Source organism: Chryseobacterium sp. HNCC26DJ240, assembly GCF_057180485.1.
Genome location: NZ_JBXUGK010000006.1, coordinates 57,672 through 115,342 on the forward strand (window position 1 = coordinate 57,672; position 57,671 = coordinate 115,342).

53 protein-coding genes and 1 tRNA gene (2 of these 54 cut by a window edge) are annotated in these 57,671 nt (G+C 35.2%); 29 read left to right on the forward strand and 25 right to left on the reverse strand.

Annotated features, from left to right (window positions below):
* The 4 genes from AC2A1G_RS12760 to AC2A1G_RS12775 form a co-directional block, all read right to left on the reverse strand.
* Nucleotides 1-33, reverse strand: partial view of a hypothetical protein gene (locus AC2A1G_RS12760; RefSeq protein WP_484047297.1) — the 5' portion only. 669 nt of this gene lie to the left of the window's left edge; 33 of the gene's 702 nt are visible here — the first part of the coding sequence; it begins with the start codon at nucleotides 31-33; the stop codon falls past the left edge of the window.
* 131 nt (nucleotides 34-164) lie between these two features.
* Entirely contained in the window at nucleotides 165-839 is a 675-nt protein-coding gene (locus AC2A1G_RS12765; protein WP_484047298.1) for a hypothetical protein, read from the reverse strand.
* A gap of 16 nt (nucleotides 840-855) precedes the next feature.
* A complete protein-coding gene (pheA, locus tag AC2A1G_RS12770; RefSeq protein ID WP_484047299.1) occupies nucleotides 856-1,692 on the reverse strand; it encodes a prephenate dehydratase in 837 nt (278 codons plus the stop codon).
* Between the two features lie 193 nt (nucleotides 1,693-1,885).
* On the reverse strand, nucleotides 1,886-3,388 hold the full coding sequence (locus AC2A1G_RS12775) for a GNAT family N-acetyltransferase (protein WP_484047300.1): 1,503 nt from the start codon (nucleotides 3,386-3,388) through the stop codon (nucleotides 1,886-1,888).
* Between the two features lie 115 nt (nucleotides 3,389-3,503).
* Here AC2A1G_RS12775 and AC2A1G_RS12780 point away from each other — a divergent pair, with 115 nt between their 5' ends.
* Nucleotides 3,504-4,148: a hypothetical protein gene (locus tag AC2A1G_RS12780; RefSeq protein ID WP_484047301.1), complete on the forward strand. Its 645-nt coding sequence runs from the start codon at nucleotides 3,504-3,506 to the stop codon at nucleotides 4,146-4,148.
* 59 nt (nucleotides 4,149-4,207) lie between these two features.
* Here AC2A1G_RS12780 and frr read toward each other — a convergent pair whose 3' ends face one another.
* Nucleotides 4,208-4,762, reverse strand: coding sequence for a ribosome recycling factor (frr, locus tag AC2A1G_RS12785; protein WP_484047302.1), 555 nt, complete (start codon nucleotides 4,760-4,762; stop codon nucleotides 4,208-4,210).
* A 104-nt stretch (nucleotides 4,763-4,866) separates the two neighbouring features.
* Nucleotides 4,867-5,574 (reverse strand): UMP kinase, encoded by a 708-nt coding sequence (gene pyrH / locus AC2A1G_RS12790; protein ID WP_484047303.1) that lies wholly within the window; start codon nucleotides 5,572-5,574, stop codon nucleotides 4,867-4,869.
* Between the two features lie 302 nt (nucleotides 5,575-5,876).
* Between pyrH and porQ the strand changes: the two genes are divergently transcribed.
* The 5 genes from porQ to AC2A1G_RS12815 all read left to right on the forward strand — a co-directional run bounded on the left by porQ (nucleotide 5,877) and on the right by AC2A1G_RS12815 (nucleotide 8,976).
* Nucleotides 5,877-6,869, forward strand: a complete 993-nt coding sequence (porQ, locus tag AC2A1G_RS12795) for a type IX secretion system protein PorQ (protein ID WP_484047304.1) — start codon at nucleotides 5,877-5,879, stop codon at nucleotides 6,867-6,869.
* 109 nt (nucleotides 6,870-6,978) lie between these two features.
* Complete coding sequence (gene cmk, locus AC2A1G_RS12800; protein ID WP_484047305.1) at nucleotides 6,979-7,653, forward strand: (d)CMP kinase; 675 nt, start codon at nucleotides 6,979-6,981, stop codon at nucleotides 7,651-7,653.
* Between the two features lie 92 nt (nucleotides 7,654-7,745).
* Nucleotides 7,746-8,090, forward strand: a complete 345-nt coding sequence (locus tag AC2A1G_RS12805) for a YtxH domain-containing protein (protein WP_484047306.1) — start codon at nucleotides 7,746-7,748, stop codon at nucleotides 8,088-8,090.
* 75 nt (nucleotides 8,091-8,165) lie between these two features.
* Nucleotides 8,166-8,474 carry a phage holin family protein gene (locus tag AC2A1G_RS12810; protein ID WP_484047307.1) on the forward strand — a complete coding sequence of 103 codons (309 nt, stop codon included), beginning with the start codon at nucleotides 8,166-8,168 and terminating at the stop codon, nucleotides 8,472-8,474.
* Nucleotides 8,475-8,478: 4 nt separating this feature from the next.
* Nucleotides 8,479-8,976, forward strand: a complete 498-nt coding sequence (locus AC2A1G_RS12815) for a phosphoribosyl-ATP pyrophosphatase (RefSeq protein ID WP_484047308.1) — start codon at nucleotides 8,479-8,481, stop codon at nucleotides 8,974-8,976.
* Between the two features lie 78 nt (nucleotides 8,977-9,054).
* Here AC2A1G_RS12815 and AC2A1G_RS12820 read toward each other — a convergent pair whose 3' ends face one another.
* Nucleotides 9,055-9,780 carry a TrmH family RNA methyltransferase gene (locus AC2A1G_RS12820; protein ID WP_484047309.1) on the reverse strand — a complete coding sequence of 242 codons (726 nt, stop codon included), beginning with the start codon at nucleotides 9,778-9,780 and terminating at the stop codon, nucleotides 9,055-9,057.
* On the opposite strand from AC2A1G_RS12820, the gene tamL reads away from it, so the two are divergent.
* Entirely contained in the window at nucleotides 9,766-12,363 is a 2,598-nt protein-coding gene (tamL, locus tag AC2A1G_RS12825; RefSeq protein WP_484047310.1) for a translocation and assembly module lipoprotein TamL, read from the forward strand. The genes AC2A1G_RS12820 and tamL overlap by 15 nt on opposite strands.
* A 3-nt stretch (nucleotides 12,364-12,366) precedes the next feature.
* On the opposite strand, the gene AC2A1G_RS12830 is transcribed toward tamL, so the two are convergent.
* A complete protein-coding gene (locus AC2A1G_RS12830; protein ID WP_484047311.1) occupies nucleotides 12,367-12,984 on the reverse strand; it encodes a SanA/YdcF family protein in 618 nt (205 codons plus the stop codon).
* A complete protein-coding gene (locus tag AC2A1G_RS12835) occupies nucleotides 12,981-14,105 on the reverse strand; it encodes a 2Fe-2S iron-sulfur cluster-binding protein (RefSeq protein WP_484047312.1) in 1,125 nt (374 codons plus the stop codon). Before AC2A1G_RS12835 ends, AC2A1G_RS12830 begins: the two co-directional genes overlap by 4 nt.
* 29 nt (nucleotides 14,106-14,134) lie before the next feature.
* Here AC2A1G_RS12835 and AC2A1G_RS12840 point away from each other — a divergent pair, with 29 nt between their 5' ends.
* The 9 genes from AC2A1G_RS12840 (at nucleotide 14,135) to AC2A1G_RS12880 (ending at nucleotide 23,606) form a co-directional block, all read left to right on the forward strand.
* Entirely contained in the window at nucleotides 14,135-14,701 is a 567-nt protein-coding gene (locus tag AC2A1G_RS12840) for a TlpA family protein disulfide reductase (RefSeq protein WP_484047313.1), read from the forward strand.
* 13 nt (nucleotides 14,702-14,714) lie between these two features.
* The gene (locus tag AC2A1G_RS12845) at nucleotides 14,715-15,686 is read left to right on the forward strand and encodes a FecCD family ABC transporter permease (RefSeq protein ID WP_484047314.1); all 972 of its coding nucleotides are present in this window, start codon (nucleotides 14,715-14,717) and stop codon (nucleotides 15,684-15,686) included.
* A gap of 180 nt (nucleotides 15,687-15,866) precedes the next feature.
* Nucleotides 15,867-16,154, forward strand: coding sequence for a hypothetical protein (locus tag AC2A1G_RS12850; protein WP_484047315.1), 288 nt, complete (start codon nucleotides 15,867-15,869; stop codon nucleotides 16,152-16,154).
* A 1-nt stretch (nucleotide 16,155) separates the two neighbouring features.
* Nucleotides 16,156-17,079, forward strand: coding sequence for an ABC transporter ATP-binding protein (locus AC2A1G_RS12855; protein WP_484047316.1), 924 nt, complete (start codon nucleotides 16,156-16,158; stop codon nucleotides 17,077-17,079).
* A 165-nt stretch (nucleotides 17,080-17,244) separates the two neighbouring features.
* Nucleotides 17,245-17,694 (forward strand): MarR family winged helix-turn-helix transcriptional regulator, encoded by a 450-nt coding sequence (locus tag AC2A1G_RS12860; protein ID WP_484047317.1) that lies wholly within the window; start codon nucleotides 17,245-17,247, stop codon nucleotides 17,692-17,694.
* A gap of 44 nt (nucleotides 17,695-17,738) precedes the next feature.
* Nucleotides 17,739-20,132 (forward strand): 3-hydroxyacyl-CoA dehydrogenase/enoyl-CoA hydratase family protein, encoded by a 2,394-nt coding sequence (locus AC2A1G_RS12865; protein ID WP_484047318.1) that lies wholly within the window; start codon nucleotides 17,739-17,741, stop codon nucleotides 20,130-20,132.
* 85 nt (nucleotides 20,133-20,217) lie between these two features.
* Nucleotides 20,218-20,571 (forward strand): four helix bundle protein, encoded by a 354-nt coding sequence (locus AC2A1G_RS12870; RefSeq protein WP_484047319.1) that lies wholly within the window; start codon nucleotides 20,218-20,220, stop codon nucleotides 20,569-20,571.
* 49 nt (nucleotides 20,572-20,620) lie between these two features.
* The gene (locus AC2A1G_RS12875; protein ID WP_484047320.1) at nucleotides 20,621-21,799 is read left to right on the forward strand and encodes a thiolase family protein; all 1,179 of its coding nucleotides are present in this window, start codon (nucleotides 20,621-20,623) and stop codon (nucleotides 21,797-21,799) included.
* Between the two features lie 16 nt (nucleotides 21,800-21,815).
* A complete protein-coding gene (locus AC2A1G_RS12880; RefSeq protein WP_484047321.1) occupies nucleotides 21,816-23,606 on the forward strand; it encodes an acyl-CoA dehydrogenase family protein in 1,791 nt (596 codons plus the stop codon).
* Nucleotides 23,607-23,694: 88 nt separating this feature from the next.
* Here the strand turns inward: AC2A1G_RS12880 and AC2A1G_RS12885 are convergent, their stop codons facing one another.
* On the reverse strand, nucleotides 23,695-24,099 hold the full coding sequence (locus AC2A1G_RS12885) for a DUF805 domain-containing protein (protein WP_484047322.1): 405 nt from the start codon (nucleotides 24,097-24,099) through the stop codon (nucleotides 23,695-23,697).
* Nucleotides 24,100-24,254: 155 nt separating this feature from the next.
* On the opposite strand from AC2A1G_RS12885, the gene AC2A1G_RS12890 reads away from it, so the two are divergent.
* Nucleotides 24,255-24,569, forward strand: coding sequence for a hypothetical protein (locus tag AC2A1G_RS12890; RefSeq protein WP_484047323.1), 315 nt, complete (start codon nucleotides 24,255-24,257; stop codon nucleotides 24,567-24,569).
* Between the two features lie 89 nt (nucleotides 24,570-24,658).
* Nucleotides 24,659-25,105, forward strand: a complete 447-nt coding sequence (locus tag AC2A1G_RS12895; RefSeq protein WP_484047324.1) for a phosphohydrolase — start codon at nucleotides 24,659-24,661, stop codon at nucleotides 25,103-25,105.
* Nucleotides 25,106-25,177: 72 nt separating this feature from the next.
* Here the strand turns inward: AC2A1G_RS12895 and AC2A1G_RS12900 are convergent, their stop codons facing one another.
* The 3 genes from AC2A1G_RS12900 to AC2A1G_RS12910 form a co-directional block, all read right to left on the reverse strand.
* Entirely contained in the window at nucleotides 25,178-25,846 is a 669-nt protein-coding gene (locus AC2A1G_RS12900; RefSeq protein ID WP_484047325.1) for a YceI family protein, read from the reverse strand.
* 267 nt (nucleotides 25,847-26,113) lie between these two features.
* Complete coding sequence (locus AC2A1G_RS12905; protein ID WP_484047326.1) at nucleotides 26,114-31,201, reverse strand: GEVED domain-containing protein; 5,088 nt, start codon at nucleotides 31,199-31,201, stop codon at nucleotides 26,114-26,116.
* The gene (locus tag AC2A1G_RS12910; protein WP_484047327.1) at nucleotides 31,107-31,490 is read right to left on the reverse strand and encodes a hypothetical protein; all 384 of its coding nucleotides are present in this window, start codon (nucleotides 31,488-31,490) and stop codon (nucleotides 31,107-31,109) included. The genes AC2A1G_RS12905 and AC2A1G_RS12910 overlap by 95 nt, the downstream gene beginning before the upstream one ends.
* 230 nt (nucleotides 31,491-31,720) lie before the next feature.
* On the opposite strand from AC2A1G_RS12910, the gene AC2A1G_RS12915 reads away from it, so the two are divergent.
* The 3 genes from AC2A1G_RS12915 (at nucleotide 31,721) to AC2A1G_RS12925 (ending at nucleotide 35,793) form a co-directional block, all read left to right on the forward strand.
* On the forward strand, nucleotides 31,721-33,844 hold the full coding sequence (locus tag AC2A1G_RS12915) for a Tex family protein (protein WP_484047328.1): 2,124 nt from the start codon (nucleotides 31,721-31,723) through the stop codon (nucleotides 33,842-33,844).
* Nucleotides 33,845-33,851: 7 nt separating this feature from the next.
* Nucleotides 33,852-34,394: an RDD family protein gene (locus AC2A1G_RS12920; RefSeq protein WP_484047329.1), complete on the forward strand. Its 543-nt coding sequence runs from the start codon at nucleotides 33,852-33,854 to the stop codon at nucleotides 34,392-34,394.
* Nucleotides 34,395-34,731: 337 nt separating this feature from the next.
* The gene (locus AC2A1G_RS12925) at nucleotides 34,732-35,793 is read left to right on the forward strand and encodes a 3-oxoacyl-ACP synthase III family protein (protein ID WP_484047330.1); all 1,062 of its coding nucleotides are present in this window, start codon (nucleotides 34,732-34,734) and stop codon (nucleotides 35,791-35,793) included.
* Between the two features lie 68 nt (nucleotides 35,794-35,861).
* Here AC2A1G_RS12925 and AC2A1G_RS12930 read toward each other — a convergent pair whose 3' ends face one another.
* The 6 genes from AC2A1G_RS12930 to AC2A1G_RS12955 form a co-directional block, all read right to left on the reverse strand.
* Nucleotides 35,862-37,004 (reverse strand): hypothetical protein, encoded by a 1,143-nt coding sequence (locus tag AC2A1G_RS12930; protein WP_484047331.1) that lies wholly within the window; start codon nucleotides 37,002-37,004, stop codon nucleotides 35,862-35,864.
* Nucleotides 37,005-37,083: 79 nt separating this feature from the next.
* Nucleotides 37,084-38,229, reverse strand: coding sequence for a hypothetical protein (locus AC2A1G_RS12935; RefSeq protein ID WP_484047332.1), 1,146 nt, complete (start codon nucleotides 38,227-38,229; stop codon nucleotides 37,084-37,086).
* Nucleotides 38,230-38,452: 223 nt separating this feature from the next.
* On the reverse strand, nucleotides 38,453-39,910 hold the full coding sequence (locus AC2A1G_RS12940; protein ID WP_484047333.1) for a hypothetical protein: 1,458 nt from the start codon (nucleotides 39,908-39,910) through the stop codon (nucleotides 38,453-38,455).
* Nucleotides 39,900-40,928: a caspase family protein gene (locus tag AC2A1G_RS12945; RefSeq protein ID WP_484047334.1), complete on the reverse strand. Its 1,029-nt coding sequence runs from the start codon at nucleotides 40,926-40,928 to the stop codon at nucleotides 39,900-39,902. Before AC2A1G_RS12945 ends, AC2A1G_RS12940 begins: the two co-directional genes overlap by 11 nt.
* Before the next feature lie 3 nt (nucleotides 40,929-40,931).
* Nucleotides 40,932-42,440, reverse strand: coding sequence for an alpha/beta hydrolase (locus tag AC2A1G_RS12950; RefSeq protein ID WP_484047335.1), 1,509 nt, complete (start codon nucleotides 42,438-42,440; stop codon nucleotides 40,932-40,934).
* A gap of 333 nt (nucleotides 42,441-42,773) precedes the next feature.
* Nucleotides 42,774-42,950: a histone H1 gene (locus AC2A1G_RS12955; protein ID WP_027381692.1), complete on the reverse strand. Its 177-nt coding sequence runs from the start codon at nucleotides 42,948-42,950 to the stop codon at nucleotides 42,774-42,776.
* Between the two features lie 340 nt (nucleotides 42,951-43,290).
* Between AC2A1G_RS12955 and AC2A1G_RS12960 the strand changes: the two genes are divergently transcribed.
* Both AC2A1G_RS12960 and AC2A1G_RS12965 read left to right on the forward strand, forming a co-directional pair.
* Nucleotides 43,291-43,851, forward strand: coding sequence for a hypothetical protein (locus AC2A1G_RS12960; protein ID WP_484047336.1), 561 nt, complete (start codon nucleotides 43,291-43,293; stop codon nucleotides 43,849-43,851).
* Between the two features lie 59 nt (nucleotides 43,852-43,910).
* Entirely contained in the window at nucleotides 43,911-44,648 is a 738-nt protein-coding gene (locus AC2A1G_RS12965) for a hypothetical protein (protein WP_484047337.1), read from the forward strand.
* 18 nt (nucleotides 44,649-44,666) lie between these two features.
* On the opposite strand, the gene AC2A1G_RS12970 is transcribed toward AC2A1G_RS12965, so the two are convergent.
* Complete coding sequence (locus AC2A1G_RS12970; RefSeq protein WP_484047338.1) at nucleotides 44,667-44,954, reverse strand: hypothetical protein; 288 nt, start codon at nucleotides 44,952-44,954, stop codon at nucleotides 44,667-44,669.
* A gap of 229 nt (nucleotides 44,955-45,183) precedes the next feature.
* On the opposite strand from AC2A1G_RS12970, the gene AC2A1G_RS12975 reads away from it, so the two are divergent.
* Nucleotides 45,184-45,384, forward strand: coding sequence for a hypervirulence associated TUDOR domain-containing protein (locus tag AC2A1G_RS12975; RefSeq protein WP_484047339.1), 201 nt, complete (start codon nucleotides 45,184-45,186; stop codon nucleotides 45,382-45,384).
* 83 nt (nucleotides 45,385-45,467) lie between these two features.
* On the opposite strand, the gene AC2A1G_RS12980 is transcribed toward AC2A1G_RS12975, so the two are convergent.
* From AC2A1G_RS12980 to AC2A1G_RS12990, 3 genes are all read right to left on the reverse strand, one after another.
* Nucleotides 45,468-45,541, reverse strand: a tRNA-Arg gene (locus tag AC2A1G_RS12980).
* A 75-nt stretch (nucleotides 45,542-45,616) separates the two neighbouring features.
* On the reverse strand, nucleotides 45,617-47,377 hold the full coding sequence (locus AC2A1G_RS12985) for a porin family protein (protein WP_484047340.1): 1,761 nt from the start codon (nucleotides 47,375-47,377) through the stop codon (nucleotides 45,617-45,619).
* 34 nt (nucleotides 47,378-47,411) lie between these two features.
* Nucleotides 47,412-50,375: a tetratricopeptide repeat protein gene (locus AC2A1G_RS12990; protein WP_484047341.1), complete on the reverse strand. Its 2,964-nt coding sequence runs from the start codon at nucleotides 50,373-50,375 to the stop codon at nucleotides 47,412-47,414.
* A 252-nt stretch (nucleotides 50,376-50,627) separates the two neighbouring features.
* Here AC2A1G_RS12990 and AC2A1G_RS12995 point away from each other — a divergent pair, with 252 nt between their 5' ends.
* From AC2A1G_RS12995 to AC2A1G_RS13010, 4 genes are read left to right on the forward strand one after another with little or no spacing between them, the layout of a single operon-like run.
* Nucleotides 50,628-52,304: an APC family permease gene (locus AC2A1G_RS12995; protein WP_484047342.1), complete on the forward strand. Its 1,677-nt coding sequence runs from the start codon at nucleotides 50,628-50,630 to the stop codon at nucleotides 52,302-52,304.
* A 6-nt stretch (nucleotides 52,305-52,310) separates the two neighbouring features.
* Nucleotides 52,311-52,916 (forward strand): hypothetical protein, encoded by a 606-nt coding sequence (locus tag AC2A1G_RS13000; RefSeq protein ID WP_484047343.1) that lies wholly within the window; start codon nucleotides 52,311-52,313, stop codon nucleotides 52,914-52,916.
* 4 nt (nucleotides 52,917-52,920) lie between these two features.
* The gene (locus AC2A1G_RS13005) at nucleotides 52,921-53,268 is read left to right on the forward strand and encodes an Mpo1-like protein (protein ID WP_484047344.1); all 348 of its coding nucleotides are present in this window, start codon (nucleotides 52,921-52,923) and stop codon (nucleotides 53,266-53,268) included.
* Between the two features lie 8 nt (nucleotides 53,269-53,276).
* Nucleotides 53,277-53,621, forward strand: coding sequence for a DUF4377 domain-containing protein (locus tag AC2A1G_RS13010; protein ID WP_484047345.1), 345 nt, complete (start codon nucleotides 53,277-53,279; stop codon nucleotides 53,619-53,621).
* 50 nt (nucleotides 53,622-53,671) lie between these two features.
* Here the strand turns inward: AC2A1G_RS13010 and AC2A1G_RS13015 are convergent, their stop codons facing one another.
* Complete coding sequence (locus AC2A1G_RS13015) at nucleotides 53,672-56,104, reverse strand: alpha-ketoacid dehydrogenase subunit alpha/beta (protein WP_484047346.1); 2,433 nt, start codon at nucleotides 56,102-56,104, stop codon at nucleotides 53,672-53,674.
* Nucleotides 56,105-56,364: 260 nt separating this feature from the next.
* A complete protein-coding gene (locus tag AC2A1G_RS13020) occupies nucleotides 56,365-56,559 on the reverse strand; it encodes a hypothetical protein (RefSeq protein ID WP_484047347.1) in 195 nt (64 codons plus the stop codon).
* 260 nt (nucleotides 56,560-56,819) lie between these two features.
* Between AC2A1G_RS13020 and AC2A1G_RS13025 the strand changes: the two genes are divergently transcribed.
* A protein-coding gene (locus AC2A1G_RS13025) for a helix-turn-helix domain-containing protein (RefSeq protein WP_484047348.1) crosses the window boundary here: on the forward strand, nucleotides 56,820-57,671 show its 5' portion. Its footprint extends 927 nt past the window's final position; the window shows 852 of its 1,779 coding nt (coding positions 1-852); it begins with the start codon at nucleotides 56,820-56,822; its stop codon lies beyond the right edge, outside the window.

The window sequence follows — 57,671 nt, forward strand, 5'->3', positions numbered from 1 at the left end:
CGGAGTTGATTTAGATTGAATTTTGTCTATCATTTGTGAAATTTTTAATGAGGTTAATTTACACAAAAAATTTAAATAAAAATCAAACTATTCCATAAAAATACACTCATCATAATGTTAAAAACGTGACATTCACTGTCAGCATTGATGAAGAAAACCGATCTCTAATTACTGCCAAAGACAAAAACCTGTTCAATATCTGCTATGTTTAAAGCATAATCAGAATTTATCTTTTGCAATCTTTCTGCGAACTTTTTAAATTTTAGCTCTGCATTTTCAATCGCTTGTTTCAACGTATCTGTGTCTACAGAAATTTCGTTATGGGTAACTGGCGGTGAAAACGGTTCCTGAATTTGTATATTCACAAAATCAAAAGTAATTTCATGCTTATTTTTTTTGATGTTTGGAAAAGGATGTCCACAATAGAAATAAGAATTACAATCAGGATCCAAGAGGTCTTTCCAGTCATTAAAACCTGAAAGATCTGAGCAACATTGAGGAAATAAAATATCATCATTGTCGATTTTTAAAACGAGTCCACCTCTAAAAGGCAATACCCATTCCTTCAAATTCGTTTGCTCTTCCTCATCTAAATCTTCCATTTCTAATTTAATAAGTTTTACCAAATCCTGGTCTGAAACAGCATCAAATTCACAGAATGAAAATCCGGGCTTGTAAGACTTTAAATCTTTTGAAAACCCTGTTAAAAAATTTGATTCTCTTCTGTAATTCTCCCAGTCATTTGCAAACTTCCAGAAAGGACCTTCAGGTAACTCTAAATCTTCGTGATACGTTGAAATTTCAATAACTGGAACTAATTCTATTTTTTGACTCTTCATTTTTGGTAATTGCACTTCACTCCACAAAAATATATTCATCATAATGTCCCAAAAACTTGACATTGGCTTTTAAGGCTACTAATTCGTCAATTGCATTTTGGGAAAGAATTGGATGCCATTCGCTGTCGACATTGATGAAGAAAAAGTAATTTCCCAGACCTGTTTTAAGAGTACGGCTTTCAATTTTGGAAAGATTCATTTTTCGCCAGGCAAAAACAGATAAAACCTGATGTAATCCACCGGCAAAATCTTCAGGAAGCGTGATGATTAATGATGTTTTTTCTGAAGTTTTCTGAAAGTTTAATTGTAAATCTTCTTTAGTTTTTGAAATTACCACAAACTTGGTATGATTCTGTTCAAAATCCTGAATATTATCATGAATGATTTTTAAACCATACAATTTTGCAGCAGAACGATTGGCAACAGCCGCCCATTTCTCCATAGGATTTTCTGAAACTAACTTAGCTGAAGCCGCTGTAGAATTAAAATCCTGCGAAGAAATTTCAGGATAATTGTCGGTTCTGAAATGATAGGTTTGAGCCAAAGCCTGCGGATGAGAAATAATTTTCTCAAAATCAGAATTCTGTGGATGAATCATTAAATGATGCGCAATCGGCATCACAAGCTCGGTTTCGATAAAAACATCAAAAGTGTAGAGATAATCCAAAGTCATAGAAACTGTACCTTCAATGGAATTTTCCAAAGGAACAACGGCTTTATCAACTTCATTGTTTTTCACAGCATTAAAACAATCCAGAATGCTTGATTGAGGAATTAAATCTTCGTCTGGGAAAATCTGTGATGCTGCTAATTGCGTGAAACTGGCTTGCGGACCGAGGTAGGCTATCTTCATAATTATTTTTGGAAGAGACAATTTAGGAAATTTTGAGGTAAATTATCATTTAAATCGCTAAAAAGATAGCGCTCCTACGAAGCGCCATGAATTTCTACATCTATTTTTCCTACACAGATTTTGCTCCTCTGGAGCAAGTTTTTATTTTGAAAAACTTTAACCTTTTGATTTTAAATCTTATTAAATTAAGAAATTACTTTAGATACGTTTCATACAAATCTGTCCTTCTGTCTTTTAAAATCTGTACAGAACCGTTGTGGTGAAGGTCTTTAAGTAAATTTAAATCTACATCAACAATCAAAGTCATTTCTGTATTGGGTGTTGCCTCACCTTTCACAGCATTGGACGGAAATGCAAAATCTGAAGGCGTGAAAACCGCAGCCTGACCAAACTGAATATCCATATTATTCACACCCGGAAGATTTCCCACACAACCTGCAATGGCAACGTAGCATTCGTTTTCTATGGCTCTTGCGGCTGCACAGTGGCGAACTCTCATGTATGCATTTTGAGTGTCGGTGAGATAAGGTACAAACAGTATTTTCATGCCCTGATCAGCTAAAATTCTTGGCAATTCAGGAAATTCTACGTCGTAGCAAATCACAAGACCTATTTTTCCACAATCGGTATCGAAAGCTTTAATTTCGCTGCCACCCTTCATTCCGTAATATTTCTTTTCGTTGGGGGTAATGTGAATTTTTCTGTACTCATCAATTCTGCCGTCACGATGCATCATGTAAGAGATGTTATACAAATCATTATCATCATAAAAAGGCATGCTTCCAGAGATGATGTTTACGTTGTAACTGATTGCCAGTTCAGAGATTTTATTTTTAATTTCTTCAGTCAGCTTCGCCAGTTCAATCATACTGTCACGTTCAGAAAGATGGTTGAAAGGTGCGAGTAAAGGTGTGTTGAAAAGCTCAGGGAAAAGAACAAAATCCGCCTTGTAATCTCCCATTACATTGACAAAAAACTCCACCTGCTCATAAAATGCGTGAATATCTTTAAACTGTCTCATCTGCCACTGCACCAAACCAAGACGTATAACACTGTCCTGCATCGTACTGATTTTCTTGCTGTAGTAAATATTATTCCATTGAAGTAGAACGGCATTTTCTCTTGAAGACTGATCTTCTTCGAGGTAATTTTTTAAAACTTTTATTGGTAAAAAATTGTTAGATAACTGAAATGAAAGCACAGGGTCGTAAATTTCTTTGTCGCGCACTTTTCTGATGTAATCTCTCGCCGACAACTCATCGCTGTATTTATGATAATGTGGAATTCTTCCTCCCAAAACAATAGCTCTGAGATTGAGTTGTTCGCAAAGTTCTTTTCGTAAATCATACAATCTTCTTCCCAAACGCAGTTCACGATATTCAGGATCTACAAAAACTTCGATTCCGTAAAGCACATTTCCTGAATTTGTATGCGTGTTGAAGCTATAATTTCCCGTAATATCTTTATAAGTATGATCATCACCAAACTCTTCGTAATTGACGATAATAGAAAGCGCAACGGCAGCTAATTTTCCGTCTACGGTAATGCAGATTTGTCCTTTTGGAAATATTTTTGTGAGCTTTTCGATACTTTTTTTAGGCCAAATATAATCAGCCATTGTGGGGTAAGCTCTTTTCATGGTGGCTACCAATTCTTCATGATCATCAACGCTCAGGTTTCTTGCATCTATCTGCATAATTTTTCTTTTAAAGTTAATCTTTTTAAAGTTTAAAACTTCATTTTTAGCCTTTATTTAAACAAGATTTAAACCAATCTGCATCATTTTTGCTGATGAGTTTAAAATTTAAATTATGAAAATCGTATTTGTTCTGCTTATTTCCGCTTTTGCTTTTCAAAGTTGCAGCAAGGAAAAACCAAACTTAAAAAGGGAAGAAAAAACATCAACCCAAGAAATTCAGAGTGTAAAAAATGAAGACAGCATCACCATTTCAACTAAAGAAGATATTCAGAAATATTATGGTGAGTTTCAAGATGAATTAAATAAAAAAGTCTTAGATTCCGTTTCTTTTCAATATGAATGTGATGGAAGAGAAGGAACGGTGACTTATTTTTCTAAGGATTCAAAACTAAAAGTTATAAGAAATGAATATGCGGAATATAGCCATTATTCAGCTGTTGAAAAGTATTTTGTAAACGATGAAGAGCCTTTTTTCATATTTAAAGATGAAACAGTCTGGCAATTTGACGGCGGCTCTTCAGAAAAACCTGAAACAAAAGATGATGTCACAGAATCCAGAATTTATTTAATTAAAAATAAAGTTATTGATTGTCTTGAAAAAAAGTACACTATCCGCTCAGTTGAAAAAAAGAAACCTGATGTTTCAAAAATTCCCAATCAGGCTGTTAAAGACTGCAAAAGTGAAGAATTACTTTTAGAATTTGAAAAACTGATGAAGCATAAGAATGATAAAAAAGGTAGTACACAATGTTTATAAAACAAAAAAGAGATTTCCAAAATGGAAATCTCTTGTATTTTAAGATAAAAGTTTAAAAATCAAACTTTCATAATTTCAGCTTCTTTCGCTTTCAGATGGTCGTCGCAGATTTTCACATATTTATCGGTGAAATCCTGAATTGTAGCCTCAGAATCTTTGATAATATCTTCAGAAACGCCCTCTAATTTTTTTAGTTCTTTGATACCGTTTTGTCTCGCATTTCTTACCACGATTTTGGTATCTTCAGCTTCACCTTTCGCCTGTTTTGCAAGCTCTTTTCTCCTGTCTTCAGTTAATGGCGGTACATTAAGGATAATATTTTCACCATTATTAGAAGGTGCAAAACCTAAGTTTGAATTGATGATTGCTTTTTCAATCGCATTGATTGCCGTTCTGTCCCAAGGTTGAATAGAAATCGTCATTGCATCCGGTACAGAAACGTTTGCAACCTGATTAAGAGGAGTTGGCGCACCGTAATATTCTACCATTACATCCTGAACCATCGCTGTAGACGCACGTCCCGCTCTGATTCTTTGAAATGCATGATCCAAATGCTTTACTGCCGCATCCATGTCGTGTTTTACAGAATCTAATATAAGATCTAATTCTTCCATTATATATTGAAAATTTGAAAAGTTACACATTATTATAAGTAATTGGTAATGAGCAGTGGGTGATGAATCACTTGGCTCTTTTTACTTTTTACCTGATTTTTAGTTTACAAATCAACTAAAGTTCCCACATTTTCTCCATCAACGATTTTCAGGAGATTTCCGTCTTTGTTCATGTCAAAAACGATGATAGGAAGTTTGTTTTCGTGGCTTAAAGTGAAGGCAGTCATATCCATTACTTTAAGGTTTTTCTCGAAAACTTCGTCGAAAGATAATGAATTGTATTTTACGGCATCCGAATTTTTCTCAGGATCGCTGTCGTAGATTCCATCTACTCTGGTTCCTTTTAAAATAACATCAGCTCCGATTTCTATTGCTCTCAAAGTTGCCGCAGTATCGGTTGTGAAATATGGGTTCCCCGTTCCTGCTCCGAAGATTACTACTCTACCTTTTTCAAGATGTCTTACAGCTCTTCTTTTGATGAATGGTTCTGCAACTTTATCCATTTCAATAGCAGATTGAAGCCTGGTTTTAATTCCGGCATCTTCCAAAGCGCCTTGTAAAGCCATTCCGTTGATTACAGTTGCCAGCATTCCCATGTAATCGCCCTGCACTCTATCCATACCTTTTGCAGCACCCGCTACACCACGGAAAATATTTCCTCCTCCTATTACAATTGCCACTTCGCATCCTCTTTCAACTACTTTTTTTATTTCAGCAGCATATTCCTCTAGTCTTTCAGTGTCAATACCATATTGTAGATTTCCCATTAGAGCCTCACCACTCAGTTTTAGAAGGATTCTTTTATATTTCATCTTAATTTTAATAATATTTTTAATGTTGATTTTTTTTAAATTTCAACTCTGCAAATATAAACATTAATAGCAATTATTATTTAGAAATTTTCATGCTGAAAAAGTTTTAGTTTAAGTTTAAATTTTAATAAAATTGAGTCAAATATTATGTGAAATCAGAAAGATTTTAATTACCAAAACAGATAGAAAACTTTAAATCAATATTAAACTTCAAATAATTTTGTAATAAATCGAGTAAATACTTAAACAAATATTTTGATAAGTTCTAAAAAGGATTATTTTTGCATTAATTATATAATGAATTGAAGAAAGTTTTAGTTTTCCCTCTCTTGCTCGCAGGTTTTGTTTCGTTTGCACAAAACGGAACAAATGTGTATCCTTTCTTAAATATTCCCGTATCTGCCAGACAGGCAGCTTTGGGAGGCGATGCAATCTCTGTGAGAGACCAGGATGTGTCATTTGCAATTGCCAATCCGTCTTTATTAAATAAAGATTCTCACATGCAGCTTGCCCTTAACGCAACCGCTTACCTTGCAGATTCAAAATACGGAACCATCGCCTTTGCAAAAGATATGGATAATGGTCATTTTCTTACCGCAAATGCAAGATACATGAGCTATGGAAATATCCCGAGAACTGACGAAAGTGGTTTTGAAATGGGGGAATTTTCAGCTTCTGATGTGGCGGTAGGAGCCGGATACGCCTATCAGTTTGAAGAAAACTGGACGATTGGTGGAGGCTTAAACTTTATTACTTCAAAAATTGATACCTACACTTCTTCTGCTATCGCAGGAAATGCCGGAATCACCTATCATCACAAAAAAAATAAAGAAACAGCTTCTTTGGTTTTCAGAAATTTTGGATATCAATTTAAATCTTTTAACGGAACAAGAGAAGATTTGCCCTTTAGAGTTGACCTTGGTTATACCAGAATTATCCCAAACTTCCCTTTAGCAGTAACCATTACAGCACACGATCTTCAGCAGTTTGATATTTCATCAGAACTTAACGCCAACGGACAGGAAGTGAATATCGGAAGAAAAATCGCCGATCACTTTTCTTTAGGTGCCGAACTTTTCCCAGAAAGAAGCTTCAACATTCGCTTAGGATACAACGTGAGACGGGGAAGCGAACTTGCCGTTGTAGATCAGAGAAATTTCTCGGGTCTTTCCGGAGGTTTTGGGATTAAACTTTCAAGATTCCGTTTAGATTATGCTCACATCAGATATCATAATGCTTCCAATGTAAATCAACTGGGTATTTCTGTGGATTTGACGAGTCGTAAAGGCGAGTAAGAAAATTTCTTACATTTTCTATACTTTTCCCTTAAATTTATAAGATTTAATCTTACAATATACACTGCAATTCTTGATTTTTTAAGAAAATTTCTTGAAATTTGTCTTTATGAAAAAACCGGTAATCGCCATCGACGGATTTTCTTCCACTGGAAAAAGTTCAATCTCAAAAATTATTGCCCAAAAACTTGATCTGGTACATTTAGATACGGGAGCTTTGTATCGTGGAGTGACTTGGTTTGCTCTTCAAAACTGCTGCAAAGAAGACGGGAGCGTTGACCTTGATGATTTATTTAACAACTTTCATCACATTCATCTTGAATTTAAAAATATCGGAAATGAATTGGTTCTTTTTCTGAATGAAATCAACATTACAAAAGAAATCAGAAGCAATGAAGTTTCAGATAATGTAAGTAATGTGGCCAAACAGGCTGAAGTGAGAGAATTTTTGCTTGGCTACCAAAGAAAACTGGCAGAAAAAGGGGGAATCATCATGGATGGCAGAGACATCGGAACCGTAGTTTTACCAAATGCCGATTTTAAATTTTTTCTTACCGCCAGCATAAACGAGCGTACAAAAAGAAGATACCAGGAACTTTTGAGTCTGGGAATTCCAGCAGATGAAAATCAGGTGAAAGAAAATCTGATTGAAAGAGATAAAATAGACAGCGAAAGAGAAGTGGCTCCCTTAAAACAAGCTGAAGATGCCATCGTTATTGACAATACAGAAATGACAAAAAAAGAAACCATCGAAAAGATATTAAATTATGTGGAAAATTTTTAACAGATTTTAATATTCATTTCCATTGATTGGTATATTAATTGCAAACTTACTAAACAACAAACCGAATATATTAACCATTAAAAAAACAAAAAATGTCTAAAAAAGGAAATACAGCAGGAATTTTAGCAGGATTATTAGCAGGTGCCGCAGCTGGCGTAGTTTTAGGAATGCTTTACGCTCCTGAAGAAGGTAAAGAAACCAGAAAAAAAATTAAAACTAAGGCTAACGATCTTAAAGATCAGGCTAAAAATAAATACGGAGAAGTTTCTGACAAAGTGAAAGAGCAATATGAAAATATTTCCACTACTTTTAAAGATACTGCCAATAATGTAGCTCATACCGTAAAAGACGGATATGACAAATATAAAGATCAAATCGTATCTAAAACTACTGACGTAGTGAAAGATGTGGAAAATGGTCTAAACGACTTGAAATAATTTATTTTCACAATAATATAGTTGAAGGAACTTTGAATTAAAGTTCCTTTTTTTGTAACTTTAAAAATAAAAACAATGGTAGAAACTCTAAAAGAATATGCAACAAAAAGGCTAGATCTTATCAAGATACAGGCTACCGAAAAAACCTCAATTTCTGCAGGAATTATAGCTTATCTTATCATATTCCTTATCGCATTTGCCTTTTTTATTATCTTATTCAATTTTGGATTGGCGTATTTGATTGGTAAAGCTTTAGATAATACCTCGTACGGCTTTATGATTGTTGCTGCGTTTTATGTTGTGGTGATGATTGTGGTTGTCGTTTTCAAGAAAAAAATAGTCAATATAATCGCTGATAAAGTGGTGCAATTTATAAATCATTAATATTATGAGTGTAAATTTTAACAGTCTTGAAGAGCTTAAGAGAAAGAAAAAACTTTTGCAGGCAGAAGTAGATGATTTGGAAGCGATTCTGACATTCAAAAATGCTAAAGAAAGTCTGAGTGCTTTTACCAACGGTTTTACAGACCAATATCTTAAAGAAAAAACAGATGAAGACGGTGAAGAGAAAACCGTTTTGAGAAAAGATGTGATTGCAAAACAAGTCAGTTCCGAAGTTAAAAATCTTATTTTCAACAAAAATACAGCGATCGGATTGGCCAACTCAGCTTTTAAAGGTGATGCTTTAGAAGGCATTATAAAATTGGGAACTACAGCTTTGGTTGCTAATTATGCCAAGAAAAATCTGAAAAGCAGCAATTGGAAGAAAAAAGCAGTTGGTGTTGCTTTGATTTACTTAGCTCCTATTGCACTTAAGTTTGTAAGAAACAAATTGGAGGAATATCAAAAAAGGAAAAGTGTTTCCAGCATGGAACAATTGATTTGAAAAATCAGGTTAAGACTGAGATTAAGGAATGAAATGCATTTTTCTTAATCTCAGTTTTTTTTGTCAAAAATTCCAGATTTATTTTGAAAAAAGCTGTCCTAAAATAATTCCGGCAGCCATAGAGACATTAAGGCTTTCTGTAGATTGTGATTTTCCAAATCTGGGGATGCAGACACTTTCAGAAAGAAACTTTTCGGTTTCAGGACGCATTCCGTTGCCTTCGTTTCCTAAAATCAGATTCAGTTTTTTTGGCTTTTTAAAATTATAAATATTTTCTCCGGTCATATCCGTTCCAATATTCCTATTTTCTGTTTGAGACAAATAATCAACAAGGTTTTTATAAACAATATTCACCCTTGTAAAAGATCCCATTGTAGCCTGAATCACTTTAGGATTATAGTAATCTACTGTATCTTCACTGCAAATAATCTGCTCAATTCCGAACCAATCTGCCAGACGGATGATTGTCCCAAGATTTCCCGGATCCTGTATGCCATCCAAAACAATTTGAAAATCTTTTTCCTGAAATTCTGATTCTTTATTTAAATGACAAACTGCTACAGAATCTTTTGGATTTTGAAGAAAACTTATTTTTTTCAATTCACTTTCGGTAACTGGTATGCCTGAAATATCTTTTAAATCTAATTTTTCCGGATCAGTAGAAAATATTTCTTTAATTTTATAGTTAGAATCAGAAAGTTCGGAAATGATTTTGTTGCCTTCAACCAAAAACAAATTGTATTTTTGCCTGAACTTCTTTTTATCAAGAGACTGTAAAACTTTTATTGTATGAGCTGTAAGCATTATAAGAAATCTCCTCAAAAATATTATAAAAATCTATCATTTGCAACATTTATTATTCTACTTTATGCCTGCAGCACAACCAAGAAAGTTCCTGACGGGGAATATCTTCTTACCAAAAACACCTTTGAATTTGAAGATGCAAAACAGCCTTTTGATGATGAGCTGAAAGATTACGTACAGCAAAAACCCAACAAAAAACAACTTTTATTCGTACCGCTGAGTCTTTGGTTTTATAATGCGGCAAATCCAAAATACGATACAATTTTAAATGAATACATGACATATCCCAGCGAAATGAGAAATCAAAAGCTGAGAGATTCACTTTTTACAAAATATAATATGCAAAGCAGTGTGGGAAAAAGTTTGTTTATGGACAGACTCTACCACAATTGGGGAAGTGCACCAATCATTTTTGATGAAACCAGAACTGAAAAAAGTGCAGCGTCAATTGAAAACCGCCTTACCTACAGAGGTTTTTGGGATGCAGAGGTGAAGGCATCTGATAAAAGAGATTCTGCCAACAAAAAAGCGACTGTCAACTACACCATCAAGCACAACTCTCCCACTATTATCAAAGATTATTATTACAACATTACAGATCTTGGAATTAAGACACATTTCAAAGATAATATTTCAAAATCTATTGTAAGAAAAGGTGAAATTCTTGATCAGACCAATCTTGAGAAAGAAGTAACGAGAATAAACGACATCATGCGTAGCCGGGGTTATTACAAATTTAACAGCGCCAATAATGAAGTATATTTTGTTGCTGATTCTTTAAAGGATAGAAAAAACATTCCGCTAACGCTTGAAATTCATAAAGACTCAGTAAATACGCCTTACAAGGTCGCGACTATCGGAAATATTGATGTTGCGGTAGTAGATGATATTTCAGATTATTATGAAAAGAGAACCACTAAAGATAGCTTACGAAGAATCCGTTTTCACAAAACTGATGATCGTTACAAAAATCAGGCTTTGTGGCGTGCGGTAATTGAAGATAACAAATCTGTCTACGATCAGAAAAAACTTAATCTTACCAAACGTAATTTTTCAGCAATGAATAACTTCAGTATTTTGAAAAGTGAAGTTGATTACCGAAAAAATGATGGCGGAAAAGTAAGTGACAGTATTCTTGATGTTTTATATATTTTAAAACCTTTAGATAAATATGAATTCAAGCTTGGAACTGATATCAATTATTCCCAACTATTAAATTTAGGGATTTCGCCCTCTGTTGATCTTACAACAAGAAATATTTTTGGAGGAGCTGAGAACCTTTCTACAAGCCTAACCGGAACGTTTGGAAGAATCGTAAACCCGAGAGATATCGACAAAAGAATTGGTGCTTATGAGATTTCTGCACAGGCGTCACTTCAGTTTCCAAGACTATTATTGCCTTTTTCATACTATAAATTGATTCCTAAGCGATACACTCCTACTTCATCGATTGTTTTGGGAGCTTCTGTTCAGAATAATATTGGTTTGGGAAGAGTCAATTTTAATACCGGTCTAAATTATTTTGCCAATGTCAATGATCAGGTTTCACACAGACTTTCATTATTCAATACACAGTTTAGTTTAACCAAAAATAAAGACAGCTATTACGATTTTTTCGTAGGTGACGAAAACATCAGAAAAGCCGCTTTTGCAGATTATTTTGTCTATAATCCTCAAATTGAACAGCAATTTAATGCCGGTCAGCTTACAAGAGATCAGGTTTCTATGATGATTATTGAAGATCAGGGTTATGTAAACACGCTTGACCAGACAAAGGCAGACCGTTTGGTAGCATTTACAGGAACTTTGGTTAATAAAGACAGACAGACTCAGGATGTTGTTATTTCTTCAATGATATACAATTTTGTTTATAATGAAATTGGTAAAAAAGACTACCCGAATGCATTTTATTTTAACGGAAAAGTGGAATTTGCAGGAAATATCCCAAGTATTTTTAATCAGAAAAGAGATGAGGGAGGCGTGGTAACCAGTCCGCAGAAAACGATTTTTGGAATTCCTTATGCTCAGTTTGTGAAGTTCGATTTTGATGTCAGAAAATACTATAAAATCAACGGAAACCAGACATTGGCTCTGAGACAGTTCGTCGGTGTCGGAATTCCTTACGGAAACTCTTCATCGATGCCGTTTGTACGTTCTTATTTCAATGGGGGTTCCAATGATATCAGGGCGTGGGTTGCCTTCGGTGGTTTGGGGCCTGGAGCTTCTCAGATCGATGAGCGTGTTCGTACTTATTTGATGGGAAATGTAAAACTGACAACGAATATTGAATACCGTCTGCCATTCAACGACATGTACGAAGGAGCCATATTTACAGACATCGGAAATATCTGGAATCTCGAAGACAGCGGTTTTGATGACCAGTTTAAATTCAACAAATTCATCCGTCAGATGGGAGTAGGTAGTGGATTGGGATTGAGAGTAAATATTGCTTACATCACTTTAAGACTGGATCTTGCCTACAAAATTTACGATCCAAACAAACCAGATTCAGAAAGATGGAGGCTGAAAAATTTTGAACCGTTTAAGCCTACGATGAATATTGCATTCGGATATCCGTTCTAATTTTTAATCAGGCGAAATACCTAAAACAAAATAAGCAACAGCAGCCACTCTTGCCAAGCTTTCTCTGGATTGATTTCTGTAAAAACTCTCTGGTTTTGTGACATCCTGAGCATCAAATCCCAAAGCATTCATAGAATTGTTTCTGGCAAAAAAAAGTGCTCTCAGATTATGAAAACCTTGAGAAACGATGATTACATTTTTCTTTTGGTAAGTATTTTTACAGCGGAGAATACTTTTATAGGTGTTAAAACCTTTTGGATCTTCTACAATAATGTGTTCGGGAACTCCTTCCTGGTAAATCAGGTAGTTTTTCATTGCGGCAGGCTCATTGTAGCCCTTACTCTTCTCACCGCTTACAATGATGGTTTTTATTTTCCCGTGATGATAAAGTAGTGCCGCTGCATCCATCCTTTTGGTAAAATACGGGTTAGAAATGCCGGAACGCATTCTTGGCGAAGTTCCCAACACCAAAGCAACCTCACGTGGCGGAATTTTTGAAATTTTGGTGTACGTTCTTCCGTTGGTAAGACCAAAAACCCATGCATTGCACAAAGCCATCAGCAGAATTACAATTTCCGCTGACAGAAAAATAAATTTGAATATGTTTTTAATGATTCTCAACTGAAATCAAAATTAAGCTTTATTTTTTTAGTTTTAGCTATCGACATACAAGCTAAAATTTTCCCTTGTGCTTCTTCTTTTTCCGTTAAATATTCATTTTCCAAAAGCTCAACTTCTCCTTCTTCCAAAAAGCACTCACAACTTCCGCAGATTCCAGACTTACAGGAATAAGGAAGCTGGAATTTCTGACTTAAAAGCTGTTGCAGAATTTTCTCTCTGTTATCGGTAAGTTCAGTTTTAAAATATTTCCCAAGCGTTTTAAACTCAACCTGAATATTTTCTATCAAAGGAAACTCCTTTTCTACAGGATAAATATCATCATTAAATTCTTCAAAGAGCTCAAAATGAATATTGTTTTTAGGAATTCCGTGATGGTAACAGGCATTGGCCAGACTTTTTATCATTTCTCCCTTTCCACAAATCAATACTTCATCTACTGCATCCCAAATTGTTGATTCTTCATCAGTATCGTCCAAATGCAGAATCTGATTGATGATTAAATTTAATTTTTTCTCATCAAGTCTTCCTGAAAAAAACGAGTTTGCTGTATTTTCCCTTGAGAAAAAGTAGAAAATCTGCAACCTGTCGCCATAAAAACGGGTAAGATGATCCAATTCTTCACGATACGCCAAATTTTCAAAGTTCTTGTTCCCGTAAAAAAGGAAAAGCCTCGTTCTCGGTTCGTTGTGAAGAATATTTTTAAAATGACTTAAAATCGGAGTAATGCCAATTCCCGCAGCAAAACTAACAATCGTTCTGAACTCGCTCGGTTTTGAACCTAAAGTAAATCTTCCTGCTGGCTTGCTTACAAATAAGAAATCACCTTCTTTAAAATTCTTATAAAGTTTTGAAGCACTGCTTTTTTCAGAACTGATTTTGACTCCTAAAGATATTTTCTGTTCAAATGGAGCCGAAGTTATTGAATAGTCATTAATAAATTCTGTACCATCTTCCTCAAAAAAAACACTAACAAACTGCCCGGAATTAAACGCAAAAAGCAATGCCAAACCCTCAGGAATATCAAATTCCAAAGAGAAAGTATTTTTGGTCAGGTCTCGCTTTTTAGCTATTTTTAACGGATGAAATTCCGTAAGTTTGCCTTTATAAATTTGCTGTTTCATAAGTTCATTCCAAAAATAAATAAAAAAATATGAAGACAATCATTTTGTCAGCATTTGTTTTGGTCACTTTGTCGGCATGCAAAGAGAAAAATACGAATCAGGATACAGCTCAAGATACAATTTCCGAAAATGTAGATTCTGTTGCAAAAACAGAAGATCAACCTGCAGCAAAGCCTTTACCCATGATTACTGTACAGAAAGCAGCAGACTTTTTGGGAAAGAAGAATGACACACTTTATGTAACTAACTTCTTTGCAACTTGGTGCAGACCATGTGTTGAAGAAATTCCACATTTTAAAAAGAAAATTGATGAATTTAAAAATCAGCCTGTAAAAATTACTTTTGTAAGTCTAGACCAGAAAGAAGTTTGGAATTCTAAAGTTCCGGCTTTCACTCAAGAACATGGTATTGAAAATAATACAGTTTTATTGGACGGTCAACTTTTAGATCAAAACTTTTTTTCGTCGAATTTCAAAGAATGGACGGGCAGTGCGATTCCATTTACCTTCATGAGAAAAGGTGATAAAACTGACGAAACTCTGGGAGGCATCAGCGAGCAACAATTAAATGAAAAAATTGCCAAGCTTTTAAAATAATTTTGAAGATTAAATGTCAAAAAAATTCAAAATCCTGTGTTCAATTTTAATTTTAGTAATAATCATTGTTTCTATTATTAATTTGAATACAGGATTTTTAAGTTTAAATTTTAGTGATTTCTTTGGAGAAACTAACAACAGTCAAATTGCCGAAATACGTGTTAATCGTGTTCTAGCAATGCTTTTGGCTGGAATTTCAATTCCTACTTCCGGTTTTCTGATGCAGGAATATTTCCAAAATCCACTTGCCGGACCAGATATTTTAGGAATCACATCGGTTGCGAGTTTGTCGGTCGCCTTTTACATATTCTTCTCAAACAATATTTTTCTTCCGGAATTCCTGCAAAACAGTTTTTTAAGCATGTCAGCAATTGTCGGAAGTTTACTTTTGATGCTCGTTTTACTGTCGATGTCCAATAAATTCCAAGATAAATCATATCTTATCATTTTCGGATTTTTAGTATCAGCATTTGCAGGAGCAATCGTTTCTTTATTACAATTCTATGCTGAAAATCAAAGCTTAAAAAACTACATTTTATGGTCTTTCGGAGCTAACAATATGGTTTCGAGAAATCAGATTTTTGTACTTACAATATTAGTAGCAATAGGGTTGTTTGTCTGTTTTAAAACTATAAAACCCTTAATCGGAAATTCTTTGGGAAGTTCTTATGCACAAAGTTTAGGAGTGAATTTAAATCATTTAAAGCTGCTCATTATTGTCACCTCTTCCCTGCTTTCAGCTTCTATTACAGCATTTTTAGGTCCCATTTTATTCATAGGAATTATCGTTCCTCACTTTTGCAGATTAATTTACAATCCCGCAAAATTATGGCAACAATGGATTTTAAATATGTTCTTAGGAATGCTGATCATGCTCATTTTTTCTATCGCCGCAGAGAAAACGCAAATTCCTCTAAATGTAATAAGCTCAGTTTTTGGAATTCCTGTAATTTTGATGATGTTGGTGAGGCAGAATAAAGTGTAAAAGTGAATTGTGAATGAGTCAATAGTGAATTTTTTTAAATCTCCTGCAGATTTTGCAGATGACGCAGATATTTCAATTTTTTTTTTAATTTAATGGACTATGAATACTTCCACTTTGTCTTTCCGTAGAATCTAAACTAATTTTACGGAGGTCTTTTTAGCATGATCAAATATTAAACAGATGAATGCCAGAATAACATATAAGAAATTAATTATTGCTAATATATTTTTGTTCGCATTAAGCGTGGCAATTCTGGAATATTCAAAACTGTTTAGAATGAGCTTAGATAAGCATTGGATTTACTCCTTCGGTCATAATTGGTGGTTTATGATTGGAATACCTGCAGCATTTTTGGGATCATTAATTTTAGGGATTTTAAGTTTAATTGATATTAAAGAATATAAATTTTTGTACTTTATTTTTAGTCTTATTCCACTTATTTTATTTATTATTCTAATTTCAGTATAAAATGCACCTACAAATCAACCAAGCCAACATAGGCTACGACAAAACCCTTATTTCAAATGCCAACGCATCTTTGAAACTTGGCGACGTTTGCCTTTTGATAGGAAATAACGGTGTAGGAAAAACCACCTTAATCAAATCAATTCTCCATCAAAATTCTTTGCTGGCTGGCGAAATTTTAATTAATGGCAAAAACATAAAAAATCTATCTGTAAAGGAAATTGCAGAAAATATAGCCATTGTTTTTTCTAAAGCGACTGTACCACAAAATTATACGGTGGAAGATTTGATTTCACTCGGAAAATATATTTATTATCCTTTCTATTTCGAATTGAAAAATGAAGACCGGGATGAAGTTTCTCAAATTATTGAAGAACTTGATTTGAACCAATACAAACATACTCCACTTAAAAACCTGTCGGATGGAAATCTTCAAAAAGCTTTTATAGGAAGAGCTTTAACGCAGAATTCCCCAATAATTATTCTCGATGAACCAACAACGCATTTAGACGAAAAAAATAAAATTATTATCCTACAAACGCTGAGAAAACTTGCCAAAGAACAGAATAAATTAATTCTTTTTTCTTCTCACGACTGGCGTTTAGCAAAAGAATTTGCTGATAAAATCTGGTATATTAAAAATCAACAACTTTTCTCTGGGATTGTTGAGGATGTACTACCGCAACATGCTGAATTAACCAATGCTTCACTTTTTCAGGTAAACGAAAATTTTGTGGCGCCCTCAATTGATTCGCCCGAAATTCAGAAAGAAATGTTGTATTCTTTACTTCAAAAAAACTTTAAAAAAGACCTTTCATCATTTCATTTTCAATTTAATGATTCAATTTGGGAGATTTCTTATAAGAATAAAACACATAAATGCGAATCCTTTGAAAATATCGTTAATTTAATCTCAAAGCTTCATTAATACACTCTTTTAATTATTTATTCTGCATACTATGCATGCATAGTATTATGCTAATCATACATTTTAATCATCTTAAAATCAGATTGTTAACAAATTTTAACAATCAATAATACTATGCATGCATAATATTTGCTACATTTGATAAAACCGATTACGAAAAATAATATGGAGAATAATAAAGACAAAACCGAAAACGTAGACCTCATTTTAAAACAGACCTGGTTGGCTGTTTCCAAAATGTATACGGAATTAGCACAGGAACATGATTCTACTGCAGTACAAGCTTTAACTTTATTAAAAATTGACCCTAAAGAAGGCACCAGAAGCACCAATTTAGGTCCCAAAATGGCAATTGAGCCTACTTCACTCACAAGAATCATCAAACTTTTGGAAGACAATGGATATATCTACAAAGAAAAAACCACTCAGGACAAACGTGAGGTAATTATCAAACTCACAGATAAAGGTTTGAATTCCAGAAACATGTCAAAAGAAGTTGTGGTAAACTTTAACAAAAAGGTTATGGAAAAAATTACTCCCGAAAAACTGGAAATTTTCAAAGAAGTGATGTCTGAAATTATGAAAATTTCTAATGATCTGAACAACAAAAAATAATCCATCGACAGGCTTAAGACAACAAAAAATAAAATAATAAAAATATGAACAGAAGAATCAAACATGTTACAGTTCTTGGTTCAGGAATTATGGGAAGCGGTATTGCGGCGCACTTTGCCAATATTGGTGTGCAGGTTTCACTTCTCGATATTGTTCCGTTTGAACTCAATGAAGCAGAACAGAAAAAAGGTTTGACCAAAGATGACAAAGCGGTAAGAAACAGAATCGCTTCTGAAAACTTTGAAAAACTGAAAAAAGCAAGTCCGGCTCTACTCTATTCTCCAAAATTCGCAGATAGAATCAAGGTTGGAAATTTTGATGATGATTTACCAAAAATAAAAAATACAGACTGGATTATTGAAGTTGTAGTTGAAAGACTTGACATCAAAAAATCAGTTTACGAAAAAATCGAACAGTTTAGAAAACCCGGGACTTTAGTTTCTTCAAACACTTCTGGAATTCCAATTAATATGTTGGTGGAAGGAAGAAGCAATGATTTTAAACATTATTTTGCAGGAACACACTTCTTTAATCCTGTAAGATATCTTCCTCTTTTAGAGATTATACCTACAACTGATACAGCTCCGGAAATCATTGATTTCTACATGAATTATGGAGCAAAATTCTTAGGTAAAACAACCGTTTTAGCAAAAGATACTCCAGCGTTTATTGCCAACAGAATTGGGGTTTTCTCAATGATGGATTTGCTTCACAATGTTCAGAAACTAGGTTTAACCGTTTCTGAAGTTGATAAATTAACAGGTCCAGTAATCGGTCGTCCAAAATCTGCAACGTTCAGAACTGCTGATGTTGTTGGTTTGGATACGTTGGTGATGGTTGCAAACGGCGTTCGTAACAGCGGTGCCGAAGCTAACAATTTCAATGACGTTTTTGCACTTCCAGGTTACATCCAGAAAATGGTTGATAATAAGTGGCTAGGTTCAAAAACTGAGCAAGGTTTCTACAAAAAAGTGAAGAATGCAGAAGGGAAATCTGAAATTCACGGATTAAATCTTGATACATTAGAATACGAACTTCAAGGAAAATCTTCTTTCCCGACTTTAGAATTAACTAAAAATATTGACAAACCAATTGACAGATTCAAAGTCTTAATTGGTGGAAAAGATAAAGCCGGAGAACTTTACAGAAAATCTTTAGGTGCATTATTCGCTTATGTTTCGCATAAAGTTCCTGAAATTTCTGATGAAGTTTACAAAATCGATGATGCGATGAGAGCTGGTTTTGGTTGGGAAAATGGTCCATTTGAAATCTGGGATGCCGTTGGTGTTCAAAAAGGTATTGAATTGGCTAAGGATGCAGGATACGAAGTTTCAGACTGGGTAAAAAATGTAGAGACTTTCTACAAAGTCAATGAGGAGGGTCAAAGTATTTATGTGGATAAAAATTCAGGAGAATACAACAAAATTCCGGGTCAGGATTCTTTCATTATTTTAGATAATATCAGAAAAAACAAAACGCTTTGGAGTAATTCGGGAGCTTCGATTGAAGATCTTGGAGATGGAATTATCAACTTTGAAATCCGTTCTAAAATGAACTCTCTTGGAGGCGAAGTTTTAGATGGATTAAACAGAGCCATCGATTTAGCTGAAAAAGAATATGATGGCTTAGTTATCGGAAATCAAGGCACAAACTTCTCTGTTGGAGCCAATTTAGCCATGATTTTAATGATGGCAATCGAACAGGATTGGGATGATTTGAATATGGCGATTGCTTATTTCCAAAAATCAATGATGAGAGTTCGTTACTCTTCTATTCCTGTGGTTGTCGCTCCTCACGGAATGACGCTTGGTGGTGGTTGCGAAATGACCATGCACGCCGACAGAGTTGTCGCAGCAGCAGAAACTTACATCGGATTAGTTGAAACCGGAGTTGGAGTAATTCCTGGTGGTGGTGGAACAAAAGAGTTGACATTGAGAACTTCTAGAGAGTTCCACAATGATGATGTTAAAAACAACAGACTTCGTGAAGCTTTCATGAATATCGCGATGGGTAAAGTAGCAACTTCTGCTTATGAAGCTTACGACATGGGAATACTTGAAAAAGGAAAAGATATCGTTGCTGTTGATAAAAGAACACAGATTAAAACAGCAAAAATGTTGGCAATAAGTTTAGCCGAACATGGTTATACTCAACCAATCGAACAAAAAGTAAAAGTTTTGGGTAAAGATGCATTGGGAATGTTTTATGTTGGAACTGACCAAATGTTGACAGGAAACTTCATCTCTGCACACGACAAGAAAATTGCAGATAAACTAGCCAACGTAATGGTCGGTGGAAATCTTTCCGAACCAACAATCGTAACTGAACAATATTTATTGAATCTTGAAAGAGAAACGTTCCTTCAGCTTTGTGGTGAAAGAAAAACATTGGAGAGAATTCAATATATGTTGCAAAACGGAAAGCCACTTAGAAATTAGACTTGAGACGGAGAGACTTGAGACTGTAAGACTTTTCAACTTTAGAATTAAAAACAGAATATAAACCTAATTAAATCTATTCATAATGCATAACATTAAAAAATTAAAAATCTGGAACGATTCAATTGATTTATGTGTTGATGTTTATCAAGCGTTAGCAAATATGCCAAACGATGAAAGATATGGACTTTCATCACAGATCAAAAGATCAGCCGTGTCAATTCCTTCCAACATTGCGGAAGGTGCAGGAAGAGATACAAATTCCCAATTTTCGCATTTTTTAAATATTGCATACGGGTCTTCTTATGAACTTCAAACACAATTAATTATTTCTGAAAGGTTACACTTTATTCCATCTGAAGTAAATGAATCTTTGTTGAATAAATTAAATGAAGTTCAAAAAATGGTTTATGTTTTTAAAGAAAATATTAATAAATAATTAGACGGCAAGAGTCTCAAATCTCTTGTCTAAAAATCTCTAATCTACAATGAAACAAGCATACATAGTAAAAGGATTTAGAACAGCGGTAGGAAAAGCGCCAAAAGGCTCCCTTCGTTTTACTCGTCCTGACGTAATGGCGGCTACAGTTATTGAAAAATTAATGGCTGAACTTCCGCAATTAGATAAAAACAGAATCGATGATCTTATCGTAGGAAACGCAATGCCGGAGGCTGAACAAGGCTTGAACGTTGCCCGTTTGATCTCTTTAATGGGATTAAATACTGACAAAGTTCCCGGAGTTACTGTAAACAGATATTGTGCATCAGGAAGTGAGGCGATTGCGATTGCTTCTGCAAAAATTCAGGCAGGAATGGCTGATTGTATTATCGCAGGAGGTACAGAATCAATGTCTTACATTCCAATGGGAGGTTACAAACCGGTTCCTGAAACGGAAATTGCAAAGACAAATCCTGATTATTATTGGGGAATGGGTTACACTGCCGAAGAGGTTGCAAAACAATATAATATTACAAGAGAAGAGCAAGATCAGTTCGCTTTTGAATCTCATATGAAAGCTTTAAAAGCCAATCAGGAAGGTAAATTTGCCAACCAGATTGTTTCAATTCCTGTTGAATATAATTTCCTTGATGAAAACCAGAAAATGCAGACTAAAAAGTTTGATTTTTCTGTAGATGAAGGTCCAAGAGCAGATACTTCACTGGCTGGTTTGACTAAACTAAGACCTGTATTTAAAAACGGAGGAAGTGTAACTGCCGGAAACTCTTCTCAAATGAGTGACGGAGCAGCTTTCGTAATCGTAATGAGCGAAGAAATGGTAAAAGAATTAGGCCTTGAACCAGAAGCAAGATTAGTTGCTTACGCAGCTGCAGGTCTTGAGCCAAGAATCATGGGAATGGGACCAATTTATGCAATTCCAAAAGCTTTGAAACAGGCAGGTTTAGAATTAAAAGATATTGATTTAATCGAATTAAATGAAGCGTTCGCATCACAATCTGTTGCTATCAAAAAAGAATTAGATTTAAATCCTGATATCTTAAATGTAAACGGAGGCGCCATCGCTTTGGGTCACCCACTGGGATGTACAGGAACAAAATTAACCGTTCAACTTCTTGACGAAATGAGAAAACGCGGAAACAAATATGGAATGGTTTCTATGTGCGTTGGAACGGGTCAAGGTGCAGCTTCAATCTTTGAATTATTATAATTAAAAAACAAAAACAATGAGTGATACACTTAATAAAACATTAAAAGGCGGTGAGTTTCTAATTAAAGAAATTACTACTAATGAAATATTTTCTTTGGAAGAACTTTCTGAAGAACAAAAAATGCTTCGCGATTCTGCGAAAGAATTTATAGATAGAGAAGTAATTCCGCACCACGATCGTTTTGAGAAAAAAGATTATGCATTAACGGAAGAAACAATGCGCAAATTAGGTGAAATGGGATTGTTGGGAATTACCGTTCCTGAAGAATACGGCGGTCTTGGAATGGGATTCGTGAGCACAATGTTAGCTTGCGACTATGTTTCAGGAGGAAACGGTTCATTAGCAACAGCTTATGGAGCACATACCGGAATTGGCACATTGCCTACTCTTCTTTACGGAAGCGAAGAATTGAAAAAGAAATATCTTCCGGATTTAGCGACTGGAACAAAATTCGGAGCTTATTGTTTGACTGAACCGGATGCTGGTTCTGATGCAAACTCAGGAAAGACAAGAGCAAAATTGTCTGAAGACGGAAAACATTACATCATCAACGGACAAAAAATGTGGATTTCCAATGCAGGTTTTGCAGATACTTTCACGTTGTTTGCTAAAATTGATGATGATAAAAACATCACAGGTTTCGTAATCAACCGTTCAGAGCTTGAAAATCCTGAAAGTTTGACTTTTGGTGAGGAAGAGCATAAACTAGGTATTCGTTCGTCTTCTACACGTCAGGTTTTCTTCAATGATATGAAGGTTCCTGTAGAAAATATGTTGGGTGAAAGAAACAATGGTTTCAAAATCGCTTTGAATGCATTAAATGTTGGTAGAATCAAGTTAGCAGCAGCAAACCTTGATGGACAAAGAAGAATCTTGAACCACTCTATTCAGTATTCAAACGAGAGAAAACAGTTTGGAGTTTCTATCTCAACTTTCGGAGCGATCAGAAAGAAAATTGCTGAAATGTCAACAGGAGTTTTCGTAAGTGAAGCTGGTTCTTACCGTTTAGCAAAAAATGTTGAAGATAAAATTGCAGAATTAGTTGCTGGAGGAATGGATCATCAACAAGCTGAATTAAAAGGTGTTGAAGAATTCGCTGTAGAAGCTTCTATTCTTAAAGTTTTCGTATCAGATCTTACTCAAAATACAGCTGATGAAGGAATCCAAATCTATGGTGGAATGGGATTCTCAGAAGATACGCCAATGGAAGCTGCATGGAGAGATGCAAGAATTGGAAGAATCTATGAAGGAACCAATGAAATTAACAGACTTCTTGCGGTTGGAATGTTGATTAAGAGAGCGATGAAAGGTGAATTAGATTTACTTTCTCCTGCCATGGCAATCAGCAAAGAATTAATGGGAATTCCATCATTCGAAGTTCCGGATTATTCTGAATTGATGAGTGAAGAAAAAGCAATTATTTCTAATCTTAAGAAAGTTTTCTTAATGGTTTCTGGAGCTGCTCTTCAAAAATATATGATGAATATTGAGAAACAGCAACATTTATTATTAAATGCTTCTGAAATTCTTAACCAGATCTACATGGCTGAATCTGCAGTTTTAAGAGCTGAAAAACACTTCTCTGCTGATTCTGTGGAAGCTGCAATGGCTCAGTTAAACCTTTACAAAGCGGTTGAAAAAATTATCACTTCTGCAAAAGAAGGCATTGTTTCTTTTGCGGAAGGTGATGAGCAACGAATGATGCTTTCTGGCTTGAGAAGATTTACAAAATATACAAATCATCCGAATGTAGTAGCTTTGACTGAGAAAGTTGCAGCACATTTTATTGAAAAAGGACATTATTAAAAACCGAACCTTGAAGGTTTCGTTCCTTTATAAACACAAAAAACGCTTCAGAATCCTGAAGCGTTTTTATTTGTAATCGGTGAAAAAATTAAATTCCTTTTTGTCCGATTTCGTTGATTTCGTTAAAGTTTTCTTTAGGATTTACACCGTATTCGTTTGTGCCAGGAGTTCCATCCGTTGCCATTAAGACAATCAGCCAAATACCTCCAATAATAGGAATTAAACCAATTAAAATGAACCATCCGCTCTTGCCAACATCATGTAATCTTCTTACTGCAACTGCTAATCCAGGAATTAAAACAGCCAAGGAATAAAGAAGATAAATAAAACCGTAAGGAAGCTGTTCATTAAATTTAAGTCCCAGCATACTATCCAAAATTGCAGCTACAGCTAAAAAAATCATATTGAACAAGAAATACATCCAGTATTCTGTTCTTCTTGCTCTACCGTTAAAATCAGCGTACTGTTTTAACACTTTTAAATACCATTTCATCGTTTATTATTTTAATGTTAGTTCCAAAAATATAAAAATTATACTAAACTTTTCAGAAAAATAAATTAATTTTCTCCTTGTAAAGAATTAAATTTAACTTTAACAGAAAACCGTGGTCTAACCTAACATATACTTCACTTTAAAAATTTTAAATTATGAAAATTGCTGTACTTTTTACACTTTTAGCTTCATCTTTATATTTTGCGCAGGAAAAAAGAGAAAGAATATTTATCCCAAAACAGGATTCTGTTCTACGGTTTAAAACTGAAGCCAACATTTTTCCACAAGACAGTTTGATTGCCAGAGACAGTATCAAGTATTCAGTTCTCGTAAAAAAACCTGAAGATTCTCTGTATCTAAGTTTAGTAAAGAAAATTCCAAGCGCAAACACTGTTAAAATTCTCAATTCCGGTAAAAGAGAAAATTTAATTGTAAAACTTGAAGAGCCAAAACTGGAAACTAAAAAATAAGTTTTAAAGTAAATTTAATATTTTTCATCTCTTCAAATTAGAAGAATAGCTTTTCATTTTTTATTTTTGCAGTCTACTTTATAAAAACCATGACTAAAGAAGAACTACTGCATAAAGCTATAAAAATAGCCGATAAGGCTCATAAAGGACAAAAAGATAAATACCACGCTCCCTACATTGCACACGTGATGCGTGTAATGGAGTACGGAAAAACAATGGATGAAAAAATCGTTGGTGTATTGCACGACGTTGTAGAAGATCATCCTGAAGAATTCAGTTTTGAATATCTGAGAGAGGAAGGTTTCCCTGAATATATTTTATTTGCAATTAATTGCCTTACAAAATATGATCCCGATGAAAATTATGATGATTTTGTAAAACGCACCGAAAGATCACCACTCGCTGTTGCCGTAAAACTGAACGATCTTCGTGATAATATGGATTTGAGACGTGTAAATAGGGAATTAACCCCAAAAGACATTCACCGTTTTAATAAATACTTGAAAGCGTATCGATATCTTTCAGAGAAATATTAAACATTGATTTATAATAAAACCAAAGGCTCATTTCTAAGAAATGAGCCTTAACTTTTATCTAATTTTAAAAAATTATTTTGCAGCTTTTACATCTACAGAAATTTCGATGTCTTTGCTGATCATCCATTCTGCAGGATCTGTTTCGTCTGTACCGAATTTGATTCCCCAGTCTGCTCTGTTTACAGTAAATTTAGCCTGAACAGCCGCTGTACCTTCAGCTACATCTACTTTTGCAGGGAAAGATACGTTTACTGTTTTACCCAATAAAGTAAGATTGCCGCTTACTGTTTTGTTAGCTCCAGCTACAGCATCAGCTGGGGCAGTTGCCAAGTCAGCCACGCTTGTAATCTTGAAATCTGCAGTTGGGAATTTTGCAACGTCGAAGAAATCAGGGTTTTTCAAGTGACCTTCAAGATCAGCAGGTTTTTTGTCTTTTTCAGTAACTGAAGCTGGATCTACTTTCAAGGAAGCCATATCAATTACGAAGTTACCGGCAGTTAACTGTCCACCTTCAGTGCTCAATTCACCAGACTGGATAGATAAACCTCCCCATCTAGGTGCAAAACCTCCTTTGTGGAAAGCTTTCCATTCAACTTTAGAAGTTGCAACATCAGCTTTCAAAACATCACCTTTGCTTTCTGCTACGCTTTGTTCAGTTCCGGTTGTTGTAGATTTTTCTTTGTTACAAGATGCTGAGATTAAACCTACAGCTACCAATGCGATTACGCTTAGTTTTTTCATATTAAGTAATTATTTAAATGTTTTAGAAGTGATAAATATAGTACATATTGATTTATTTACCAATCTTTGATTTATTAATGGGGCAAAGATAGTGGGTTGCAAAACAAAAAATCATTAACATACATCAAGAAAAGTTAAATAATAAATAAAACTTGAGCACATAACAAATTTGGTTAAAGAAAATTTATATTATCAATTGCCAACCCTTCTTAAAAAAATAAGCTTCCATTTCTGAAAGCTTATTTTTTTATTTTAATGTAATAATTATCAATTTTCTTTGATGAATTTTTTCTGTACATTCCCTTTCTCGTCAACTATATCAATGATATAAAGTCCGCTGATAAGTACACTTACATCAATCTTATTATTCATGATAAATCCGCTGCTTACGAGTCTTCCTGAAGAACTGTAAATTTTGTAAGTTGCTTTTGCGCTGATGTTTTTCACATTCAATACAGTAGATACCGGATTTGGATAAATCATAATATCATTTTGATTGAGCGGATTAACGACAGGTTGTTTCACGATTCTTACCAAGTAATCCTCTACTTCTCCATCTGCAAAGTTGGTGCAGTTTACAGGTACTCCACCTTTCTGCATTGCTACTCTCATCACCACATATTTGTAATCGGTCATACTTACAAACGCATCATCAGGAATGGTAAACGCACCACTTATACTTGCCGTATTATTTGGTCCGTTTGAAAGGATTTTCTCATTTACATCAAAATATCCATTTCTGTTGAAATCTATCCAAACTGCGACTCCCGTAACGCCTGTTGAGGTTTTATCGATTTTGATGACATTACCCTGAGTCCCCTGCACAAGTACCAATTGTTTTCCATCTGAATTTGCCGTATAATAAGTATAAGGAGCACCTGTAGATTCATTTTCGAATGCTTCTCCCTGATATGGTGTAACGGTCACTTTATTTATATATTCTGTGGCAGCACTTCCTGATGACATATCGCAATACACAACTGTAGGTGTGGTAAAATAGTAAAGAGGCGTCAAGTTTCCTGGAGTTCCTGCACAAATATTTGCTACCTGCATTTCATACTTGGTTAATTCTAAAAGTCCTGTAATAGTGTAAGTATTTGTATTAACAGTAACATTCGTCCAGCTAGGAATACCTACTTTTCTATATCTTAAAAGATATGTTCCTGTAGCTCCCGTTCCTGTAAATGCATCCCAAACAACCTCTGCACTTGTTGGTGTCAATTGCGCAATAGTTAATCCTGGAGGTGGAACTTCACATAATCTATCAGTGGTAAACACTTGTGGATTAGACCATGGGTTGGTTGTTGTCTCCCCATTACAGATATTCGCAACCTGTACTTCATAAGTTACGTATGAACTTAAACCTGAAATCGTATAAGAATTGGCAGGAGGTTGTGGTAAATTTGCGACCGTAATTTCATTCCATATAGCAGTACCTTCTTCTCTCCATCTTAAAACATAAGAAGCACTTGGTACTAAAGGATTCCAGGTAACGAGAGCTGAATTTGCAGTAACGTTACTTATAACAACATTTGGAGGTGTAGGATCACATCTTGTGGTAAATGTTGTGATTGGGGTATAATTTCCCGGTCCACTTCCGCACACAGCAGCAATTCTCACTTCATAAGTCGTTGCCGGAGTCAATCCATTAATTTGATAAGGAGGATTTCCTGCAAGAGTCGAAAGATTCACAGTAGTCCAGGCTGACACAGGGTTTGTAACAGGTCTGTATTCTAAAATGAAAGAGTTATTATTTGCTGCTGGCACCCAATTTACAATTGCCGAATTATGTGTAATGGTATTAAAAGTTTGCGTTCCCGGTGTATTGTTGCTGCAAGGTCTTAATCTTACTGCGTAATCTTCCACTTCACCATTGATAGGATCAGTACACATTACCGGAGCACTTGTACGTCTCAAGGCAACTCTCATCGTCGTTGTGTAAGGTCCTGTGTAGACTCCTGTTGAAGGAACGTCGAAAGTAGCCGTAACTGGTGTTGTCGTACTTGCTCCTGAAATCATGATTCTTTCAGCGTTGGTAAATGTTCCGTCTCTATCCCAGTCAATCCATGCTGTTACTGCTTCAGAGTAAGTAGTTCCACCCCAATCTTTTGCAACCGAAAGTTGATTACCTGTAGATCCTATTTCAAGATTAATTAATGTAGCTGGTGTAGTGTAGCTTATATAATTATCTTGTAAAGAAGTATTGGTCATTACAGGGAAATTAATAGGGCTAACTGTTACATTTGAGATGTAGTCATTCGTTCCTGTACCAACCATATTGCAATAGGTTAATGACGGAGTAGTGAAATTAACCGAAGCTCCGAATGCTCCCCAAGTAGTTCCGCATTTTGCCTGAATTTGTACTTGGTATCCTGTCTGTTCTAAAAGGTTATTAATTGTGTAATAGCTTTGTCCAGCTGCTAATTCAACATAGCCAAGAGGCTGTAGCTGCCACGCTCCTGTTGTTCCCTGTCTCCATCTTATTCTGTATGAAGCATTTGCTGTAGGAGTCCATGAAACATAGGCTGTAGACGATGTCATATTAGAAACCGTCGGTACCGGTGCTACTGTACTACAAGGTTGCAGATCAATAAATCTCACGGCATAATCTTCAACTTCCCCATAGGTATTTCCTGAACATGCTCCTGCTGCGGAAGCATAAGACACCACCACTCTCATTCTGGTTGTATTAGAACCGTTGTAAGTAACTGCAGGAACATTGAAAGTTCCATTTACAGGTGATGTTGCATTGGATCCGCTGGTATAAATTAATTCATTGGTATCAAAACTACCGTTTCTGTCAAAATCAATCCAAACATTGGTATAATTTGCATATTGAGTTCCCGACCAGGTCTTCCCTACTGAAATAATATTATTTTGAGTATTTCTTGCAAGCGTAAGTTCTAAAGCAGGATTCCCAGAATAATCAGTGTACTGAGATTGCAGAGATGTATTGTTTAAAACAGTTCCAGCAACAGGATTTACAGTTACATTAGAAATCCATCCGTATAAAGCACTTGTATACTGTGCTCCATGAGGACACCAAGATACAGCAGGCGTTGTAAATTGTACTGGAGCAGCAAAATTCCCCTGAGTACCACCGCAAATATAAGCTACCCTAAATTCATACTGAATCTGCTCATTTAAACCAGTAAGCGTGTATGTACTTACCGTAGAATTTGGCGTAATTGTAATCCAAGGGATTGTTCCTACTTCTCTCCACTGAACAATGTAAGTTGCGCCCTGAGCAGGCATCCATGATAAAACAGCGCTTATAGGCGTAAGGTTTGTAGCTGTAAGATTTGTGGGAGCTATAGCAGTACAAGGTACAGGATCTATAAATCTGACTGCATAATCTTCAACTTCTCCGTATGTATTTCCAGAACATGCACCAGCCGCCGCTGCATAAGATACGACAACTCGCATTCTAGTGGCATTTGCACCATTGTAAGTGACCTGCGGAACATTAAAAGTTCCGGAGACAGGAGATGCATTACTGGATCCACTACTGTATATCAATTCACTTGTATCAAAAACTCCGTCTCTGTCGAAATCAATCCAAACATTAGTATAATTTGCATACTGAGTTCCAGACCAAGTTTTTGCAACTGAAATTAAATTATTCTGAGTTCCTCGTACTAAAGTAAGTTCCAAAGCAGGATTTGTAGCAAAATTGGTATACTGAGATTGCGTAGACGTATTATTGAGAAATGTAGACCCTACCGGACTTACAGTAACATTAGATATCCATCCATACAAAGCACTCGTATATTGTGCAGCATGAGGACACCATGAAACTCCAGTGGTTGTAAATGAAACCGGTGTAGAAAATGCTCCTGCAGGATTACTGTTACAAACTGTTGCTATCTCGACTTCATATTGTGTCACTTCTAAAAGCCCATCAATTAAGTAAGTATTTGTAAGTAGTGTTGTAAGGTTTACCGTCGTCCAAGTACCTCCGGGAAGAGATCTGTATCTTAACACATAAGTAGCTCCAAGAGTTGGCGTCCAGGAAACATTTGCTGAGGTTGCCGTAACATTACTCACCGATATATTTGTCGGTGGCGTAGCAACACATGGCGTTAAAGCCGTTCCCACCATCTGAATGATTGGAATTACACCATATCTGCTGGTTGCAGTAGGAGGAATTAAAGGATTCGGATTAGTAGTTGAGTTATAGTAAAGCATTCCCCTGTTTGTTCCTGCAGTATAACTTCCCCAATTAGCAGTACAGGAAGTTCCTGTAGAATTTTCATCCACAGCAAGTACAATATTGCTCGTTCCATCCCAAAGGAAAGGTGTACTTAGAGGGATATCAACCCATGTTCCTGCTGCCATAGCCGGTAAAGTTCCAGAGTAAACTTGGTTCATTGCATTTGTAGAAATCCAGCTTGTTGTGGTAGCAAAATCTGTTTGACTTGTATTTCCCATGTAAACAACCCATTGGTTATAGTTTGCCTGAGTTGCAGCAGTCGTAGAAACATAGAACTTTATGGACGTAATATAATTATTGGTTCCAACAGCTCCTGCAACCTCAGTTGCTGTATAAATCTGTTGGGAATAATTAAATCCTGAACAAGAATATACAGGCAAGAATGCGTGTGTTGCTGTTCCGCCTCCTATTTGCCCAGGGGTAAAAGGATCTCCGGCAACCCATAAAGATTTATCTGATGCTGAACAAACTGATCTCACCCACCAGTAATAAGCAGTTCCCGGAACCAAAGGGTTTATATTCGCAGAAGTTCCTGGCACAATTGTACCAACCGTTGCTGCAGTCGGCGGTGTATTTGTCGTACTGTAATAATATTCATAACCTCCGGCCGGTGCTGGCGCAGGTACTAAAGGTGCAGACCAGTTGATTATTCCTGAATTCGGAGTTATGTTTGAAGCTGGTAAAACTATAGGTTCAAAACATGTTGGTGCTTGTATTACCTGAACTTCATCCAAAAGAATATCATCATAAAAATATCCATCATCCAAAACATCTTTATCAACTGTAAATCTCAACTGTACTGTTGCTCCTACATAAGTTGAAGCAAGAGCGATTCCCACAGTTCTCCATTCGTCATCATTACTGTCGTCTGACCAAATCTGAACCCATCCATTTCCGTCATTTACTTCGACTTTCATTTTATTGTGTTCATAATTAGGCACAGTTCCAGTAAGTGAAGTCAGGTGATTTTTAAACCATTCAAATTTCACATAAGGGTTTGTAAGCCCTGTAAGATTAATCTGTGGAGTGATTAATTCTACATTATTTTCATCTTCGTATGGCGAGCTCGCATCTACCCAGGCAAATGTTCCTGCAGGTTTCCCCCCCGTTTCCGGTAGCGCCGTATCCTGCGGATCCTGCAAATTTCCATTTAACCATAGCACTGGTAGAAGTTGTTGTAGGATTTTGACTCGTCCAGCACGTCGGAAGTGCTCCCGTACTAAATGACTGTAAAAACGGAACGGGAACCGCATTACATGTTTGCGCCGAGACATTTCCCTGAAAACACAGGAGAAATCCCAGAATTAATAAAAGTCTGTTCATAAAGTTTTGGTTTGATGTTTTAGTAGAATGTCTTTGAAATTTCCAAAGGAAAGAAATATCTGTTCTAATAGTTTTGAAATAGATAGAATAAGTAGAGATCTTCTCCATAGGCGCTAAAAATTTTGTGATGGTTGACAAATATAGTTTTTTTATTTAAAACACAATATGATTATGATAATAAAAAACATATCTACTTTATATTAAAAAATCTATAATTAGTAATACTATTATTTATAATTGTTTTACTTTACATCAAATTTTAAAATTTGAAATAATCGTCTTTTCAAAGTTTAAACGTCTGAAAAAGTCAGTATTTTAGCCATTCATAAAAATCCTGTATGACTATCATCAATTTTATTCAGAAACAACTCAATATATCAGATAAAAGCATCAATGCTACTTTAAAATTATTATCAGAAGACTGCACTATTCCATTTATTTCCCGTTATAGAAAAGATGCTACAGGAAATTTAGATGAAATTCAGATTGAGCAGATTTCAAAATTGAATAAACAGTTTGATGACATTGTAAAACGAAAAGAAAGTATTTTAAAATCAATTGAAGAGCAAGATTCTCTATCACCTGAATTAAAACAGAGAATTGATGAAAGTTTTGATCTTCAGGAGCTTGAAGATTTGTACTTACCTTTCAAAAAACGAAGAAAAACCAAAGCTGATGCGGCAAAAGAAAAAGGACTTGAACCATTAGCCAAAATTATTATGAGCCAGAAAGCTCAGGATATTCATTTTTTGGCTTCAAAATATTTAAATGATCAGGTTTCTTCTGAAGATGAAGCTTTGCAAGGTGCAAGAGACATCATGGCAGAGTGGATCAATGAAAACATGTACGTCCGTAAAAATCTCCGCCGACTTTTTCAAAGAAAAGCGTTGATTACTTCAAAAGTGGTAAAAGCAAAAAAAGAGGAAGAAGGTGCTCAGAAATTTTCGCAGTATTTTGAGTGGGAAGAAAGTTTAAACAGAACGCCATCTCACAGACTTTTGGCTATGCTGCGGGCAGAAACAGAAGGTTTTGTAAAAACAAATATTGAAATAGATAAAGACGAAGCTTTAGATTTTATTGAAAATGCCATCATTAAATCTAAAAATGAAAGCTCAGAACAAATAGTTTTAGCTATAAAAGATTCTTACAAAAGACTTCTTGAACCTGCCATTTCAAACGAAACTTTGCAGGAAGCCAAGGAAAAAGCAGATAAAAAAGCAATTGAGATATTTTCTGAAAACCTAAGCCAACTTCTTCTCGCTCCACCTTTGGGTGAAAAACGAATTCTTGCAATTGATCCGGGTTACAAAAGCGGTTGTAAGGTTGTTTGCCTTGACGAAAAAGGTGATTTACTTCATAACGAAACTATTTATCCTCATGCACCACAAAATGAAAGCGGAATGGCGATGAAGAAAATCCGTTCTATGGTGAACGCCTACAACATTCAGGCAATTTCTATCGGAAACGGAACAGCAAGCCGTGAAACCGAATTTTTCATAAAAAAAATAGCATTTGATAAGCCTTTGCAGGTTTTTGTAGTTTCAGAAGCGGGAGCTTCGGTGTATTCTGCAAGTAAAATTGCAAGAGATGAATTTCCGAGTTTTGATGTGACAGTACGTGGGGCAGTTTCCATCGGTCGCCGACTTTCTGACCCTTTGGCTGAATTGGTGAAAATTGATGCAAAATCTATTGGTGTCGGACAATATCAACATGATGTAGACCAAACTCAGCTTAAAAACGAATTGGATTCTACTGTAATGAAATGCGTTAATTCTGTCGGAATTAATTTAAATACCGCAAGTAAATCTTTATTGAGCTACGTCTCCGGAATTGGTGAAAAAATGGCTGAAAATATTGTGAATTACCGTGCCGAAAACGGAGCTTTTGAAAACAGAAAGCAACTTAAGAAAGTTCCGAGACTTGGCGACAAAGCCTATCAGCAAGCCGCAGCTTTTATCAGAATTACCAACGGAGAAAATCCTTTAGATAATTCTGCGGTACATCCTGAAGCTTACGGAATTATCGAAAAAATGGCGAAAGATTTAGGTTTGAAAACAAATGATTTAATTGCCAATAGAGAAAAAATCTCTTTGATTCAGCCTGAAAAATATATTACCGAAGATATTGGAATTTTAGGAATAAAAGATATTATAAAAGAACTTGAAAAACCAGGCTTAGACCCAAGAAAAGCAGCAAAAGTTTTTGAATTTGATCCGAATGTCAAGAAAATCACAGATTTAAAAACAGGAATGATTCTTCCCGGAATCGTTAATAATATCACAGCTTTCGGATGTTTTGTGGATTTAGGAATTAAAGAAAGCGGGCTCGTTCATATCTCACAACTGAAAGACGGCTTTGTTTCTGATGTGAATGAGGTGGTGAAATTACATCAGCACGTTCAGGTGAAAATTACAGAAGTGGATGAAGCGAGAAAAAGAATTCAGCTGAGTATGATTTTATAGAAAATATATGAAAGTTTCAGAATTAAAAGAGAAAAAGCTGATTCACAGGCCAACTCAGAATTTTGACGTAGAAGGAAATCGTATTTACAGTGTTTTTGAATACGATTTGCCTTTTAAAACTGATTATGAAGGCAATGAAAAAGAAAGAATACTGGCAAAAATCATCGACGCAATTCCCGTTTTGCTGATTGCATTTTTTTTATTGAATCTTTCTCCTTTTTTGGCAATCCTACTTTCACTTCCGGCTGTTATTATTTTGGGAAGTATTTCTGAAGCCCTTTTTGGAACCACTTTAGGCAAGAAAATATTTAAAATAAAAGTGATTGATGACAATGGCAATTATCCTGGAATTTTAAGGTCTTTAGGAAGAAATATTCTGTGTCTTTCGGTTTTTTATATGATATTTTCAGATTTCATTCCTCCTTTAAATGAAATTTTGGGCATCAAGCATAAAGAAGCCAATTTCACAATGCACATGAATAACATTTTGTGTAAAACTTATATCATCAAAGTAAGCAAATTAAAAGAAATAAAATTGCTTCTGCAATAAAGCTTTGTCAGATTAAAATAATTTTCATACTAAAATTTAATAAATATTATATTTTTAATAACAAATTCTCTATGCTGAAAATAGCTTTTCAATAAAATTTAAGTTTTATTAATATATTGAAAAAAAACAGAGTTTTATAGTATAATTCATTTTTAATCGTTTACCTTTATCCTTAAAATTACGACTATATCAATATTTACTGATCTTTTTCGGAAGATTAGTATCAGAGATTTAAGCCAGAGCAAGTTTGTTTTTATCTATTTTTTTTATAAAACACAAGATAAAAATCTTATAAACTGCTCGTTATATATTAAGAATTAGAAATTTACATTTAGAAATGACCGGGAAAATTATCGGGGTGGGCAACTACATCCCTTCAGAGACAATTACCAATTTATTTTTTGACAAACATGTTTTTTTGAATGAGCATGGCATCACATTAAAAGAAGATAACGCATTAATTACCAGTAAACTAAAAAAAATCACAGGTATTGAGGAACGTAGATACGCCACAAGTGATCAGGTAACCTCAGATTTAGGTCTCATTGCTGCTCAGATGGCAATCGAAAACTCCGGAATAGATCCTGAAACTTTAGATTATATCATTTTTGCCCATAATTTTGGGGATGTACGTCACAATACCATTCAGTCGGATATGGTTCCCAGTCTGGCTTCAAGGGTAAAACATTTACTTCAGATAAAAAACAATTTCTGTGTTGCATACGATGTACTTTTCGGTTGCCCGGGTTGGATTGAGGGCGTGATTCAGGCCAATGCATTTGTAAAATCCGGCATGGCTAAAAGATGCCTTGTCATTGGCGCAGAAACACTTTCAAGAGTGGTTGACATCCACGACAGAGACAGCATGATCTATGCAGACGGTGCTGGTGCTGTAGTCATTGAAGCTAATGAAAGTGATGATTCCGGTATAAAATCTCATCTTTCCGCATCCTATACTTTAAACGAAAAAGATTATCTCTATTTTGGAAAATCTTACAATACCGAAAATTGTCAGGATACGAAATACATTAAAATGGACGGTAGAAAAATCTATGAATTTGCCCTGCTGAACGTTCCCGTTGCTATGAAAAAATGTGTAGATGACAGCGGTTTCTCTATTGATCAGCTCAATAAAATTATCATACATCAGGCTAACGAAAAAATGGATGAAGCAATTGTCAACCGTTTTTATGAACTCTATGGCGTTCCTACTCCACCCAACATTATGCCGATGGTCATCAGCAAGCTTGGAAACAGCAGTGTAGCCACTATCCCATCACTTCTTACGATGATTATGCAGGATGAGCTGGAATCTCACAAAATTGAAAAAGGCGATATCGTTCTTTTTGCATCTGTAGGTGCAGGAATGAACATCAATGCAATTGTTTATCAGTTTTAGCCTAATTTAAATTATAATCAACAAAAAAGTAGCTTGAAAATCAAGCTACTTTTCTATTTTATCTCAGATTATTTAAGATTCACAAACTCCTGCTCTTCCTCCGATAGTAAAACAGTGCTTTCAACGTCAGATTTTACTTCTACATTTTCCCAGATGTTTTTGCGGAAATCTACTTTGGGATTAAGACCTTTTTTATCGGCTTCAGAAAAACGGCTGAAAATCATTTCCCGAACCAATCTTTTGGTGTGCGATTTACTTTTTGAATACATTTTATAATTATCTGCCTCAAACCGTGCAAATGAAGGTAGATATTTCCCGTCTTTGTTGTAGAAATCAAATGTAAGCGTGGCATCGCCGTACTGCTGCATAAAAATCACCCTTTCTTTTGATATTTTTTGCTGCACTGGTATTTCCTCCATCAGATACGTTGCCTGATAATAAGTAATTACTTTCTGTAAAATGTTAAATCTGAATTTTCCTTCAATAGCGCCTCCATTCTTTAGCTTCACCTTGAATGAAATCAATTTTTCACCGTCTTCTTCGTACAGAATTTTACCAGAAAATTTAGACTTACCTCTTTTTAAATGGGTTAAAATTCTTTTCAATTCATAATTCAGAAAAATATCATCGGTATAAGGGTTGGTAAATTCATTGCTGTTTCCAAGAAAGATACTGTCTGAACTGTTTTTCTTAAGATACTTTACATTCTGAAGCTGCATCTGAATTTCATTATTAAAATTATACTGCATTCCTTCGTTGTATGCGTTGGTTCTGCTCCATAATTTAGCTTGAGAAACCACCATCAGATGAAGTTTATTATTATCAAAATTTTTCTGTTTAATAATGACATCGTAGAGCGAAGGCTTACTGTAATACCGTTTGCTGTAATTTTTTAAGACATCCTGGAAGATACTTTTAAAATCAACCGGAACAATTTTCACTTCCTTGATTTCATTGTAATGTCTTCTGAGTTTAATGACCGGCTTGAAGTTTTGAAATTTTTCTTTTTTAAAACCAAAGGCCGAAACTTCATAGTTTTTCTGATCCTGAGTTACAAGCGCAAAACCATCATCATTGGTATATAAAATCTGATTTTCTGCAATAATTCTTGCACCGGAAACCGCTTTGCCGTTTTCAGCATCCACTATTTTTATTTTTTGGCAGAAAACTAATGCTGACAGGCAGAAAAGTAAAGGGTACAAAAATTTCATAAAAGTAATTTTGTCAAATTATCCAAGCAAAAGTTACGACAAGCTGAAATAAATTCTGCAAATTTTAAACCTTTGAATATTAAAGTTCATTCACAAACGCCTGCTCTTCTTTAGAAAGCAAAATCGTAGATTGTTTGTCTTCTTTTGTAGGAATATTTTCCCAAAGACTTTTGCTGAAATCCACTTTGTTTTCAAGACCTTTTTTATCAGATTCTTTGAATGTATTGTAAACAGTTTCTGTAACAAATCTTCGCTCATCCTTCTTATCATCGTAGATTATGAAAAATTTGCTTCCATCAGTACGTTTCATCGCAGGAAGATAAGTTCCTTTTTTCTTATAAAAATCATATGTTGTTACTACATCGCCCAATTGATACTGAAATTCTTTACCCTCAGTATTTGTTCGGTTGTAAGGCGGAAAGCCGGCTTGCTGATAATTCATGCTGTAATAGGTGATTGCTTTATCTGCCTTGTTATATTTAAATTCTCCGTCAATAATAATCCCGTTTGCCGATTTTACTTTTACTTTAATTAACTGCTCATCACCTTCCTCAGCAATTAATTTACCCGAACTTTTAGAACCCTCCAGTTTCATATTGGCAAGAATCCTGTAGATTTCGTATGAGAAAAAGTAATTTCCCATATCAGAATGCTTGAATTCATCAGTAGAGATATTAAAAACTGTATCAGATTTAATTTCCTTTTTGAATTTCACATCATTAAGCTGCAATTGAAGAATGTCATCGTATCTTTTCTTCTCTCCGTCTTTGAAATTGTATGAATTGCTTCTACTCCACAATTTTGCTTCGGCAATGATCATAAAAAAGAGTTTATCATTGTTGAATCCTTTCGATTTATAGGTAATATCATAAACCGATGGTTTGCTGTAGTATCTTTTATGATAATTTCTTTCTAAATCATGAAATAATGCTTTCAGATCCACACTTACAATCTTTATTTCATCCAATACTTTAACAGTTGGCTTTAGCTTAACTGTATTTTTAAACGATGCCACTTTTTCTTTATTAAAACCCGCTGCGGAGACTTCAAAATTGGCAGAACTGCTTTCTACCGGCGCAAAACCGTCATCGTTGGTGTAAAGGATCTGATCATTGATAATAATTCGGGCATTAGAAATTGGTTTTCCGGTTTCAGCATCTGTAACTTGGAGCTTTTGAGCCTGAAAAAACACCGAAAGGAAAATTAAAAAAGAAAAATATTTCATACTAAAACTTTTGTAACTGTTTATATCAATAGACAAATATAAAATCAAAAAGGTTACAACTCAATATGAAATGATTTATTTTTTAATATTTATAATTCTTTAACGCTCCTGAAATAAAATACAGCATTTTACGATAATTTTAATGTTTAAAAATTTAAATTTAAAACATAAAAAAGCCGGACAATTGCCCGACTGTAATGAATTATTTAAGCTGTTAAAGGAATTATTGTGTGTTCATTACTTTCCGAATGTTTGACTTCAAAACTTCCTGATCAGGATTAAAACTTTCAAAAACATCAGCTCCTGTGTTAGAAAGATAGGAATCTAAATTCAGAAGACAACCTTTCACCATATTCGGGCTTACCTGAAACTGGATTGCCAGATCTTCAACTGTATTTTGCCCAGATTTTTCGGAGGAAAGCTGATTCATTATCGTTTGACTCAGCCAGTCTGTCGGCTTTTCGACAGGTTCAGAAAAGCTCATTTCTAAACCAATTTCGCTTCCTACTGCTCGTGATAATTTCTTTTTCTCAACCGGTTTGTATGAACTCCACACCATATCGCCGTGAAGACTTGTAATGATCTCGTTGAGTTCGATGATCTGTACTTTATCGGGATTCCTTGCCGCCTGTTCCAGAAACGTTTTAAAACCAACTTTCAGCATACAGGGTTCATCCAAAATTAAATTGGGAATATCGAGCTCAAAACGAACAGCTGCCAAAAGTTCAATCGCTTTGATATCCGGACATTCAGAAGCATTTGCAATTCTAAGTTTCAGATCTTCAAGGATTTTTTTAATTAAATGATTATGTTCAACCTCCGAACTCAAAAGATAAACATAACAAACCACTATCGCCAGCATAGGATTTTGCCAGTCGCCAGATGCTGTGCTCTCCAAAAGCGGTTGTGGAACGTGGTGAATGGCATTCTGCATATTTCTGAGCAGCTTGTCGGTTTCCATATTGTCTTTTTCAAAAATCTCAAAAGGCGAATTGGGTTTTCTGAATAAAATTCTCGCTGTAGGAAAAATCGGTGTCCGTTTAAAAGTTAAAAAGAACTGCGTTTGCCAGTTTTCAAATACAAAAAGAGGAATTTCCCTTTTTACAGGGCCATTGTAAACCAAATAATAAATTCCCGACTTGAGCGGTGCGTGAAAAGCCATCCAGCCAAAATCTTTGTCTTCTTTAATATGATTTTCATTTAATCTGAAAAGTAAATTTCTCTCTTTATCTAAAAGTGAAAATCGCCATCCCATCGATTCTGCCACATTTCTCTGCTTATCCCGAATTTCTCTGTCCGGATATCTGAAAAATATAAAAACCGACGAGCCATCATCATATTTTTTTTCATCCAATGTGAAATGATCGCTCCAGTATTTTGAAGTTTCAGTGTAATATTCGTGTGAACTTTCAAGAAAATATCCTGAAATGGATGAGTAGGAACCCGTATTCATAAAATTTCCGCTAAAGTTTTTGTCTAAGCGGATGGTCTGCGTTTCCAGCTTTTCGTTGGAATAAATATTCAGTTGGTACAAACCTCTCGCAAGTTGCTCAGAAATACTCTTATAATTTCCTGCAACCAGTTTTCCGTCGCCGTCGAAGAGTTCGAGAAAAACAAACTCGCTCAGCGGACCTTCTGCTTTGAAGTCAAATTGATAAATTGCTGTTTCTTTAGAATTCATAATGCACTTCGTTTTGAGTTCCGTCTATTCTTATCGATCTGGCAAGGTCAGCTTCGCCCTTGTTGTAAATGGCATACGAACTTTTCTTCACAGAAACTGTCCAGTTACCGTTTTCTGTATTGTCTTCTTTAATAATATTTAAATCTGAATCTTCCAGAATCACCGTTCTTTTGTCTCCTTTAAATGAGATGATCAGTGAAATTTCTTTTGGTTTAAAACCATCAATAATCGTCACATCATTTCCTCCACTCTCTGAATGAAACCTTGGAATCTGAATTTTCTGCACCGATTTTGCAAGTTCCGGCAAATGAAGTTTCAGGTAATTGGTGAGTGATGTTGTGGTCACCTTCCCGTTTTCTGCGGCGGCACCTTTTAATCCGTTCATAAGAGAAGTTGTAAATAGTCCCTGAGTTCTGTTGTTATCCAGCAAACTTCCGTTTCCGGGCTGAATAATGGCTTCGAACGCTTTGTTGTCAAATTCAGTAGCAGAAAAAACGTAGGAGACACATTCGGCAGTTCCAGCAGCAGGTTTTATATTGGCGAAAAGGGGTTGAGCGCCGTTCACGCCTACCATTCTGTTTCTGCAACAGTCTAAAAAGAAAAATACTTCTTTAAAATAACCACATTGAATCAGTGTTTTTAAATATCCAGACGATGAAAGTGCGTAATTACGGAGAATGTCTGTCCATGGCGGTAAAACCAATGCCGTTTCGTTCCAGTCGATTCCCAAACCGTGACCGGAAAAGTAGAAGTAGAGCCTTCTGCCCTCTTTACCACCCGATCTGAAACCTTCAAGAATATGGGCAAAGGCAGTATCAATTCCATCCTGAACCGGCGTTAAAGGATCTTCTTTGGATAAAATTAAATGGCAGTTTTCTGCGGGAAGACTGCCTTCAGTTTCACCGGTCAGCCAGTCGTAAAATTTCTGCGCATCATCATCGGGACCCTGAAGTTTTGTAAGCCCTTTGTAATGACTTACACCGATTACAACCGCAAAATCGTTAATATTTTTTGGCATAAATTACTGATTGATAATATGTACCATGCTGTCTAAAGTTGTCTCTTCATCATCATCAAAGCCACCGTGGGAAAGTGAACCTGTTTTGAAACCATTCAAAGCCGTATCGTCAGATTTTGAGTAAACAATCTTTCCCTCGTCAGCTAAAAATGTTTTAATTCTCGTAAACATATCGCCGATATAGGGTTTGTTTCCTGTGATGTGTCTCTGCAAACCTAAAATATGGGCATCTCTCTCCTCTTCCAAAATTCCGGAAATAAGATACAGCAAAGATCTCGGATAAAAATGTTTTACCAAATGGTCCTGTTTTTCGAGCTCATCTTTCATTGTGAAAATCCTGAATGAAGAAAATCTCTCAGGCGAACTCAGAATAGCTTCATCAAAGAGATCACATCTGCAGGCCGGAGCAAAAAACATGATGTTTCTGAATTTAAGATCGTTCTTTTCAGATTTTAATTTTTTAAAGAGTTCACAGATAACAATCGATCCTGCAGAATGCCCGACAAGGTCTATCGTTAAAGGCTTTCCTATTTCTTTCTGATAGTCTTCCAACTTTTTGATAACATAAGAACCTACATGCCAGTTTTGGTAATCTCCTGTAAAATCGGATGGCTTCCACATGGCGGCAGCTTTTTTCTTCATGCTTCCCCAAAGCCAGTTTCCGATGTTGGAGACATATATTTCACGCAGAATCTCTTCGATAACCGTTGGATAAAAATCGTGATCGGTTTTCTGGATATGTCTTTTGATGACATTGTAGGTGATTTTTACAGAAGCTGTAATCAGTTTTGCTGCACTGATAATTCCTTTTCCTTCGGCAACTTCAGCTCCAACATATTCGGGATTAATAAGTTTAGATTCTTCCTCAGATTTCTCCTCTGCCGCAACTCTTTTGAATTCTTCATCGCTTTCGATTTCCTCTTCCAGCTCAGCTTCTATTTCAGGAAGAATTCTTGCTTTCAGTTCAGCATCAGTATTGACGGTTTCGGCATCAACAACAGAGGCAGATTTTGAGGAAACATTAACCTGATAGTTTCCAAAAGGTTCTTCTTTATTGAGTTCAGAATTAATCTCAGATTCCTTCATGGTTTCCACACCTTTCGAGTTTCCGATATTGTCTACGGCTTCGATGCCGAGTTTTTTTCCGGCGACTTTAATGACTTTCACCATCAGTTTTTTGAAGAATTCAGACTTTCCGGCGATATCAAGATTGTGAGCAACGGTTTTCGAAAGACCCGTTTCCCAAATAAAACAAACAGGATGCGCGTCGGTGTTTTTTTCTACATACTTTACGATGCGCTTCGCAGTATCCATCCCGTCTTTTGCGGGAACGAGACCGCCATGAAAATACAGAACAATTTTTGTCTGATTTTTATCTTTAAGTTCTTTGAAAAGCTGGTCAATCTCCTCAGGAGTACTGTTGAACATCGGGTCATTTCCTTTCAGAAAAGTTCCCTCCTTGCCTACATTTACGTAGTTGTTGCGGCTTAACGCAGTGTCTTGAATTCCCATGATTTAGTTTGTTTTTATAATATCTAAGATAAAAATTTTTAGGCTTAGATTTTAAACAAATTAAAAAATCACTGAAAATAATGATTGGATTTGGGATTTGAACACAGAGTGCACCGAGTTTTCTATATGCTAACTGTTTTTCAGTTTCACAAAGCCGTAAACTTATAGAAGTTTTTAAGTTCCTATCAAAATGCAGTCAAGAAAAAACATTTCACTGAAAAATAGTAATTTTTTTCGCTTTCATTTCCTAAGTTATCAGAAATGTATTGATACTTTTTTGTTTTGGAAAAGGCACAAAAAAACCGGTTAAAAAAACCGGTTAAAAAATTCTGATTATTTTTTAGATTCTTCTACAGAAACTTTTCTGAAGTCTTTGAAAAGTTTGCTTAATTCTAAAGCTGCTTTACGAGCTCTTGTTCCAGCTGCCTTGTTACCTTTTTCAGCCTGTTGGTTTGCTTCTGTTGTGAACGCTTCAAATTCTGCGTTGATTTTTTCAATAAGTTCTTTCATGTCTAATAAATTTAGGTTGCAAATATATGGTTTCAGACGATATAAGCATAATATCATTACAAAAATTTAACACAAAAATGTACATTTTATGGGCTTTGAGGTTGGTTTTTGCTGATTTTCAGATTCCGAAACCAGAATTTGTAATCTAAAAAACGTTACTTACACAAAATTTAATTTTATTTATTGTAGTCTGAAACAAGTCAAAATCTAAATTTTTATGAGTTAAATCTGGTTAAAAAATTTTTGTTTTACACCTTATCTTAAATGAAATTTAAATACTTTCCCTGCATATTAATTATATTTGAAGCATACAGAAATTAATGATATAATTTACTATTCGATGAAAAAAGACCAAATAAAGATTGAAAACCGAAAAGTTATTGTAACTGCATTTTCGTTAGGTTTCATTATGTTGTTTATTGCTGCACAGTGCTGGCATTCTAAAATTCCGAATAAAGAAAATGTGACCTCCATCACAGGAATTCTGGATCGAGATATTGAAATCCATAGGGGCAAAAGCAGAACTTTCCTCATCAAACTAAAAAATTACCCTGATATCGATTTTCAGATTGGAAGTGTCTCATTAAGGCAGACGTATAGCGATGATTTGATAAATGAGAACAAAGCTGGCGATACCATCACAATTTTGGTGCAAAATTCAGAATACCAAAGTAAAATACTGAAGAAAGAAGCAATTCCCTTTCCTGGCAATTATCTTCATTATGATAAAGTGAGTATTGTTGAAATCAGAAATAAAACAGAAATTTTTCTTTCACTGCAAGATTACATTAAAGAGCATAAACAAAATGACTATATTGGAATTGCATTTTTTGGAATATTTGGATTAATTTTAGTCGTCGCAGGAACAGTCATTTTAGTGAATACAAAAAAATCGAAATAGTTTTTCAGTTGCAATAAATTAGTTGAAATTCAAAAACAAAATCTAATATGAAACAAAACATGTCACTACTTCTCACAATTTTGCTTTTAACTTCCTGCAATTCAAAAACTGAAGAAAGAGAAAGCGTGCTTCCAAATCAAAAAGAAAACGTCGCAGACACGGTAAAATCGGTATCGAAATCTCCGGCAACTCAACTGAAAAAAAACATTTCAGATTTTGTTCCCAAAGGTTTTGTTATTTATAAGGAAGAAGGAATGGAAGACATTAAAGGCGATCTCAATGGGGACGGTTTGCAGGATGTTGTTTTTCTGATTAAAGGAACTGATAAAACGAAGTTCGTAAACCATGAATACCGTGGCAAATTAGACAGAAACCGACGTGGAATTATTATTTTGTTCAACAGAGGTGATGGGTACGAATTGGCAACAAAAAACTACGACTGTTTTTCATCTGAAAATGAAGAAGGCGGTGTTTATTACGCTCCGGAACTTTGGCTTGCTGTCGAAAAGGGAAATCTAAAAATCAATTATGCCCAAGGAAGATATGGATATTGGAATTATACTTTCAGATACAGAAATTCAGATTTTTATTTGATTGGATATGATTCCAGCGACAATCACGGTCCAATTGTCAATACTATTACGAGCATTAATTACCTTACAGGCAAAAAACTGATTAAAGATAATATAAATAAACATGATCCTGATACGGACGAAGTTTTTGAAGAAACCTGGAGCAAAATTGAATCTAAAAAACTTAAAAAACTCTCAGACATTAAAGATTTTGATAATCTCTAACTTAAATTCCATCTCTAATTATTTGAAAGACTGTAGTTGCTCGTCGTAATAAGATATAGCATCATCAATCACCGAAGTTATTCTTGGGAAATTATTGTAACGCTCACCAAAAACTTCAAGTCCTGTGAACTCTGTAGAAATATTGCTTGAAAAGGTGCTCGTAACGCTAATCGTTCTCAAAACCTGACTTACCTGAATTAAAGTATTGATTTTATTGTCAACAGATAACTGCGGCGAAAGCTGTTTTCTTAAACCTTTCAGTTCATCCAGCTGCTCTTTTGTTACCTTTTTTTTCTTCTTTCCCATGTTGTAAAAGTACATCTTTCGTGTGGTAGATTTTTATACTTTATGTTAAGAAATTGTTACGTGAAGAACCAATATTTTATAGGTTAGGTTTATTTGCTTCATTTAGAATCATTTAGAATTAAATATTGATAGCATAAAATTTGAAGTTTAGAGATACAATATCATTAATATTTGTGTTTTGAAAATTTCAGGTAATTAATAAACCGCACCAATCTTAAAATAAAAATAAATGCTAAAAAAAGGAGACCACGTAAAATGGAAATTTCAATATGGCGAAACCCATGGAATCATAACAAAAATTCACACCAAAGACTTTGTCTTTATGAACCGCCAGCGAAGAGCCTCGGAAGATGAACCACAGTATGAAGTAATGAGCGAAAAGACAGCAAAATCTGCTGTGCATAAGGCTTCGGCTTTGAAGAAGATTTAGAATAAATACTCAGCCAACAATTAATATCAGGTGTATTTTCGGGTAAACGCATAAAAAAAACCTCTGATGATCAGAGGTTTTTGTGACTTCGGAGGGGTTCGAACCCCCAACCCTCGGAGCCGAAATCCGATATTCTATCCAGTTGAACTACGAAGCCATTTTATTATAAATGATAATTGACGAATTATAATTGATGTAAAATCATTCATCAATTATCATTTATCAATAATTTTTAGAAAGAAATCTTCACGCCTCCCAAAACCTGTGCTCCTAAGACTTTGTAAGCCTGGAAAGTCTGATATTTAGCGCCCAGAAGATTATTTCCGACTGCGAAAATACTAAAATTTTTGTGAAATTTGTACTCTGCGGATAAATTTAAATCTGCATACCCTCCCACTTTTTCGTCAGTGTTTTCCTGCATTGAAAAAGCCGGGAACGTTGTGAGAACAGAATAAGAGTTTGTAGTTCTGTCACTTGCAAAAATTCCTTTGAAACCTAGAAGGAGTTTTTTCTCAAACATTGTATATTTTGCTCCCAAAGAAGCTGTCAGTAAAGGTACGTTGTAAATGTTGTCATAATTTTTCAAATCATACTTTTGAAACCTCACTTCCCCATCGATAATCAGATTTTCAAGTGGAAAATACTGTAAACTTCCTTTGATATCACTTAAATTTCCATCATCATAAACTGCAGAAAATGTATTGGCAAAATTGTATGCAGAACGGTTTAAAGTAGGCGCATTATCAAAAAATGAATTGGCTCTGAAGAACATGATATTATTGATTTTACCGAAACCTGCAGAAACATCATATTTAAAAGTTTCGTCGATATCACCTCGCAAACCTGCGTAGAAATGGTATTTGGTTTCAGTTGGTCGTAAATACTGATCAGAAACCAGGAAAGGATTTTGCTGAAGCAATTCTCCGTAAGTATTTAACTTTAAACCACCATCTACTCCACCATAAAATTTAAATCCGTTGTCTGCTGCGATTTGAAATTCGGCTTGCGGGAACCAATAGCTTTTGTTTGATTGTAGCTGTTCGGCCAAAATCAGATTATCGTTTTTAGCATTTAAAAAAGAAAAAGAAGAACCTAAACTCAAATAAGAATCTCCTTTTCTAAAGCTGATTTTCGGAGCTAAATTGGCATTCACAAAATTAGAAGAATTGGCATCTCTGATGGTAAATTCTGTTTTCACCGCATCCAAACCTAAACCTAAATCTGCATTCAGCGTAAACCCTGAATCCCCCAATTCTACAGCGTGTTTTGATAGATTAGCCAATAATGAAACCTGATTTTCCTTTGCATCAAAATAATCGGTCAGAAATGAAGATTTTACTCTTACATCATTCAGAATTTCATTGGAATAAAAATCGTAATATCCATTTACTTTAAACTGATTTACTTTTTGAGCCAAATCAACACCTGCATCTGGTTGTACAGCATAAATTCCGTAATATTTGAAGTGGTCTAAACCATATTCAGCATTCAGATTAAATTTTCCTTTTTCACCATAAGAATTCATAAAAGCACCAAAAGTTGCAGCACTTTGCTTAGAATCCCAAGCGTACTCTTTCTTTAAGCCCTGTGTTGAAAGCCAGTGTGCATCTGCCCCAACTTCCAGTTTATTTTGTAGAACTTTTGAAACGTGGGCATCACCTAAGATTTTACCATAATTTCCCATCCCGAACTGGATGTAATTATCCTGCGCAGTTTCGTCAAATTTCGGAGCCACATCTTCACCCTGAATGGTTGAAGTTTTAAAATCACTTACCACAGGAACATCGGTAATGGTGTATTTTACCGGATTAGCCGATTTTTCTTCAGGTGGATAATTTTTTACTGTCTCCACAGAAGTTTTCTTTTTCTCGATTTTTTTTACTTCCGGTTCTCTTTTTTTATTAAGAATCAGTTTTTCTTCCTTGATCTGCGAGAAGGCAACTGAAGAAATTCCCAGAAATAATATGGATAGTATTTGAATTTGCTTGTTCATTTTTTCTTGCTTTTAACTTTTACCCTGGATCTTTTTACTTCTTAATTGTTTTTTTAACTTCTTTCGCTTCCGCTACAATTTCAGGGAAATCTGCGTAGTTTGATATGATCTGATCGCAGGTATAGCTCGCCTGATAGTTGTCTTTTAAGCCAACATAATTTTTCGCCATTAGAACCAAAGCTTTGGCACCCCAGTATTCTTCTGATGCATAATTGTTGGCTAATTTAAAAATGGTTTCATTTGAAGTTTTGAAAGACTTGGCTTTATTCTGATAAAATGCTTTTGCATACAGCGATTCTGCGGCAACTTCTGTATTCGAAGATTTTTCCAGAGCGACAAATGCAGATTGTGCATCTTTGTCTTTACCAGCGTTCATCAGACTTCTCGCCTTGATCACTTTTGCAGTTTCAATTACAGCAGCTGAGTTTTTATTATTTGAAATCACAGCGTCCGCCAGTTTTTCAGCCTGTGAGAAATTCTTTTCTTCAGCATAAATCTTCATCATTTCTACATTTGCGTAGTTTCTGATGTTGATGTCTGAAGAATTCACAAGACTTTCAAGATATTTTTTCGCCTCGGAAGAGTTTCCCTGTGCTATATAGATTTGTGCTAATCTCGTTTGGGCATCATCCTGATAATCGTTTGCTACATTTCCAACTTCCTGAAGAACCAATAAAGCTTTAGTAGAATTTTTGGTTTGATAATAACTTTCACCCAACTCATATTTTGCCTGATAAAGACCTTCTCCGGTTGGATTTTGAGTTAAATATTTCTCGTAGTAAGAGATTGCATTTTTGTAATCTTTTTTAGCAAAGAACTGCTTGCCGGTAGAAAGATTGATCTCATCGATTTCGGAAGCATCAACATTTACTCCAAGATTTCTGGCAAAAGTTTCATAGCCTGAAACATCTCCGTTTTTCGTAAAGATCGGTTTGGCAGCCTGCACAATTTTATCTGCGTACTGCGTATTTTTATACTGCTGCCCCAATGAGGTGAATTCAGCCAATGCTTTTTCATTCTGATTCTGATCAATCAAATTCTGAGCTTTGTAAATCGAAGCGTTTGCTACCAAATCACGGTCAGACGAAGATTTAATTACTTTCGAAAAGAAATCTGAAGAGTTGGCAAAATCATCCTGACTTGCGTAGGCAACACCGATTTCGTATTGAGCATCATCTGTATATTCTGAATCCGGATATTTTGAAATTAAAGATTTTAAGTTGGTAATTTTAGAATTATTATCACCTTTAAACCCTAGAGCCATCGCCTTTTGAAACAAAGTATAGTCTGTCGCATCCTGATTTTGGTCGTATACGGCAATTGCAGCATCCAAATCGTTATTTGCATAATCGATGTCGGCTAAACGCAGCTGTGCATCGCTTTTATATTCCGTTTTAGGATTAGCTAAATATTGTTTAAAATATTTCTGAGCCTGATCAAACTTTTTGGATTTAAAATAAGCATATCCCAAATCATAAGGCAACTGCTGTTTTTCAGGGAAAGTTTCGGTTAAAAGTTTTTCGTAACGTACAATTGCTGAAGGATAATTTCCTTTTTGATAATACGTTTGTCCGAGCCAATACAGCGCGCGGCTGTTGAATTCTTTATTGATATTAAATTCCAGACTTCTCAAGAGAAAACGTTCAGCTTCATCGAAATTACCTTTGTTAAATTCTTCCGTTCCCAAAAGATAAGAAACCTCCTGATCAATTTTATCGATTTCCGGTGTGGAATTCTGAAGTCTGTCGATTGCATTCAAAGTTTCACGGTAATTTCCCGAATAAAGGTATGATTTCACCAAAAGAGATTTCATTTCGGTGTTGTCTGCTTCCGCTTTGTTTTCAGTCATGTAATTCTGAATCACCTGAGAAGCGTTTTCAAAAGGATTTCCGATGTCGTAGCTTAATTTTGCATATTGCTCCTGCGCCAGTTTTTTTACTCCTTTATCATAATTCATCTGATAAGAAGATCTGAATGCCGAAAGTGCTTCCTGCTTCTTCCCAACTTCTAAATAAGCATTTCCAAGCTGATAGTAAGCGTTTTGAGCCAATGCCGAATTGGAATTGACTAATTGATTATAGTAAGAAACCGCTTCATCATGCTTCTTCAGCTTGGCAGCAACAAATCCCATTTCATATAAATCATTTTCTGAAGGATTGAGCTGAACGGCAAGATAATCTTTCAGGTGAGGATATGCAGAATTGTAGTCATTTTTCATAAAATAACTTTCCCCGATTATCTTGTGAACTTCTGCTTTGTAAGATTCAGAAATATCTTCGTTTAAAAGTGCATTTCCTTCTGTGATTGCCTTATCGTAGTCTTTTTCATTAAAGTACATCTGCACATAATAAGGTCTCACGAGCTTAGAATATTTTGCTTCATCTTTTATTGAATCAAAATACTGAAAAGCTTTATCATTATTTCTGCCGGCATAATTTAGATGTCCTAGCATGTAAGCGATGTCGCCTTTTTGAGTTCCGTCCGAAGTTTTGTACGCTTCTTCAAGTGCATCGATAGCACCTTTGGCATCTCCAAGCATGAATTTGGCATAACCCAGTTTCATAATGTACTGCGTATTCTCCTCTTTTGTCAGCTGATATTGATTTACCTTTTTTAAAGTCTGTAAAGCTTTTTTGAAATCTTTTTTGGCTAAATAATAATCCGCCAAAGGAAGATTTGCCTGTGCAAAATATGCAGATTTTGGATATTCTTTAATGAAAGCCGTCAAACCGTCCTCAGCATGATTTTTCTGAAGAATTACGCCAATCACATTGTCGAAAAACTGTGCAGCTTCCTTTTTTGATCTTGAAAGATTCTGATTGTAGAAGTACTGTCTTGCGTATTCGTATTGTGAAGCGTTGTATATTTTGGTTTGATACAGATTTTCGGCCAGACCGAATCTGTAGTTTTCTTTTTGGCTGAAATATTGGGACTGCTGTGCGTCGGTAACCCCGAAATAGATGACAGCAGCGGCTAAAAGTATTTTTTTTGATCTCATTAATTGCAAAATTTTTGAATGATCCGTATTGAATATTAAGCGTTTAGGTTTTCCAAATCAGGGATAAGTTTTATCCACAATTTACCAACGAAAATATCAAAAAGATATTGTTCCGCCAAGGGTTTTAACATATTGTTAGTTTGTGGATTATTTTTTAAAATTAATTAACTTTCTCTTAAGAAATGTTAAGAAAAACGTAATATTTTGAAAGATTTAATTACATTTGTTTTTTTCAATTCAAATAAACTATTAATGAGTCAACTTTTCAGGAGAAAGATCTATTCAGAAACCGATACTTCAACTTCGTTGCTCCGTGTTTTAGGGGTTTGGGATATTGTTTTTTTCGGAATTGCCGCCATCATCGGCGCCGGAAGCTTCAGCAGTTTGGGTGAAGCCATTTTCCGCGGAGGACCTGGAGTAATCTTGCTGTATCTCATCTGTGGCTTTGCCTGCGGTTTTACGGCACTCTGTTACGCTGAATTTGCAAGCCGAATTCCAACTGCCGGATCTGCTTACACCTACGCTTACGCAAGTTTTGGTGAATTGATTGCCTGGATTATCGGTTGGGCATTAATTATGGAATATTCTTTCGGAAATATTTACGTAGCGTTCTCCTGGTCAGATTATTTCACCAGTTTTTTGGGAAGATTAGACGTTCACATTCCAGAATATCTTAGTTGTAGCTACACCGAAGCAAAAAAAGCATTTTTCAGCACGCCACAGTCGACGAATAAAGAACTTTTAAACGCGTGGATAAATGCTCCGGAAATTGGAGGTTTAAAAATGATTCTTGATATTCCAGCATTGGTGATCAATGGTTTAATTACATGGCTTTGCTTTGTGGGAGTGAAAGAAAGTAAGAATTTCAACAATGTTTTGGTAATTTTAAAACTTGCCGTGATCGTCCTTGTAATTCTGGTAGGATATAAATTCATCAACACCGGAAACTGGACGCCCCTGAATCCTGAAACACAGGTAAGTTCATTTATGCCCAACGGTTTTGCCGGAGTGATGAGCGCAGTTTCTGGAGTATTTTTCGCCTACATCGGGTTTGATGCTTTAAGTGTGCTTTCCGAAGAAACAAAAGACCCTCAGAAAACTTTACCTAAAGGAATGATTATTTCCCTTGCGCTCTGTACAGTAATTTACATCGCACTGACTTTAGTTTTAACCGGAATGGTGGATTACAGAAGATTTGACGGTGTGGGAGATCCGCTTTCGTTTATTTTTGAAAAAACCAATGCCAATGTTGCGTGGATGGAACTTACCGTTTCTTTTATTGCGATTATTGCGATTACAACTGTGCTTTTGGTATTTCAAATGGGGCAGCCGAGAATTTGGTACGCCATGAGCCGTGACGGACTGATGCCTAAAAAATTTCAGGATGTTCACCCAAAATACAAAACACCTTCTTTCGCAACTATCGTTACCGGTATCGTTGTGGGAATTCCTATTCTTTTTACAGACAAAAGCTTCATCTTAGACTTTACCAGCATCGGAACTATTTTCGCTTTTGTATTGGTTTGCGCCGGAGTTTTGATGTTGCCTGCGAAAGAAAAAATCAAAGGCAGATTTCATCTTCCTTACATCAATGGAAAGATTATTTTTCCTGTTATTTTCATCGGAACTTTAATTGTATTTCACTACTTCCAGCCTGAGTTTTTTAACCATTTAATGGACTGGAATGATCCTAACGAAGGAGAATTCAGAGCTTCAATTTTCTTTTTCATAATCGTTAATTTGATATTATGTGTTTTTACTTTCATTAAAAATTTCTCTCTAATTCCATTAATTGGATTAAGCTCCTGTCTTTATCTTTTAACGGGAATGAGTCATGATAACTGGTTCTGGTTCGGACTTTGGTTTGCCATCGGTCTTGTGATTTATTTCTTTTACGGCTATAAAAACAGCAAACTTAGAAAAGCTTAATTTCCGGTGAAGAAAATACTTTTTTTGTTCGTCCTGATGATTTTGGGATGCAGTGAAAAGAACGAAAATATTCGTGCATCCACAACGGAAAACAGTATAGAAAAAGTTTCTTATAAAGATTTTTTAGCTCAGATAAAATCAAAAACTGAGACTCAAAAACGCAGTTATTTTTTCAGATATATCAATTATGACATTCCGGAATACTGGCAGGGAACCCGATGGTCTTTTGGAGGGACAACCCGAACTCCACAATCCGGCACAATTGCCTGCGGATACTTTGTAACAAACGTTCTGAGCGATTTTGGTATTAAAATTGAACGGATTTATCTGGCACAGGAGGCTTCCTCCGTGATGATAAAAAAGCTCTGTGGTGAAATCAAATACTTCACAAAAAGAGAAGATCTGGAAAAATATATTTTTTCCAAACCGAAAAACACAGTTTACATCGTCGGGCTCGATTTCCATACAGGATTCATCACAAGGGAGAACAGAGACACGTATTTTATCCACTCAAGTTACATTCAGAATAAAGGTGTGGTAAAAGAAAAAACAGAAAGCTCAAAAGCTTTGAACGCTTCAAAAACTTATATGATCGGAACTTTAAAATACTAAAGTTATGTCTGAGAGAATAAAAACATTCAGTGAATTCTATCAGTTTTATCTCACTGAACACAGCAAAACAGGAACCCGCATTTTACATTTCATCGGCACACTGCTGGTATTTTTTGTCGTTGCTTACGTCATTTACTCCGGTAAAGAAAGGTTTCTCTGGTACGTTCCGCTTTTTGGATACGGTTTCGCGTGGTTCAGCCATGCTGTGATTGAAAGAAACAGTCCTGCGACCTTTAAATATCCTTTATGGTCTCTGGCATCGGATTTTAAACTGTTTTTTGAACTTTTATCAGGAAAACAGAAATTTTCGCAACCGAAAGAAGATGAACCCGAACAACAAAATTCAAAATAATATTCATCATGAAAACATTATCGATTATAAAACGGTCTTGCCTTACAATTTTTTCACTGATTCTTTTAAACTGTACAGCAAATCCATCAACTGAAAATTCTTCTGAAAAAACCCTATTTGTAGGCTCAGAAACCAAAGACTGCACCGGTGTCGCGCCTATGAAATGCCTTCAGGTTAGAGAAAAAGCCACTGACAGCTGGGGAAATTTCTATTCCGACATCGAAGGTTTTACTTATGAGCCTGGTTTTGAATATGAATTAAAAGTGAGAACGGAGAAAATCGCTAATCCACCAATGGATGTGTCTTCGATAAAATACGTTTTGGTAAAAGAAGTTTCCAAAGTTAAGAAGTAAAAAACCGCTTTCAAAAAGAAAGCGGTTTTCAGATTTATTTAAAATTCCAATTAAAATATCGCAGGATATTTCTCAGGATTTGTTTCATTAAACATGGCGTAAATTCTTTCAACCATATCGTCTGCAGATGGCTTGGAGAAGTAATCTCCATCACTTGCATAAGCTGGTCTGTGATCGTTTGCAGCAATCGTTAACGGATCAGAATCTAAATATCTAAATGCTTTTTGTTTTTCTAAAATCTGCTGTAGGATAAAGGCTGAAGTTCCACCCTGCACATCTTCGTCGATTACGACCAATCTGTTGGTTTTCTTAACAGATTCAGCAATTTCGTGCGTTAAATCGAAAGGAATTAACGATTGTACATCAATAACTTCTGCTGAAATTCCCAATTTCTCCAATTCACTGGCTGCTTCAGTGACAATTCTCCAAGTCGAACCGTACGTTACCAAAGTCACATCTTTTCCTTCTTTTGTCACTTCAATTTTTCCGACAGGAACTGTGAATTCACCGATATTGTCCGGTTGTTTTTCTTTTAATCTGTATCCATTTAAACATTCCACAATTACAGCAGGCTCGTCGCTCTGAAGCATCGTATTGTAGAATCCTGCAGCTTTCGTTAAGTTTCTTGGAACTAAAACCAAAATACCTTTGGAAAGATTTAAAATCCCCGCCATTGGTGAACCGGAATGCCAGACACCTTCCAGTCTGTGACCTCTCGTTCTGATGATGACAGGCGCTTTTTGTCCGCCTTTGGTTCTGTACTGAACAGTTGCCAAATCATCGCTCATTCCCTGTAAACAATACAAGATATAATCTAAATACTGAATTTCAGCGATTGGTCTTAATCCTCTCATCGCCATTCCAATACCTTGTCCGAGAATGGTAGCTTCACGGATTCCCGTATCAGCAACACGAAGTTCGCCATACTTTTCCTGCATTCCTTCAAGACCTTGGTTTACATCACCGATATTTCCGGCATCTTCACCAAATACTAAAGTTTCAGGATATTTATCAAAAATTTTATCGAAATTATTTCTGATTACTACTCTGCCATCAACATCTTCAGAATTTTCAGAGTAAATTGGTTTTATTTCCTTTACATTTTCAGCTTTCCATTCAGACTGAGAGTATAAATGAGAAGAATAATTGTCTTTTTCAACTTCAAAAATCTCGTTGTATTTCTGCATCAACTGATTTCTTTCAGAAGAATTTGTTCCTCTTGTTGCCAATAAAGACTTTCTTACTAAGTGGAAAACATCTTTTTTAGCTTTAGAAACCAATTTATTGAATACGCTGATATGGTTTTCAATTTCAGAATTTTGTCCTTTTAAATTTTCAACCAAAGGCAAAACTGAATTAATTAAATCTGAAATTGTTTTCTGATAGCTTTCCCAAGCAGTTTTCTGACCAGATTTTACATGTTTCTTAGCTTCTTCATCTATAGCATCAAGCTCTTCGGCAGTTGCCAAGACCTTTTCTTCACCTTCAATTTCTATTGAATAATTTAAAATCCATTCTTTGAATTTCACTAATCCGTCGAAATCTGCTTCCCAGGTAAGACGCTCTTCATTTTTATATCTTTCGTGAGAACCTGAAGTTGAGTGCCCCTGAGGCTGAGTAACTTCAATTACATGTACTACAACAGGTACAGATTCTGTTCTTGCGAAATGCTCTGCTCTTGCATAGGCATCCAATAACGACGCATAATCCCAAGCTTTCACCTGAATGATTTCACAACCCTGATTTTCACCTTCTTTTCTTTGGAAACCACTCAACATTTCAGAAATATCGGCTTTTGCTCTCTGATTTTTTGTAGGAACAGAGATTCCATAACCATCATCCCAAATTGAAACAATCATTGGAACCTGAAGTGCGCAGGCAGCATTCAAAGTTTCCCAAAAATGACCTTCAGCCGTAGAAGCATCACCAATGGTTCCGAAAGCGATTTCGTTACCTTCTTTTGAGAATTTTTCTGATCCTTCAAATTTAACTGATTTATATATTTTAGAAGCCTGAGCTAAACCTAATAATCTTGGCATTTGTCCTGCAGTGGGAGAAATATCTGAAGAGATATTCTTTTGTGATGTCAAATCTTTCCAGCTGCCATCCTCATTTAAACTTCTTGTAGCGTAATGACCGTTCATTTGTCTTCCCGCAGAAGCAGGCTCACGCTCAACGCTTGTATCTGCGTACAACTGAGCGAAGAAACTCTCAACAGTAAGTGCATCTGCAGCCAAAGCAAAAGTCTGATCTCTATAATAGCCAGAACGGAAATCACCATTTTTAAAAACTTTAGCCATTGCAAGCTGTGGAAGTTCTTTACCATCCCCGAAAATACCGAATTTTGCCTTACCTGTAAGAACCTCTCTCCTTCCGAGATAAGACATTTCGCGGGAAATTCTCCCTAATTTGTAATCGCTAAGTATCTGATTTTTAAAATCCTGAAAAGAAATCTGTTGCGTTTCTATATATGTTGTCTGCATTACACTATGATTTTTACAAATATAAATAATTTTTGCTGTACTGAATAAAACAATTTTATAGAATTCATATTTTTTTTAAATTATTTTAAAAATTTGATAATTACTAAGCACTGTTGATTATTGTTTAATAATGAATCTTTTAACATATAAAACAAAAAAAAGTTCCTTACGTGAAACACGCAAGGAATCTAAAAACACAAATGATGAAAAAAAAAAAAAAAAATTGTTAAATATGTGAATGTGGTTTGGTTTGGTCTTTTTTATTTCTTAGGAGGTGCAATTGGATCTCCTTCTAATGTCACCCCATTCCCAATGGAGTCCTGAATTTTTTGAGAAGCTTTATTAATAATCTCCAAATTCTGATAATCTTCTGTAGTAAAATTGTCATCATCCTGACGACAAGAAATTACTGTAGTTAACAATGCTGCTGAAAAAAATAATACTAACTTTTTCATATTAGTTTAATTTATAAAGGTTAATTTTTAGTTCGCTTAATTTTCTGTTGCAAACATACAGCGGAAAACGAATCTAAGTCAAATTTACTGACGGGAAATTCATAAAAAATGTCCGGCAATTTTTAAATTTTTGATTTTTTATTCAGATTAATTATGTTAATATTGTAGACTTTTAAATTTATAAAAAGCCAAAAGTGTTACCTAAACTCCATTACCATTTCTGTAACCATCTAATTACAAGGTATTTAACATATACATTTATGATTTTCCTATTCACGGTTAATTTAAATGCACAGGTAAATTCTAAAAAAAAGATGAATTACCAAGAAATCGAAATGAAAATAGACAGTTTTCATAATGATCAAAAAAAAGCATGGAATTTAATACAACACTATATAAAAACGGCAAAAAATGAAGATAATAAAGAAGCTCTTGTTTATGCATATCGCTATGCTAGTAATTTTTCTGTTTATCCTCAAAATCTACAGTATGCCAATCAGGCATTAGAAACAGCCAATCATTCTAAGGACGAAAGACTGCTTGCCACAGCTTATTTCAACAGGGGAGCAATCTATAGTCAGGAAGCATTTTATCAAAAATCATTGGATGACGTATTGCTTTCTAATAAATATGCTACTTCTGTAAACGACCAATATATCATTTATAAAAGTATATACCTTATTGCTCAAAACAAAATATATCTTGGTCTTTACGAAGATGCAGCAAAAGAACTTCTTATCTGTATTGATTTTTTTAAAAAACACAGTACAGATTCTAAATTAGGGCAAGATTATCAGACCTATTATATTTATTCGATGTTAAGTTATATCGATAACAACACAAAAATGGGTAAATCTGAAGAAAACAAGAAACTCATTTCTGAAAGCATAAAATACCTGGAAGACAACGACTTAAAACAATACATCCCATACTTTATTTCTTCTCAAGGTACTGATGCCTATTATCAAAAAGACTACAAAACTTCTATTTCTAAACTCACGAAAGCTTTAGAAATGTATAATGACCAGTATCCACATATCACTGAAATTTATTATTTAGGTTTGAATAACTGGAAAATCGGCAAAAGAACGATTGCAGTAAAATTTATGGAG

Coding starts and splice junctions, on each gene's coding strand:
- AC2A1G_RS12765 (WP_484047298.1), bottom strand. CDS start 839: ATGAAGAGTCAAAAAATAGAATTAGTTCCAGTTATTGAAATTTCAACG.
- pheA (WP_484047299.1), bottom strand. CDS start 1,692: ATGAAGATAGCCTACCTCGGTCCGCAAGCCAGTTTCACGCAATTAGCA.
- AC2A1G_RS12775 (WP_484047300.1), bottom strand. CDS start 3,388: ATGCAGATAGATGCAAGAAACCTGAGCGTTGATGATCATGAAGAATTG.
- AC2A1G_RS12780 (WP_484047301.1), top strand. CDS start 3,504: ATGAAAATCGTATTTGTTCTGCTTATTTCCGCTTTTGCTTTTCAAAGT.
- frr (WP_484047302.1), bottom strand. CDS start 4,762: ATGGAAGAATTAGATCTTATATTAGATTCTGTAAAACACGACATGGAT.
- pyrH (WP_484047303.1), bottom strand. CDS start 5,574: ATGAAATATAAAAGAATCCTTCTAAAACTGAGTGGTGAGGCTCTAATG.
- cmk (WP_484047305.1), top strand. CDS start 6,979: ATGAAAAAACCGGTAATCGCCATCGACGGATTTTCTTCCACTGGAAAA.
- AC2A1G_RS12805 (WP_484047306.1), top strand. CDS start 7,746: ATGTCTAAAAAAGGAAATACAGCAGGAATTTTAGCAGGATTATTAGCA.
- AC2A1G_RS12810 (WP_484047307.1), top strand. CDS start 8,166: ATGGTAGAAACTCTAAAAGAATATGCAACAAAAAGGCTAGATCTTATC.
- AC2A1G_RS12815 (WP_484047308.1), top strand. CDS start 8,479: ATGAGTGTAAATTTTAACAGTCTTGAAGAGCTTAAGAGAAAGAAAAAA.
- tamL (WP_484047310.1), top strand. CDS start 9,766: ATGAGCTGTAAGCATTATAAGAAATCTCCTCAAAAATATTATAAAAAT.
- AC2A1G_RS12820 (WP_484047309.1), bottom strand. CDS start 9,780: ATGCTTACAGCTCATACAATAAAAGTTTTACAGTCTCTTGATAAAAAG.
- AC2A1G_RS12835 (WP_484047312.1), bottom strand. CDS start 14,105: ATGAAACAGCAAATTTATAAAGGCAAACTTACGGAATTTCATCCGTTA.
- AC2A1G_RS12840 (WP_484047313.1), top strand. CDS start 14,135: ATGAAGACAATCATTTTGTCAGCATTTGTTTTGGTCACTTTGTCGGCA.
- AC2A1G_RS12845 (WP_484047314.1), top strand. CDS start 14,715: ATGTCAAAAAAATTCAAAATCCTGTGTTCAATTTTAATTTTAGTAATA.
- AC2A1G_RS12850 (WP_484047315.1), top strand. CDS start 15,867: ATGAATGCCAGAATAACATATAAGAAATTAATTATTGCTAATATATTT.
- AC2A1G_RS12855 (WP_484047316.1), top strand. CDS start 16,156: ATGCACCTACAAATCAACCAAGCCAACATAGGCTACGACAAAACCCTT.
- AC2A1G_RS12860 (WP_484047317.1), top strand. CDS start 17,245: ATGGAGAATAATAAAGACAAAACCGAAAACGTAGACCTCATTTTAAAA.
- AC2A1G_RS12865 (WP_484047318.1), top strand. CDS start 17,739: ATGAACAGAAGAATCAAACATGTTACAGTTCTTGGTTCAGGAATTATG.
- AC2A1G_RS12870 (WP_484047319.1), top strand. CDS start 20,218: ATGCATAACATTAAAAAATTAAAAATCTGGAACGATTCAATTGATTTA.
- AC2A1G_RS12875 (WP_484047320.1), top strand. CDS start 20,621: ATGAAACAAGCATACATAGTAAAAGGATTTAGAACAGCGGTAGGAAAA.
- AC2A1G_RS12880 (WP_484047321.1), top strand. CDS start 21,816: ATGAGTGATACACTTAATAAAACATTAAAAGGCGGTGAGTTTCTAATT.
- AC2A1G_RS12885 (WP_484047322.1), bottom strand. CDS start 24,099: ATGAAATGGTATTTAAAAGTGTTAAAACAGTACGCTGATTTTAACGGT.
- AC2A1G_RS12890 (WP_484047323.1), top strand. CDS start 24,255: ATGAAAATTGCTGTACTTTTTACACTTTTAGCTTCATCTTTATATTTT.
- AC2A1G_RS12895 (WP_484047324.1), top strand. CDS start 24,659: ATGACTAAAGAAGAACTACTGCATAAAGCTATAAAAATAGCCGATAAG.
- AC2A1G_RS12900 (WP_484047325.1), bottom strand. CDS start 25,846: ATGAAAAAACTAAGCGTAATCGCATTGGTAGCTGTAGGTTTAATCTCA.
- AC2A1G_RS12910 (WP_484047327.1), bottom strand. CDS start 31,490: ATGGAGAAGATCTCTACTTATTCTATCTATTTCAAAACTATTAGAACA.
- AC2A1G_RS12915 (WP_484047328.1), top strand. CDS start 31,721: ATGACTATCATCAATTTTATTCAGAAACAACTCAATATATCAGATAAA.
- AC2A1G_RS12920 (WP_484047329.1), top strand. CDS start 33,852: ATGAAAGTTTCAGAATTAAAAGAGAAAAAGCTGATTCACAGGCCAACT.
- AC2A1G_RS12925 (WP_484047330.1), top strand. CDS start 34,732: ATGACCGGGAAAATTATCGGGGTGGGCAACTACATCCCTTCAGAGACA.
- AC2A1G_RS12930 (WP_484047331.1), bottom strand. CDS start 37,004: ATGAAATTTTTGTACCCTTTACTTTTCTGCCTGTCAGCATTAGTTTTC.
- AC2A1G_RS12935 (WP_484047332.1), bottom strand. CDS start 38,229: ATGAAATATTTTTCTTTTTTAATTTTCCTTTCGGTGTTTTTTCAGGCT.
- AC2A1G_RS12940 (WP_484047333.1), bottom strand. CDS start 39,910: ATGAATTCTAAAGAAACAGCAATTTATCAATTTGACTTCAAAGCAGAA.
- AC2A1G_RS12945 (WP_484047334.1), bottom strand. CDS start 40,928: ATGCCAAAAAATATTAACGATTTTGCGGTTGTAATCGGTGTAAGTCAT.
- AC2A1G_RS12950 (WP_484047335.1), bottom strand. CDS start 42,440: ATGGGAATTCAAGACACTGCGTTAAGCCGCAACAACTACGTAAATGTA.
- AC2A1G_RS12955 (WP_027381692.1), bottom strand. CDS start 42,950: ATGAAAGAACTTATTGAAAAAATCAACGCAGAATTTGAAGCGTTCACA.
- AC2A1G_RS12960 (WP_484047336.1), top strand. CDS start 43,291: ATGAAAAAAGACCAAATAAAGATTGAAAACCGAAAAGTTATTGTAACT.
- AC2A1G_RS12965 (WP_484047337.1), top strand. CDS start 43,911: ATGTCACTACTTCTCACAATTTTGCTTTTAACTTCCTGCAATTCAAAA.
- AC2A1G_RS12970 (WP_484047338.1), bottom strand. CDS start 44,954: ATGGGAAAGAAGAAAAAAAAGGTAACAAAAGAGCAGCTGGATGAACTG.
- AC2A1G_RS12975 (WP_484047339.1), top strand. CDS start 45,184: ATGCTAAAAAAAGGAGACCACGTAAAATGGAAATTTCAATATGGCGAA.
- AC2A1G_RS12985 (WP_484047340.1), bottom strand. CDS start 47,377: ATGAACAAGCAAATTCAAATACTATCCATATTATTTCTGGGAATTTCT.
- AC2A1G_RS12990 (WP_484047341.1), bottom strand. CDS start 50,375: ATGAGATCAAAAAAAATACTTTTAGCCGCTGCTGTCATCTATTTCGGG.
- AC2A1G_RS12995 (WP_484047342.1), top strand. CDS start 50,628: ATGAGTCAACTTTTCAGGAGAAAGATCTATTCAGAAACCGATACTTCA.
- AC2A1G_RS13005 (WP_484047344.1), top strand. CDS start 52,921: ATGTCTGAGAGAATAAAAACATTCAGTGAATTCTATCAGTTTTATCTC.
- AC2A1G_RS13010 (WP_484047345.1), top strand. CDS start 53,277: ATGAAAACATTATCGATTATAAAACGGTCTTGCCTTACAATTTTTTCA.
- AC2A1G_RS13015 (WP_484047346.1), bottom strand. CDS start 56,104: ATGCAGACAACATATATAGAAACGCAACAGATTTCTTTTCAGGATTTT.
- AC2A1G_RS13020 (WP_484047347.1), bottom strand. CDS start 56,559: ATGAAAAAGTTAGTATTATTTTTTTCAGCAGCATTGTTAACTACAGTA.